This window comes from Companilactobacillus baiquanensis, from assembly GCF_003946605.1.
GTDB classification, from domain to species: domain Bacteria; phylum Bacillota; class Bacilli; order Lactobacillales; family Lactobacillaceae; genus Companilactobacillus; species Companilactobacillus baiquanensis.
The window spans coordinates 173,015-230,685 of sequence record NZ_RHOQ01000003.1; the positions used below are offsets into that span (position 1 = coordinate 173,015).

The 57,671-nt window shown below is 34.8% G+C and carries 57 protein-coding genes, 1 tRNA gene and 1 other annotated feature (2 of these 59 running past the window's edge); of the genes, 42 read left to right on the forward strand and 16 right to left on the reverse strand.

The window, feature by feature from the left end; genetic code table 11:
* The 4 genes in view from leuB to EKM77_RS06400 are tightly spaced (at most 12 nt apart) and all read left to right on the forward strand, a layout consistent with a single transcriptional unit that may run on beyond the window.
* Nucleotides 1-444 carry the 3' end of a 3-isopropylmalate dehydrogenase gene (gene leuB, locus EKM77_RS06385; protein WP_125593232.1) on the forward strand. 633 nt of this gene lie to the left of the window's left edge, so only the last 444 of its 1,077 coding nucleotides appear in the window; its start codon lies beyond the left edge, outside the window; the stop codon is at nucleotides 442-444.
* Nucleotides 422-1,795, forward strand: a complete 1,374-nt coding sequence (gene leuC / locus EKM77_RS06390) for a 3-isopropylmalate dehydratase large subunit (protein WP_125593233.1) — start codon at nucleotides 422-424, stop codon at nucleotides 1,793-1,795. The genes leuB and leuC overlap by 23 nt, the downstream gene beginning before the upstream one ends.
* The gene (gene leuD / locus EKM77_RS06395; protein WP_125593234.1) at nucleotides 1,795-2,379 is read left to right on the forward strand and encodes a 3-isopropylmalate dehydratase small subunit; all 585 of its coding nucleotides are present in this window, start codon (nucleotides 1,795-1,797) and stop codon (nucleotides 2,377-2,379) included. The genes leuC and leuD overlap by 1 nt, the downstream gene beginning before the upstream one ends.
* Nucleotides 2,380-2,391: 12 nt before the next feature.
* Nucleotides 2,392-3,684 (forward strand): MFS transporter, encoded by a 1,293-nt coding sequence (locus EKM77_RS06400; RefSeq protein WP_125593235.1) that lies wholly within the window; start codon nucleotides 2,392-2,394, stop codon nucleotides 3,682-3,684.
* Nucleotides 3,685-3,715: 31 nt separating this feature from the next.
* Here the strand turns inward: EKM77_RS06400 and EKM77_RS06405 are convergent, their stop codons facing one another.
* A complete protein-coding gene (locus EKM77_RS06405) occupies nucleotides 3,716-4,048 on the reverse strand; it encodes a nuclear transport factor 2 family protein (protein WP_125593236.1) in 333 nt (110 codons plus the stop codon).
* Between the two features lie 127 nt (nucleotides 4,049-4,175).
* Between EKM77_RS06405 and EKM77_RS06410 the strand changes: the two genes are divergently transcribed.
* From EKM77_RS06410 to EKM77_RS06420, 3 genes are all read left to right on the forward strand, one after another.
* Nucleotides 4,176-4,598 carry a CopY/TcrY family copper transport repressor gene (locus EKM77_RS06410; RefSeq protein WP_125593237.1) on the forward strand — a complete coding sequence of 141 codons (423 nt, stop codon included), beginning with the start codon at nucleotides 4,176-4,178 and terminating at the stop codon, nucleotides 4,596-4,598.
* Between the two features lie 153 nt (nucleotides 4,599-4,751).
* Nucleotides 4,752-7,193 carry a heavy metal translocating P-type ATPase gene (locus EKM77_RS06415; protein WP_125593238.1) on the forward strand — a complete coding sequence of 814 codons (2,442 nt, stop codon included), beginning with the start codon at nucleotides 4,752-4,754 and terminating at the stop codon, nucleotides 7,191-7,193.
* A gap of 18 nt (nucleotides 7,194-7,211) precedes the next feature.
* Complete coding sequence (locus tag EKM77_RS06420; RefSeq protein ID WP_125593239.1) at nucleotides 7,212-7,406, forward strand: heavy-metal-associated domain-containing protein; 195 nt, start codon at nucleotides 7,212-7,214, stop codon at nucleotides 7,404-7,406.
* Nucleotides 7,407-7,512: 106 nt separating this feature from the next.
* Here EKM77_RS06420 and EKM77_RS06425 read toward each other — a convergent pair whose 3' ends face one another.
* Nucleotides 7,513-7,713 carry an XRE family transcriptional regulator gene (locus EKM77_RS06425; RefSeq protein ID WP_125593240.1) on the reverse strand — a complete coding sequence of 67 codons (201 nt, stop codon included), beginning with the start codon at nucleotides 7,711-7,713 and terminating at the stop codon, nucleotides 7,513-7,515.
* 470 nt (nucleotides 7,714-8,183) lie between these two features.
* Between EKM77_RS06425 and EKM77_RS06430 the strand changes: the two genes are divergently transcribed.
* Nucleotides 8,184-9,488, forward strand: coding sequence for a Y-family DNA polymerase (locus EKM77_RS06430; RefSeq protein ID WP_125593241.1), 1,305 nt, complete (start codon nucleotides 8,184-8,186; stop codon nucleotides 9,486-9,488).
* Complete coding sequence (locus tag EKM77_RS06435) at nucleotides 9,481-9,852, forward strand: hypothetical protein (RefSeq protein ID WP_125593242.1); 372 nt, start codon at nucleotides 9,481-9,483, stop codon at nucleotides 9,850-9,852. Before EKM77_RS06430 ends, EKM77_RS06435 begins: the two co-directional genes overlap by 8 nt.
* Nucleotides 9,853-9,940: 88 nt before the next feature.
* Here EKM77_RS06435 and EKM77_RS06440 read toward each other — a convergent pair whose 3' ends face one another.
* The 5 genes from EKM77_RS06440 to EKM77_RS06460 form a co-directional block, all read right to left on the reverse strand.
* Nucleotides 9,941-11,155 (reverse strand): MFS transporter, encoded by a 1,215-nt coding sequence (locus EKM77_RS06440; protein ID WP_125593243.1) that lies wholly within the window; start codon nucleotides 11,153-11,155, stop codon nucleotides 9,941-9,943.
* Between the two features lie 145 nt (nucleotides 11,156-11,300).
* The gene (locus tag EKM77_RS06445) at nucleotides 11,301-12,488 is read right to left on the reverse strand and encodes an MFS transporter (protein WP_225425199.1); all 1,188 of its coding nucleotides are present in this window, start codon (nucleotides 12,486-12,488) and stop codon (nucleotides 11,301-11,303) included.
* A 102-nt stretch (nucleotides 12,489-12,590) separates the two neighbouring features.
* A complete protein-coding gene (locus EKM77_RS06450) occupies nucleotides 12,591-15,287 on the reverse strand; it encodes an efflux RND transporter permease subunit (protein ID WP_125593244.1) in 2,697 nt (898 codons plus the stop codon).
* Between the two features lie 116 nt (nucleotides 15,288-15,403).
* Entirely contained in the window at nucleotides 15,404-15,958 is a 555-nt protein-coding gene (locus tag EKM77_RS06455; protein ID WP_125593245.1) for a TetR/AcrR family transcriptional regulator, read from the reverse strand.
* Between the two features lie 9 nt (nucleotides 15,959-15,967).
* The gene (locus EKM77_RS06460) at nucleotides 15,968-16,441 is read right to left on the reverse strand and encodes a nucleoside 2-deoxyribosyltransferase (protein ID WP_125593246.1); all 474 of its coding nucleotides are present in this window, start codon (nucleotides 16,439-16,441) and stop codon (nucleotides 15,968-15,970) included.
* A 370-nt stretch (nucleotides 16,442-16,811) separates the two neighbouring features.
* Between EKM77_RS06460 and EKM77_RS06465 the strand changes: the two genes are divergently transcribed.
* The gene (locus EKM77_RS06465) at nucleotides 16,812-16,994 is read left to right on the forward strand and encodes a hypothetical protein (RefSeq protein ID WP_125593247.1); all 183 of its coding nucleotides are present in this window, start codon (nucleotides 16,812-16,814) and stop codon (nucleotides 16,992-16,994) included.
* Nucleotides 16,995-17,168: 174 nt separating this feature from the next.
* Here the strand turns inward: EKM77_RS06465 and EKM77_RS06470 are convergent, their stop codons facing one another.
* Genes EKM77_RS06470 through EKM77_RS06480 form a run of 3 tightly spaced genes read right to left on the reverse strand, consistent with a single transcriptional unit; the run spans nucleotide 17,169 to nucleotide 19,357 of the window.
* Nucleotides 17,169-18,029, reverse strand: coding sequence for an amino acid ABC transporter substrate-binding protein (locus EKM77_RS06470; protein WP_125593248.1), 861 nt, complete (start codon nucleotides 18,027-18,029; stop codon nucleotides 17,169-17,171).
* 20 nt (nucleotides 18,030-18,049) lie between these two features.
* Nucleotides 18,050-18,688 (reverse strand): amino acid ABC transporter ATP-binding protein, encoded by a 639-nt coding sequence (locus EKM77_RS06475; RefSeq protein ID WP_125593249.1) that lies wholly within the window; start codon nucleotides 18,686-18,688, stop codon nucleotides 18,050-18,052.
* 18 nt (nucleotides 18,689-18,706) lie between these two features.
* Complete coding sequence (locus tag EKM77_RS06480; protein WP_125593250.1) at nucleotides 18,707-19,357, reverse strand: amino acid ABC transporter permease; 651 nt, start codon at nucleotides 19,355-19,357, stop codon at nucleotides 18,707-18,709.
* Nucleotides 19,358-19,502: 145 nt separating this feature from the next.
* Nucleotides 19,503-19,724 (reverse strand) — a binding site (T-box leader).
* A 150-nt stretch (nucleotides 19,725-19,874) separates the two neighbouring features.
* On the opposite strand from EKM77_RS06480, the gene EKM77_RS06485 reads away from it, so the two are divergent.
* From EKM77_RS06485 to EKM77_RS06500, 4 genes are read left to right on the forward strand one after another with little or no spacing between them, the layout of a single operon-like run.
* A complete protein-coding gene (locus tag EKM77_RS06485) occupies nucleotides 19,875-20,192 on the forward strand; it encodes a PadR family transcriptional regulator (protein WP_125593251.1) in 318 nt (105 codons plus the stop codon).
* The gene (locus EKM77_RS06490) at nucleotides 20,182-20,838 is read left to right on the forward strand and encodes a DUF1700 domain-containing protein (protein WP_125593252.1); all 657 of its coding nucleotides are present in this window, start codon (nucleotides 20,182-20,184) and stop codon (nucleotides 20,836-20,838) included. Before EKM77_RS06485 ends, EKM77_RS06490 begins: the two co-directional genes overlap by 11 nt.
* The gene (locus EKM77_RS06495; protein WP_125593253.1) at nucleotides 20,838-21,767 is read left to right on the forward strand and encodes a DUF4097 family beta strand repeat-containing protein; all 930 of its coding nucleotides are present in this window, start codon (nucleotides 20,838-20,840) and stop codon (nucleotides 21,765-21,767) included. The genes EKM77_RS06490 and EKM77_RS06495 overlap by 1 nt, the downstream gene beginning before the upstream one ends.
* A gap of 53 nt (nucleotides 21,768-21,820) precedes the next feature.
* Nucleotides 21,821-22,606, forward strand: coding sequence for a DUF975 family protein (locus EKM77_RS06500; protein ID WP_125593254.1), 786 nt, complete (start codon nucleotides 21,821-21,823; stop codon nucleotides 22,604-22,606).
* A gap of 137 nt (nucleotides 22,607-22,743) precedes the next feature.
* Here EKM77_RS06500 and EKM77_RS06505 read toward each other — a convergent pair whose 3' ends face one another.
* Nucleotides 22,744-23,262, reverse strand: coding sequence for a GNAT family N-acetyltransferase (locus EKM77_RS06505; RefSeq protein ID WP_125593255.1), 519 nt, complete (start codon nucleotides 23,260-23,262; stop codon nucleotides 22,744-22,746).
* 131 nt (nucleotides 23,263-23,393) lie between these two features.
* Here EKM77_RS06505 and EKM77_RS06510 point away from each other — a divergent pair, with 131 nt between their 5' ends.
* Complete coding sequence (locus EKM77_RS06510) at nucleotides 23,394-23,732, forward strand: carboxymuconolactone decarboxylase family protein (RefSeq protein WP_125593256.1); 339 nt, start codon at nucleotides 23,394-23,396, stop codon at nucleotides 23,730-23,732.
* 119 nt (nucleotides 23,733-23,851) lie between these two features.
* On the opposite strand, the gene EKM77_RS06515 is transcribed toward EKM77_RS06510, so the two are convergent.
* Nucleotides 23,852-24,505: a metal-dependent transcriptional regulator gene (locus EKM77_RS06515; protein WP_125593257.1), complete on the reverse strand. Its 654-nt coding sequence runs from the start codon at nucleotides 24,503-24,505 to the stop codon at nucleotides 23,852-23,854.
* A 116-nt stretch (nucleotides 24,506-24,621) separates the two neighbouring features.
* Between EKM77_RS06515 and EKM77_RS06520 the strand changes: the two genes are divergently transcribed.
* Nucleotides 24,622-25,143, forward strand: coding sequence for an HdeD family acid-resistance protein (locus EKM77_RS06520; protein WP_125593258.1), 522 nt, complete (start codon nucleotides 24,622-24,624; stop codon nucleotides 25,141-25,143).
* Between the two features lie 50 nt (nucleotides 25,144-25,193).
* Nucleotides 25,194-25,267: transfer RNA gene (locus EKM77_RS06525), tRNA-Thr, on the forward strand.
* Between the two features lie 83 nt (nucleotides 25,268-25,350).
* On the opposite strand, the gene EKM77_RS06530 is transcribed toward EKM77_RS06525, so the two are convergent.
* Complete coding sequence (locus EKM77_RS06530; RefSeq protein WP_125593259.1) at nucleotides 25,351-26,070, reverse strand: VIT1/CCC1 transporter family protein; 720 nt, start codon at nucleotides 26,068-26,070, stop codon at nucleotides 25,351-25,353.
* A gap of 231 nt (nucleotides 26,071-26,301) precedes the next feature.
* On the opposite strand from EKM77_RS06530, the gene EKM77_RS06535 reads away from it, so the two are divergent.
* Nucleotides 26,302-28,185: a collagen-binding domain-containing protein gene (locus tag EKM77_RS06535; protein ID WP_125593260.1), complete on the forward strand. Its 1,884-nt coding sequence runs from the start codon at nucleotides 26,302-26,304 to the stop codon at nucleotides 28,183-28,185.
* Nucleotides 28,186-28,272: 87 nt separating this feature from the next.
* Entirely contained in the window at nucleotides 28,273-28,938 is a 666-nt protein-coding gene (locus tag EKM77_RS06540; RefSeq protein ID WP_125593261.1) for a CPBP family glutamic-type intramembrane protease, read from the forward strand.
* A gap of 186 nt (nucleotides 28,939-29,124) precedes the next feature.
* Here the strand turns inward: EKM77_RS06540 and helD are convergent, their stop codons facing one another.
* Nucleotides 29,125-31,392: an RNA polymerase recycling motor HelD gene (gene helD, locus EKM77_RS06545; RefSeq protein ID WP_125593262.1), complete on the reverse strand. Its 2,268-nt coding sequence runs from the start codon at nucleotides 31,390-31,392 to the stop codon at nucleotides 29,125-29,127.
* A 283-nt stretch (nucleotides 31,393-31,675) separates the two neighbouring features.
* Between helD and trpS the strand changes: the two genes are divergently transcribed.
* The 7 genes from trpS (at nucleotide 31,676) to EKM77_RS06580 (ending at nucleotide 38,467) form a co-directional block, all read left to right on the forward strand.
* A complete protein-coding gene (gene trpS, locus EKM77_RS06550; RefSeq protein WP_125593263.1) occupies nucleotides 31,676-32,692 on the forward strand; it encodes a tryptophan--tRNA ligase in 1,017 nt (338 codons plus the stop codon).
* 86 nt (nucleotides 32,693-32,778) lie between these two features.
* Entirely contained in the window at nucleotides 32,779-33,795 is a 1,017-nt protein-coding gene (locus tag EKM77_RS06555; RefSeq protein WP_125593264.1) for a LacI family DNA-binding transcriptional regulator, read from the forward strand.
* 203 nt (nucleotides 33,796-33,998) lie between these two features.
* Nucleotides 33,999-35,249 carry a PTS ascorbate transporter subunit IIC gene (locus EKM77_RS06560; RefSeq protein WP_125593265.1) on the forward strand — a complete coding sequence of 417 codons (1,251 nt, stop codon included), beginning with the start codon at nucleotides 33,999-34,001 and terminating at the stop codon, nucleotides 35,247-35,249.
* A 38-nt stretch (nucleotides 35,250-35,287) separates the two neighbouring features.
* Entirely contained in the window at nucleotides 35,288-35,635 is a 348-nt protein-coding gene (locus EKM77_RS06565) for a cupin domain-containing protein (RefSeq protein WP_125593266.1), read from the forward strand.
* Nucleotides 35,636-35,765: 130 nt separating this feature from the next.
* A complete protein-coding gene (locus tag EKM77_RS06570) occupies nucleotides 35,766-36,200 on the forward strand; it encodes a MarR family winged helix-turn-helix transcriptional regulator (protein WP_125593267.1) in 435 nt (144 codons plus the stop codon).
* 39 nt (nucleotides 36,201-36,239) lie between these two features.
* Nucleotides 36,240-37,733 (forward strand): MDR family MFS transporter, encoded by a 1,494-nt coding sequence (locus EKM77_RS06575; protein WP_125593268.1) that lies wholly within the window; start codon nucleotides 36,240-36,242, stop codon nucleotides 37,731-37,733.
* Complete coding sequence (locus tag EKM77_RS06580; RefSeq protein ID WP_125593269.1) at nucleotides 37,733-38,467, forward strand: DUF4811 domain-containing protein; 735 nt, start codon at nucleotides 37,733-37,735, stop codon at nucleotides 38,465-38,467. Before EKM77_RS06575 ends, EKM77_RS06580 begins: the two co-directional genes overlap by 1 nt.
* Nucleotides 38,468-38,614: 147 nt before the next feature.
* Here the strand turns inward: EKM77_RS06580 and EKM77_RS06585 are convergent, their stop codons facing one another.
* Complete coding sequence (locus EKM77_RS06585; RefSeq protein ID WP_125593270.1) at nucleotides 38,615-39,424, reverse strand: 2-keto-4-pentenoate hydratase; 810 nt, start codon at nucleotides 39,422-39,424, stop codon at nucleotides 38,615-38,617.
* A 601-nt stretch (nucleotides 39,425-40,025) separates the two neighbouring features.
* Here EKM77_RS06585 and EKM77_RS06590 point away from each other — a divergent pair.
* From EKM77_RS06590 to EKM77_RS06615, 6 genes are all read left to right on the forward strand, one after another.
* A complete protein-coding gene (locus EKM77_RS06590) occupies nucleotides 40,026-41,261 on the forward strand; it encodes a C39 family peptidase (RefSeq protein WP_125593271.1) in 1,236 nt (411 codons plus the stop codon).
* Between the two features lie 27 nt (nucleotides 41,262-41,288).
* Nucleotides 41,289-42,794 carry a peptidoglycan-binding protein gene (locus tag EKM77_RS06595; RefSeq protein WP_125593272.1) on the forward strand — a complete coding sequence of 502 codons (1,506 nt, stop codon included), beginning with the start codon at nucleotides 41,289-41,291 and terminating at the stop codon, nucleotides 42,792-42,794.
* Nucleotides 42,795-42,953: 159 nt separating this feature from the next.
* Nucleotides 42,954-43,595, forward strand: coding sequence for an ABC transporter ATP-binding protein (locus EKM77_RS06600; RefSeq protein WP_225425200.1), 642 nt, complete (start codon nucleotides 42,954-42,956; stop codon nucleotides 43,593-43,595).
* Nucleotides 43,595-44,371 carry an ABC transporter permease gene (locus EKM77_RS06605; RefSeq protein WP_125593273.1) on the forward strand — a complete coding sequence of 259 codons (777 nt, stop codon included), beginning with the start codon at nucleotides 43,595-43,597 and terminating at the stop codon, nucleotides 44,369-44,371. Before EKM77_RS06600 ends, EKM77_RS06605 begins: the two co-directional genes overlap by 1 nt.
* Nucleotides 44,372-44,512: 141 nt before the next feature.
* The gene (locus EKM77_RS11180; RefSeq protein ID WP_125593274.1) at nucleotides 44,513-45,487 is read left to right on the forward strand and encodes a glycoside hydrolase family 73 protein; all 975 of its coding nucleotides are present in this window, start codon (nucleotides 44,513-44,515) and stop codon (nucleotides 45,485-45,487) included.
* 81 nt (nucleotides 45,488-45,568) lie between these two features.
* Nucleotides 45,569-46,495 carry a Ppx/GppA phosphatase family protein gene (locus EKM77_RS06615; protein ID WP_125593275.1) on the forward strand — a complete coding sequence of 309 codons (927 nt, stop codon included), beginning with the start codon at nucleotides 45,569-45,571 and terminating at the stop codon, nucleotides 46,493-46,495.
* Here the strand turns inward: EKM77_RS06615 and EKM77_RS06620 are convergent.
* The gene (locus EKM77_RS06620; RefSeq protein WP_125593276.1) at nucleotides 46,482-46,985 is read right to left on the reverse strand and encodes a YbhB/YbcL family Raf kinase inhibitor-like protein; all 504 of its coding nucleotides are present in this window, start codon (nucleotides 46,983-46,985) and stop codon (nucleotides 46,482-46,484) included. The genes EKM77_RS06615 and EKM77_RS06620 overlap by 14 nt on opposite strands.
* Nucleotides 46,986-47,026: 41 nt before the next feature.
* On the opposite strand from EKM77_RS06620, the gene EKM77_RS06625 reads away from it, so the two are divergent.
* The 10 genes from EKM77_RS06625 to purR form a co-directional block, all read left to right on the forward strand.
* Nucleotides 47,027-47,983: a hypothetical protein gene (locus EKM77_RS06625; protein WP_125593277.1), complete on the forward strand. Its 957-nt coding sequence runs from the start codon at nucleotides 47,027-47,029 to the stop codon at nucleotides 47,981-47,983.
* 21 nt (nucleotides 47,984-48,004) lie between these two features.
* The gene (locus EKM77_RS06630; protein ID WP_164507734.1) at nucleotides 48,005-48,706 is read left to right on the forward strand and encodes an NAD-dependent protein deacylase; all 702 of its coding nucleotides are present in this window, start codon (nucleotides 48,005-48,007) and stop codon (nucleotides 48,704-48,706) included.
* 39 nt (nucleotides 48,707-48,745) lie between these two features.
* Entirely contained in the window at nucleotides 48,746-50,761 is a 2,016-nt protein-coding gene (gene metG, locus EKM77_RS06635) for a methionine--tRNA ligase (protein ID WP_125593279.1), read from the forward strand.
* Nucleotides 50,761-51,525: a TatD family hydrolase gene (locus tag EKM77_RS06640; RefSeq protein ID WP_125593280.1), complete on the forward strand. Its 765-nt coding sequence runs from the start codon at nucleotides 50,761-50,763 to the stop codon at nucleotides 51,523-51,525. The genes metG and EKM77_RS06640 overlap by 1 nt, the downstream gene beginning before the upstream one ends.
* A gap of 2 nt (nucleotides 51,526-51,527) precedes the next feature.
* A complete protein-coding gene (gene rnmV, locus EKM77_RS06645; protein WP_125593281.1) occupies nucleotides 51,528-52,100 on the forward strand; it encodes a ribonuclease M5 in 573 nt (190 codons plus the stop codon).
* Nucleotides 52,087-52,971 (forward strand): 16S rRNA (adenine(1518)-N(6)/adenine(1519)-N(6))-dimethyltransferase RsmA, encoded by an 885-nt coding sequence (gene rsmA / locus EKM77_RS06650; RefSeq protein WP_125593282.1) that lies wholly within the window; start codon nucleotides 52,087-52,089, stop codon nucleotides 52,969-52,971. Before rnmV ends, rsmA begins: the two co-directional genes overlap by 14 nt.
* Before the next feature lie 80 nt (nucleotides 52,972-53,051).
* A complete protein-coding gene (locus EKM77_RS06655; RefSeq protein WP_125593283.1) occupies nucleotides 53,052-53,321 on the forward strand; it encodes a Veg family protein in 270 nt (89 codons plus the stop codon).
* A 171-nt stretch (nucleotides 53,322-53,492) separates the two neighbouring features.
* Nucleotides 53,493-55,244: an SLAP domain-containing protein gene (locus tag EKM77_RS06660; RefSeq protein WP_125593284.1), complete on the forward strand. Its 1,752-nt coding sequence runs from the start codon at nucleotides 53,493-53,495 to the stop codon at nucleotides 55,242-55,244.
* A 184-nt stretch (nucleotides 55,245-55,428) separates the two neighbouring features.
* Complete coding sequence (locus EKM77_RS06665) at nucleotides 55,429-57,090, forward strand: SLAP domain-containing protein (RefSeq protein WP_125593285.1); 1,662 nt, start codon at nucleotides 55,429-55,431, stop codon at nucleotides 57,088-57,090.
* A 168-nt stretch (nucleotides 57,091-57,258) separates the two neighbouring features.
* Nucleotides 57,259-57,671: the 5' end (the start) of a pur operon repressor gene (gene purR, locus EKM77_RS06670; protein WP_125593286.1), read on the forward strand. The gene runs 430 nt beyond the window's last position; only the first 413 of its 843 coding nucleotides appear in the window; its start codon is at nucleotides 57,259-57,261; its stop codon lies beyond the right edge, outside the window.

Sequence of the window (57,671 nt, forward strand, 5' to 3'; positions counted from 1 at the left end):
ACTAGTTATGTTGATTCAGCGGCGATGAAAATAATTTCAACACCAGAACAATTTGATGTTTTATTAACTGAAAATCTTTTTGGAGATATTCTAAGTGATGAAGCAGCTCAAATAACAGGCTCTTTAGGAACTATTCCATCTATGAGCATTGGATCATCTGGGCCAGCCCTATATGAACCTATTCATGGGTCAGCTCCAGATATTGCCGGAAAAGAAATAGCTGATCCGATTTCAATGATTAAATCAATTGCGATGATGTTGGACAATTCCTTTGATAGAGAGGATTTAGCGCAAGAAATATATTCTTCCATTTATCAGTCAATAAACGAAAAGAACGTAACACCTGACTTAGGTGGTGATCGTAGTACCACAGAAGTGACCGATGCAATTATTAAAAATATCAAAGAAAGTAGGGAGCAATATGTCAAAAACAATGTTCGATAAGATCTGGGATAAGCATGTCATTACAGGAAAAGTTGGCGATCCACAATTACTTTATGTCGATCTGCAATTACTGCATGAAGTAACTTCACCACAGGCTTTTGAAGGCTTACGCGAAAATAATAGAAAAGTTAGATGCCCAGATAGAAATTTTGCCACCATGGATCATAATGTTCCGACCGTAGATATTTTTAATATTAAAGATGCCATTTCTAGAAAACAAATTGATACTTTGAAAAAAAATACTGGAGAATTTGGCGTACGACTGGCAGGAATGGGCAGTGAAGATCAAGGTATAGTACACGTCATCGGTCCTCAATTGGGTTTAACACAGCCGGGCATGATCATTGTTTGTGGAGATTCTCATACGGCAACTCACGGGGCTTTTGGGTCAATTGCATTTGGTATCGGTACAAGCGAAGTGGAACATGTTTTAGCAACACAGACGATTTGGCAAACTAAGCCAAAGACGATGGGGATTCACATACATGGGAAATTACCAAAAGGAATTTATTCTAAAGACATAATCATGGGGATCATTGCTCGTGAAGGGGTGGCATTTGGAACAGGTTATGCGGTCGAATATTTTGGCGATACGATTTCAAATATGAGCATGGAAGAACGCATGACCATTTGTAATATGTCGATCGAAGGCGGCGCTAAGATGGGCAGCATTCAACCTGATAAAACTACTTTTGAGTACGTAAAAGGACGTAAGTACGCCCCTAAGAAAATTGATCAGGCAATTAAGTATTGGCAACAATTTAAAACTGACGATGAATCTGCTTTTGATAAAGTAATTGATTTTGACGTTAGTGATTTGGCCCCATTTGTTTCATGGGGAACTAATCCCGGCATGTCCGTGCCTATAAATAAAGCTTTTCCAGAAATTAAAAATGCTGATGATAAAAAAGCTTATGACTATATCGGTTTACAACCTGGTCAGACAGCACAGCAAATCCCAATCGGTTATGTATTCTTTGGTTCATGTACTAATGGCCGTTTATCAGACTTGATGATCGCAGCTGATATATTGAAGGGACACCATATTGCTAAAGGTGTAACGGCACTAGTAGTTCCAGGATCACGCGAAGTTAAGGAACAGGCAGAGAAACTGGGAATTGATAAGATTTTTAAGGCTGCTGGTTGTGATTGGCGAGAACCAGGATGTTCAGCCTGTTTAGGAATGAATCCTGATCAAGTGCCTTCTGGAGTACATTGTGCATCAACTTCTAATCGTAATTTTGAAGGTCGCCAAGGAGCAGGTGCCAGAACACATTTGGCCAGTCCAGCTATGGTAGCTGAAGCGGCTATTTTTGGACATTTTGTTGATATAAGAAAGGAAGTAATTTAATGAAACCTATTACAATGATTACTAATACCGCTATCCCTTTGATGAAAGATAATATTGATACTGATCAAATTATTCCTAAACAATTTTTGAAAAATATTTTAAAGACCGGTTATGGTAAAAATCTTTTTTACGATTGGCGCTATCTTGACGGTGGAAAGCCAAATTCAAAATTTATTTTAAATCAATCAGAATATCAAGGAGCAAGTATCTTAATAACTGGTGATAACTTTGGCTGTGGTTCATCTAGAGAACATGCTGTCTGGGCTTTAAAGGATTTTGGTTTTGAAGTTGTTATTGCTGGTAGTTACAGCGATATTTTCTATATGAATAGTACCAAAAACGGTTTACTAGCCATTTCTTTACCAAGAAAACAACGTGAGATTTTAGCTAATATTTCAGCTGATGAAAAAATCACAGTTGATTTACCTAACCAAGAAGTAAGTTATAAAAACTATAAATTCAATTTTGAAATTGATCCTTTGTGGAAACACAAGTTTGTAAATGGTCTCGATGATATAGCAATCACTATGGGATATGACAAAGAGATCAGTCAATACGAAAAGCAGATGCCAAACTTTAATTAGGGGGAATGTTTTATGGAAATTCAAGGAGCGACAGATCTTCAAAGTAGAATCGATCGAACACATGAATCACCATTGTTTTATAAAGTATTTGCACTTGTCTCTGGGGGAATGATCCTTGATGCGGCTGATGTTTATATGGCAAGTGCCGTTGCCAGTACTACATTAAAAAACAACTGGTCTACAATTCAACAGAATTCATATTTTCTCTCGAGTGGATTTCTAGGATTATTTATTGGTTCATTGATTGCGGGATTTATTGGCGACTTAAAAGGTAGACGAGTGGCATATCAAATAAATTTGATTTTATTTGGTGCATTCACTTTCTTAGGTGCGTTTGCTCCAAACATGACATTTTTGATAATTTGTCGATTGATATCTAGTATTGGTCTTGGTTCTGAAATTGTAACAGGCTATTCGATGGTCAATGAATTTGCACCAGTTCATAATCGGGGAAAATGGTGTGCAACGACATCTTTGATTGCTAATTGCGGGGCACCGATTACGATGCTCTTGTGTACGCTGATAATTCCAAGATTTGGATGGAGACCGATGTTTGCCTTTATTGGGGTCATCGCAGCAATTCTTTGGTATTTGCGTCGAGATATTCCTGAATCTCCACGTTGGCTGATTGCTCATGGACGTACAAAAGAGGCACAAAAAATAATTGAACGTCTAGAGGTAAATGGAAGCAGCGTTAAAAATACAAATATCAAACCACATGAACAAGTTCATCATTCATTTGTAGTTAGTTTGTTTGTGGCAACCGTAGCTGTTTCAGCAACTATCATTTGTCAGTATACTTTTACTTCTTGGGTACCAACTCTATTGGTACAAAGAAATATCGATATTGGTAATTCACTAGGATTGTCAACCTTAATGATGCTTGGAGCCCCAGTGGGATGTGCCATCGGTGCCTATCTTGTGGATAGAATTGGGCGAAAACTCACGATCGTACCAGCATTTTTCTTTACAGCAATTTTTGGAATGGTTTATGCACAGCAGTCACAAGTTTTTGCAGTCGTATTGGTAGGATTCTTGTTGACAACTTGTTTTTATATTTTGATGGCAAGCGTCGTTGCGGTTTATGTGGCAGAATTGTTCCCAACGAAATTCAGATTTAGAGGGTCAGGTATTGCTAACGGGATTGCTAAACTATTCACCGTCGCTATGCCGATCGTGGTTGCCTGGTTATTGTCATTTACTAGTGCCAATGTCATCTTTTGGATCATTAGTGCTATTGCAATTTTCGCCGGAGCTGTTGTTTGGTTCTTAGGAGATGAAACTAATCAAAAGAATATAAACTAAAAAAATCGGCTATTTTAGCCGACTTTTTGGGTTAATCAGGTAAGATCTGCAAGCTTTTAATTAAGTCTTTCTCTAAAACAATTTCAAATGGACTGGTTCCATTGAATCCGTTCCCAGATACCTTTAAATTAATTACCCAAGTGTCGATACCAGTTTCTTTGGCATCTACTAATTCAAAATGAGATTTTTTTCCTATATTATCAGTCTTATTCCAAATAGCAATTTCTTTTGGTTGGTGATAAATATTACCCCAATCATTCAAAGTGGCATCTTTAGAAAAAATGGAGATGAATTTTTCAGAATCACCATCATTTGTATATTTAATGAAATTATTAATAGCTTCAGGTAAATTATTTTGATCCATAAGACCCTCCTCAATGAACATTTTTCTTAATAAAACCACTTTACTTTGAATAAGTCCATTTTTAACAACTTGCCTTTTGGCGTTAATCGGCTAGACTTAATATAGGATTAAATTATGAGGTAAATATATGATAGAAAAAAATATTAATATAACTGATGCCGAATGGCGCATCATGCGTGTTATTTGGACACTTGATTCAGCCACATCTCGAGAGTTGATCGATATTTTAGGGGAATCAATGGACTGGAAACCAGCAACCATTAAAACTTTGCTCAGACGTCTTTCAGATAAGGGAATCGTTGAAACTAAAAAAGATGGCAATAAATTTATTTATACAGCGACAATGGATGAAAGTGATACTATCGATTTAGCGTCTAAAAAGTTCTTTAATCAAGTTTGTGCCAAAAAGGTTGGTTCTGCAATCGCTTATTTGATCGATAATTCAGAATTAACCCAAGCTGATGTGGATAAAATTCAAACAGCTTTAAATGAAAAAACACCAGTCAAAGAAATAGAGTGCAACTGTATTCCAGATGGTTGTGATTGTTAGTTAGTCTAATCATAATGGATTTATATGTAAAAATTTAGGGAAAGGGCATTTATTAGTCTTTTCCCTAATTTTTTGCAGTTGATGTTGACGATTGTAGACACTGTGATATGCTTAAGCCATTGAGGAATTACGATTGTAATCGGAGGTGACATTTTGGCTCAAGGTACATATGCTGTTGAGGGAATGGTGTGTACATCATGTGCTCAAACAATTGAAAAAACTGTTAGTAATTTAAAGGGTGTAAAAAAAGCTAATGTAAATTATGCAACAGAACAGTTAAGTGTTGACTATGATAATTCCATCTCTATAAATGATATTGCGGTGGCGGTTGATAATGCCGGATATGCAATTATTAGGGATGTCGTTAGTCAAACCTTCAATATCGAAGGCATGGTCTGTGCAAGTTGTGCCCAGACGATTGAAAAAGCCGTTTCTAAACTTGGTGTTAGTGCGGTTAATGTCAATTTGGCTAGTGAAAAAATGAAGGTCGATTTTGATCGATCACAATTAAAAACAGTGGATATTATTAAGGCTGTAAGTGACGCTGGATATTCTGCGATCCTACCCAAAACAGATAAGGTAGAAGAGGATACGAGTGACTATAAACAAAAACATATTCAAAATATGTGGAATCGTTTTTTGTATTCGGCCATCTTCACCGTCCCGTTATTATATATTGCAATGGGACATATGATTGGCTTGCCATTGCCTGAACTAATAAGTCCAATGACCAATCCGGTATCATTTGCTTCTATACAGTTGATTTTAGTATTGCCAGTTATTTATTTTGGGAGAGAATTTTTTAGTGTTGGTTTTAAATCATTAATTAAAGGTCATCCCAATATGGATTCATTAGTAGCTTTAGGAACTAGTGCAGCTTTTTTGTACAGCTTATACGGAACTATAATGACATATTTAGGAAATAATACTTTTGCGACTAATTTATACTATGAATCGGCTGCCGTAATTTTAACTTTGATTACTTTAGGCAAGTATTTTGAAGCTGTTTCAAAAGGTAAAACATCAGATGCTATCAAAAAATTAATGGGCTTAGCTCCCAAAACAGCTAATATCGTTAAAAATGGAGAAATCATTGAGATAAATTTAGATGAAGTTCAAGTTAACGATATTTTGATCGTTCGACCAGGTGATAAGATACCAGTTGATGGAATTGTTGTTGAAGGAAGTTCCAGTGTTGATGAATCGATGATAACTGGTGAAAGTATGCCCGTTGAAAAGAAAATCGATGATAAAGTAGTCGGTGCTTCTTTGAACAAGAATGGTAGTTTTAAATTCAAGGCTACTAAAGTGGGATCTGATACAGCTTTGGCACAAATTATCAAATTAGTTGAGGATGCTCAAGGTTCTAAAGCTCCGATTGCTAAAATAGCTGATCAAGTTTCAAGTGTCTTTGTTCCAGTTGTTATAACTTTGGCAGTTTTGTCAGGCTTAATGTGGCTGATATTAGGTCATCAGTCTTGGGTATTTGCTTTAACAATCATGATCTCTGTTTTAGTGATTGCTTGTCCTTGTGCTTTAGGATTAGCCACTCCCACAGCAATTATGGTTGGAACTGGCCTGGGTGCCGAAAATGGTATTTTGATCAAGAGTGGAGATGCGTTAGAGACATCTAGAAAGATTCAAACAGTTGTTTTTGATAAAACAGGAACAATTACAAAAGGTAAACCAGTAGTGACGGATATTATTACTTCAAATGGTTATAATAGCGACTCGATACTTGCTTTAGCGGCTAGTTCTGAACTTGGATCGGAGCATCCCTTAGGTGAAGCAATTGTTGAGAGTGCTAAGTCTAAAAATTTAACCTTAAATGATACAAGCAGTTTTGAAGCTATTCCTGGTCAAGGAATAAAAACAGTAATTAATGAACAAACAGTTTTGCTGGGCAATGAAAAATTAATGGCAAGTAAGAATATTAAGATACAAGATAGAAGTATTTCAGATAATTTAGCAGATGAAGGCAAGACTCCGATGTATTTGGCTATTGACGATAAACTAGCGGGAATTATTGCCGTAGCAGATACGATTAAAGCAAGCAGTTCTAAAGCAATAGAAGCTCTGCATAAAATGAATATTGAAGTAGCTATGTTAACTGGTGATAATGAAAAAACAGCTAAGGCAATTGCTAAACAAGTCGGTATCGATCGAGTTTTAAGTGAAGTTTTACCTGAAGATAAAGCTAATGAGGTAAAAAAACTACAGACCGATAAAATCGTTGCCATGGTTGGTGACGGAATAAATGATGCACCAGCTTTAGCTCAAGCAGATGTTGGAATTGCTATCGGTTCAGGAACAGACGTTGCAATTGAATCAGCCGATGTTGTTTTGATCAAAAATGATTTAATGGATGTTCCAAATGCTATCAAGCTTAGTCATGCGACAATCAGAAATATCAAGCAGAATTTATTCTGGGCGTTTGGATATAATACTTTAGGAATTCCAGTTGCGATGGGGATTTTAACATTGTTTGGTGGTCCATTGCTGAATCCTATGATAGCCGGTGCAGCAATGAGTTTTAGTTCAGTATCAGTTTTACTGAATGCTTTACGATTAAAGGGCTTTAAATTAGCCAAATAAAAGGAATGGAGAAAGATAATGGAAAAAACATATGCAGTAGAAGGAATGAAGTGCCAAGGATGTGTTGATACAGTTACTGAAAAATTATCAAACGTTTCAGGTGTTAAGAAAGCTTTTGTTAGCTTAGATAATAACAGCGCTACTGTTTCAGGTGATTTTAATGATGCAGATATAAAGAATTCATTGAACGATACTAATTACAGTATCAAATAGAAATTGACGACAGCGAAAGTTGTCGTTTTTTTGTTATTTTGATAATCGAAATATCAGGACACAAAAAAACAGGAAATTGATCAAAATTTCCTGTCAGTGCAATAATTTAGATTTTCTTGTCATTTTTAACTCTTTCATAGTAATCGATTAACAATTGCGCATTTTTCACTGCCATTTCATCAATAGATGAATAACCACTTCTAAATTTGTTGATTTGACTAGAATTGATACCGGTATCTTTTGCAATTCTATAACCTGAAATACCACTATCGAATAACTTTTGAATAGTCTCTTTGATATTTACCATAATTGATTAAATTCTCCTAACGTATTATAATATGGTTGTACAAAAAAAACAGGAGTTGATGTGGCAACCCCTGTTACGCAAGTCTAGTGCGGTACTTGGTGGAGCTAACCTATTGGGTTAGCTTTTTTATTTTCTCGTATGCTCTAGCAAAGTTCAGAGCAGACAAGGACAATAGATATATCGCTATTACTAACGACATCTTCCAAGCACCTTTCCTAGTAGTATGCATAACCACCACCTCGATTCGTCTAGAATGTTTGAGGGTGTGTAGTACCGCATACACTTGCTAAGCCAGTTTGATAAGGAGCGACCTTATCTCTTTGCTATGTTTATAAAATACCCTTTATTGAATATGTAATCAATGAATTTATAGGAAAGAAAGCTAACCCTTAGGTTGGTTTTTTTTATATTGTCAACACGAACGTATGTTTGTATAATGATAATGTAAATAATTTTTGGGGATGAGTAAAATGTATGATTACAGTAATGAACCCAGACATGTAATTTTTATGATCGATAACAAGTCTTTTTACGCTTCGGTTGAGTCTGTCGAACGAGGACTGAATCCGTTGAAATCAGTTCTAGTAGTTATGTCACAAGCTGATAATGCTGGTGATGGTTTAGTATTGGCTTCCTCACCAATGGCAAAAAAACTTTTTAACATATCGAATGTTACTAGATGTAGTGAGGTCCCAGTTAATGATCCGCGGTTAGTCATTGCTGCACCGAGAATGAATCTTTATATTAAGAGAAATCTGCAGATCAATGAAATATTCGAAAGTTTTACAGCAGAAGAAGATATTCAACCATATTCAATTGATGAATCTATTTTAGATATGACACATAGCTGGCAATTGTTTGGTGAAAGTCCATTTGAAGTGGCACGTAAAATTCAAATTGAAGTGAAAAAGAAGTTAGGCCTTTACGTTACAGTCGGTATTGGAGATAATCCGTTGTTGGCAAAATTTGCTTTAGATATTGAAGCTAAACATGATTATAGCTTGATTGGGGAATGGCATTATGAAGACATTCCTGATAAATTATGGCCTATCAAGAATTTAAGCAAACTGTGGTCGATCGGGAAAAAGACGGCCAATAAATTAGAACAGTTAAATATTTATTCAGTTTATGACTTAGCGCACCACAATCCTTATATGCTAAAACAAAGATTTGGAATTATGGGAAGCCAATTGTTTGCCCTATCTTGGGGGATCGACCGCTCAATAATTCATAAAAAGTATCGAGCTAAAGATAAGTCGTATGGAAATTCGCAAGTTTTGCCTAGAAATTACGATAAACAATCAGAAATTGAAGTTGTTATTAGAGAGTTAGCAGAACAAGTATCCTCAAGATTAAGAGCTCATCATAAGTTAACGGGTTGTATTAGTTTAGGAGTGGGTTTTTCTTATAATGCTAAACAAGCGACACATAATAGTGGCTTTTCACATTCCATGAAGATCGAACCCACTAATTTGAATAAAGAAATGGCGGATCTTGCAATTAAAATGTTTCGAAAATATTGGCAAGGAGAGCCTATTAGACATTTGAATTTTTCAGGTGGCCGATTATCAGATGATGATGTTTTACAATTGGATCTTTTAGATGATAAACAAAGTCGGATTAAAGAGAGAAAAGTTGATGAAACGATCGATTCAATTAGACAACGCTATGGATTTAAATCTATTGTAAAAACTTCCAGCCTGTCGAAGGGTGCCACGGCCATTGGTCGTTCTAAATTGGTCGGTGGACATAACGGTGGGAATGCCTATGACTGAATACGATCCAGATTTGGTGACGAGATTTTTACATGAATATCACGATCGCGGCATGATGAAATGGAATGGCTTTTATCTAAGTGATCATACTTCTAAATTCAATAAAATGTCTAAAAGTAACCAGATAAAACGTAGCCGAAAACATTCTGAGCAAATGAATGAAGTCGAAATAACAAGGGTTATTAATCAGGCGATAATCAAAAAACAAACTGTAAAAATAGAATTAAATATTAGAAATTTAGATAATGAAATATCCGAGTTTATTATAGGTAAGATCAAAGGATTCGTGGAGGATAAATTATTTATTGGACATGAAACAGTTATATTGGAAGAAATTTATTCGATCCACGTAAAAAAGCAATGAAGAGGGGGATTTTCTTCATTGCTTAATTTCTAGGGGATGTATTTAGTATAGAAGGGTAGCTTGTAAAAAAAGATGATTTATATCAAGTTTAAGCATTTTGATAATTTTTAGCTTTTAAATTACTGATAGTAAGCATAAAGATAAGGCTGATCACATAAAGAGTTGAGATAAACATCATAACTGTCATGATGTTGTAGTTATCCAGGATCCAGCCAATGGCTAAACTTGAAAATCCACCAATACAACGGCCAGTATTCATAATAACGTTATTTGCTGTGGCACGAATTTCAGTAGGATAAAGACGACTTACAACGGCACCATATCCGGCGAACATTCCGTTTGAGAAGTATCCGACGATAGCTCCAACGATAATAAGTGAAAACATATTAGTTGGAAGTGTTAGTACAAAGACACCGATAGCTGAAGCTGTTAAGAATAATCCAAATGCTAGACGAGGTCCTAAGTTATCTAAGATCCAGCCAAATGTTAGCATTCCAGCACACATACCAAGGATAGTAGCAATCATCCAAGTTGAACTGGCAACAGTTAGATTAAGTTGTTTTTGCATAATTGTTGGTAACCAGTTCATAAGTCCGAAGTATCCGGCGATTTGAACAATGGCCATAACCATTAATGCTACTGTTTGATAGGCAATCTTTGGTGTAGCAAATAATTCTTTAACGCTACCATGTTTCTTCTTGGAGGATTTAATGAAGGTGTCACTTTCACGTAAGTGACGTCTGATAAAGAAAGTAATGATGACAGGAATTACACCGAATAAGAAGAGTGCATTCCAACCTAGTGTAGGTATTACTAAAGTTGCTAGTAGAGCAGCAAAGATAGCTCCGACTTGTCCGGCCATACCGACCCATGATGATACTCGTCCAAGTTTTTTCTTTGAGAAGCTTTCAGCAAGTACGGTCATACCGATACCGTACTCACCACCGCCACCGATACCGGCTAGAAATCTGCAGATATAGATAGTTGTTAAATCGTGGGCGAAGAACATTGCTCCAGTTGCAATGGCAAAAATAAAAATTGTGTAAGTAAAAGTTTTGATACGACCGAATTTATCGGCTAAAATTCCAAAAAAAATACCACCCAATAACATACCAACATTTGTGATCGTGGAAATTAATCCCGCTTGGGTTCCGCTCAAATGCAATTCGGCAATGATAGAAGATAGGGCGAATGATAAAAACATTACGTCCATGTTCTCCAATCCGAAACCTGCAGTTGTGGAAGCGACCACTTTTGCTTGATAGTTATCTGGATGGTTTGATTGTGTAGATACTATTTTCATTACTATTTTCCTCCAAAATGGACGCTCACAGTCGTCCTTTATTTTGCTTGAAGATATAGTAGCATGACAAAATAATATGTACAAGTGTCTAAATCTTTCGAAATTTGACCAATCACAGTCGTGACAAGGCTTTAAAAAATTATATTTATTCTTTTATCAAGCGTGCACGATAAATAATTATGCCCGTTGTTGCTAATAGAGCGGCAAATACGGCTATGACGATCATAATGTATGAACTTTCTTTAAAAACACCAAAAATAACTGGACCAAAGGCAGCAAGAAGATAACCGGCAGATTGTGCCATACCTGATACTTCGGCTGTTTGATAAGGATTAGTTGTTTTATTAGTAAAGAAAAAGATGGCAGTATTAAAGGCAATTCCTTGGGCCACACCGGCAATTATTGCCCAAATTATTAAGTAAATACCTGAAGTAGTATTTAGTAAAAATGCTAATGGAGCTACAAAGTATCCTAAGACTACACAGAATGTCAAAAGTCCCATTCCCACTTTTTTAGGTGCCAGCATTGGAACAATAAAAGATAATGGTAATCCGGCAATTTGCAAGACGGTTAATAGATTACTTGAGAAGATCGTTGTAACGCCATGATCAGTCAAAACCCTTGGCAGCCAAGTCAAAAGAGAATAGTAAATCAATGATTGGAAGCCAAAGTATAACGTTATTAACCAACCTAATGATTGATGCCAAACACTTTGATAATCTGGAATTTCTTCATCTTTATTGTTGGTGTCTTTTTGATTATTTTTAACATTAGGAATCCAGAAAATAAATGCAATAATTCCCATAACTGACAAAATAGCTAAAGTAGCACTAAGACTGATCCTAGTTATGAAGTATCCTGAAAATGCTGTTCCGATCGCACCGATCAAAAGCATTGATAAAGTGTATAAAGCAGTGCCTAATGGAATTTTATTAGGCATATGATCCTTGATAATAGCTGGTACCAAAACGTTACCACTATCAATACCAATTCCGACTAGGGCAGTCCCCAAAAATAAGGCCCAGACAGTAGGAATGACACGTAAGTAACTTCCCACCAATAAAAGAATAAAGAATAAAAGAATCGTTAATTCATTTCCTTTATTTTTAGCAATTTTAACGATAATTGGCGAGAATATTGCAAAAGCAATCAAAGGAATAGAAGTTAACAGTCCTGCCATAGAACTAGGAATGTTCAAATCCTTTTCAATACTTCTAAGTAAAGGCGGCATGATCGTAATCGGTAAACGCAAATTTGCCGCAATCAACATCATACTGAATAAAAAATAATTTTGTGATGTTTTGGGTGTATTTGTTTCTGATAATGAATTCAAAAAGATATCCCCCTCAATATTAGTTACCTAATTATTCTAATTCATAATTAAAGTTTGGACAAACAAAATAAGGATGCACAAGTTGCGCATCCTTATTGGGTATTATTTAGTAGCGTTATCTTTTTTATTAGCACGCTTTCTAAATAAGTAAATAATTGCAGGCAAAACAGTTAAAGCACTGATCAAGGAATAACCTGTATCAAGAACTGTAATTAGACCAAAGGATCTAAGAACAGGGAAACTTGAGAACATGATGGCTGAAAATCCGCCCATAACGGTTAATCCAGAAACAGTAATGGCTTGTCCAACGTGGGAAACGGCATCAATAATAGCTTGTCTGCGCGTGACTTTATTGAGTCTTTCCTCACGATATCTTTCAAGTATCAAAATAGTAAATTCAGTACCGATACCTAAGACTAATGAACTAAGCGCAATTGTAACGGGGTTGTATGTTGTATGCATTAACCAAAGTGTCAAAGGTGATAATCCAAGTACGACCAAGATAGGAAGAACTGGATAAATTGCCAATCTGATTTCATGGTAAACCAATAACAATACAACAAAGATAATTATTAAACCAGCGAACATAATTAAAGTATGGTTTGAAGTTACATTACTTACACCTATTAACATCATAACTTGTGGGCCAGCTGGTGAAATCTTCAAGTCATGGTGATTGCCACCAATATCTTTAGAAATTTTATCCATTAAGTTTTGCTGATCTTTAGAAGAAAGATGTTGATTAACTTTAAACTGGATCGTTGCATATTGATTATTATTACTGATAACAGTCTTCTTGAGTGAATTAGGAATGTTTTTAATACCAGTATTCATTGTTGATTGACTAGCATCAAGTGAACCGCCTAATTGCTTATAAGTTGAAGATAGACTTGTTACGCCAGTAATATCTTTATACTTGTTGTTTTCTTGTTTACCTAGTTTGTCGATACGTTTCATAGTTGCTTTGTCGCGAACGTCGTCACCTTTAACTAGGTAGTTGATATAAACAGTTGAACCAACTTGCTTTTGAAGATATTTAGTATTTTGCAGCTCTGACATGTCTTGAGGGATCATCTTCAAAATATCAGTTTCAGTACCAATATTTCTTTCAACGAAGAAACCAAATCCTCCAAGAACGATAGCAATGATAAAGACCCAGGAAGCATGTTTTGTAACAAACTTAGCGTAGTTAGCTAACCAGCCGGATAAACGAGTCGTACCATTTTGTTGCTTTTCTTTTCTAACTTTATTCTTAGCTACAAATTTAGCATGAGCTTTCTCTGATCCATCTAAGAGTGTGAAAGTGCTAAACATCATAAAGAATTCAACGATGTAAACACATAGAACACCAAGTGCCAAAGTTACACCGAATTGTTTCATCATTGGAGCTTTAGAGAAGAACATTGTTAAGAAACTGAACATCATAACTACTAAAGCAATTCCGACAGCAGGTCCCATCTTGTTGATCGAAAGTTTGATCGAACCTTCAGAATCTTCAGAACTTCGATATTCATCTTCATAACGGTTTTGGAACTGAACCCCAAAGTCAGTACCCAATCCAATAATAATTGGTAGAGTAGCCATTGTGGCAAGTGTGATAGGTAAATTGAACCATCCCATCAAACCAAATGTCCATATCAAACCAATTAGAACGAATAGTAATGGTGATAATCTTCTTCTAACTGGGAAGATCAATGCCAAAATGATCAACATGATTATCACAGCAATAACAACCATGACCGCCATGTTTTGAATAACAACATTTTTAACTTGTCCGATAACAACAGGAGTACCGGCAGTTCTTACTTTGACGTTGCCTTTAAAGTTAGTATCTTTAACAGCTTTATGGACATCTTTCATCAACTTAACGTTGGCATCCATATCAGTTGTATTCTTAGTGTTAACCATTAAAACAGTATGTTTAGCGTTCTTAGGTAATAATTGCGAAATGGCAGATGGAACTTTTCCGTTATCACTAAGTAAAATATCTCTTAATAGTGCATTAGGCATGTTTTGTACTTTAGGAATCATTGGTAAAATACTTTGTTCAAGGGCTTGTTTTTGTTGATCATTTAAGATCGTCATTGTATAAGCTTGAACTTGTTTTGTTTGGGCAGGTGTCAGCATACCCATAAGTTGAGTCTGTTCAGTTGCTTGTAATTGTGCAGCGGCTGCTTGTTGTTGGGCTGCAGGTAATTGAGCAATTTTAGCAGTTGCTTGAGTTTGTGCAGCAGCAATTTGAGCCTTTTGAGTATCGGTTAAAATCGTTGGTACAAATTGTGTTACTTGAGCAGTTTGTGCTGATGTTAGTGAACTTTGAATCTTAGTCATCAAAGTAGCTTTTTGCTTATCTGATAAGGAATTCATAACATCTTTTTGCATCTTAGGAGTTAAATTAAGATTTAATCCCTTCATATTAGAAGCTTGAGTTGGATTATCTGCGAGTTGTGATAACTCATCATTCATTAAAGCTACTATATTAGTAGTTCCACGAACGTTGTCCAATTTGCTGATTTTTTTATCCAGCGTATTGAGCTTCTTCATATTTTTTTGTGACAAAACTTGATCCTGTTTACCACTGACCATGACGTAAACAGCATCCCCACCGAAATTCTTTTGATAAGTTTGCGTGTCTTTATAAGGCTTAGAATTGGAATTGACGAATACGTCGTTACTGAATTTCATTTCAATTCTAGGCAAACCTATGGCAAGAATTACGGTAATAGCTGCAATAATAGTGATCCACATTTTGGTGTGCTTGTGAACACTATTACTGAGCATATCAAAAAATTTCTCCATAATTTTCATCCCTTTCAGAGTTTTCCTCATAGTGACGATTATAACTATTCGGGAAATAATTTTAAGAAACAAAAAAAGCCACCAGTCTCAAAATGAGACAAAGTGACGATTTTGTATTATAAATTTGACCATTTTTTAAAGAAGCTTTCGGCAAATCCGGTGAATTCCTTCATAGGAACTTGGAAATCATGATCCTCAAGATATTCTACTAAACCGACCAAACCACCGACAATGAAGCTTATCATCAATTCTGGTGAATCAGAGGTTACGATCATTTGTATCAATGGGTCATCTTGACTTTCAGGTTCTTTATATTTACTTTCGACCAGATCTTTTAAGATACTACGAAATTCTGGATATAGATTAGCTTTAGTTTGATACTGCGGCGAGATATGTCGCATAAAATTATTATTGGTTTCTATGAAATCTGCAATTTGTGAAACGATAGTTTCAGCGTTACTACTATTGCTAATTAAGTCATCCAATAAGTAGGCAAAAACTGATCTTAACAAAACAAACTTGTCAGTAAAGTAACGATAAAAGGTACTATGATTTATCATCGCCTCCGTGCAAATATCAGCCACGGTGATTTTTTCAAATGATTTTTTCTCTAATAAAGAGATCATGGCATCGATGATATTTTTCTTAGTCCTTTGTGTTACTTGTGACATAGTTTCCTCCTAAAATACTTTTACATCTTCGTAGCGGGTCATTAATTGATTGAAGTCATAATCTTTAATTTTTTTAACGTTTTCTGAACCATTGAAAAAGGCTGTTAGACTGCCAGCTAGCATAAGATTCAAAGGCAGGTCTGAAACATTTCTAACGGCGACAACAGGGATGTTGTTAGCAAACGCATAACCGCATTCCCAGACGGTGCCGGAGTCAGGTTCAGTATCGTTTTCTTCTATCTTATAGTCTAACATTGCGACTACGACATCTGAAACGTTGATATTATTTATATCGTGTTTGAAAACTGCTGATTGCCATTCAAAGGAGCCAACTTTTGCATCAGTATATTCAGCACTAGCAGGTCGAAAAATATCTCCGATTGTTTCATTTTGTTCTAAAAGATCTTGGATTTCATCAAGTCGTTTGATTTGTTGTTCATTGAAGAAAGGTCCAGCTAGATAAATACGATTTTTTTTGTTCATTAAAACTCTCCTTTTTGATATGTATTTATTATACTGGAAGCACTTAAAAATTCCTTATAAATTCCTCAAAACAAATATTTAATTTGGCGTAATATTAGATATTTAAAATTCAATATTATTTTTTTGAATTTGGGTGGAAAATTCTTTAAAAGTTCAAACTTAGATGGTATAAAGAACCTAGCACGGAGGATGACAAGCATGGAAACTAAAAAAGATCTAAAAAAGAATAAACGCAATGTAAGCTATTTAGCATTATTTGGCATCGTAATGGCCTTCCTTCTATTAATATTTTAAATTTGAATAAAATAAAAACGTAGAGCAAGATGTATCTTATTTTCCATTTATTGTTACTCAAAGGAATTTTGTACCTATGGTATCTTTTAATTCAGATAACAGTGTTTCTCCTGTAACTAATCGTGCTTTACAAAGTTTGACTCCTTGGGTATCAGATATGCAAAGAAGAGCCACAGATGGTGGTTGGTATTTCCGAGTTTCTACTAATGAATGGGTAAATTCCGAATATGTTCCAAGTTATGAATTTTTAAATCAATAAAAAGAAAGTTGGGCAAAACATGTTCAGCTTTCGAGCATTAAGGCGAAAGGGTCCAGTAATCTGATTTTAGATTACTGGACCCTTTCGTTTTAAGCGGAAAAAGCTATGTTTTGTTCCACGTTTATGCTGCATATTTCGAGACAAAATAGATTTTTATCAGACTCTTTTATGTCCTTATTTTTCAGGTTTAACTAAAGAATTATCGTTAGTACCAAACCATTTTTCATTTATTTTTTCTAATTGACCGTCATTAGAGAGTTTTTGAAAAGCAGCGTCGATCTTCTTCTTCATAGTTTTGTCGCCTTTTCTCATACCGACGGCAAAATCCTCTCCATCAAAACCACCGGTTGTCATTTGATATGAGTCCGGATCTTTTTCGTGTTTAATGTAATATCCTGCATAAACACTATCTATTAATAAACCTTGGATTCGGTTAGCGTCAAGATCCATTAACGCATTATTGAATGAATCGTACATAACAGGTGATTGGTTTTTAATATAGTCTTTTAGCATCTTAGGATGTTCATCTAACAAACTGGCACCAGAAGAACTAGTTTGGACGCCTAAAGTTTTACCTTGCATACCGGCAAAACTATTAATATTATTCTTCTTTTTTGTAACAAGGATTTGACGATTAGCCATGTAAGGCCTTGAAAAAGCAATCTGTTTTTGACGAGCAGGGGTTATCGTATAGCCGTTCCAAATCAAATCAATTGTACGGTTACGTAATTCTGTCTCCTTCATATTCCAATCGATAGGCTGAAAATCAGCTTTGATACCGTATTGCTTAAAGACAGCTTTAGCGAGATCAATATCATATCCAACTAGTTGACCATTTTTTTTACGAAATCCCATAGGGACAAAGGTATCATCTAAGCCAATGATTACTCGTCCACGTTTTTTAATGTTTGACCAAGTATCAGTGGTATTGGCTTGTTGAGCAACTGATTTATTGCTTGTACTGCTTTGACAACCGCTCAAAATGGTAACGAAACATGCCAAGAGGGCGATGATCGTAAATATTTTCTTTTTCATAATTTAATCCCCCAAGGTAGTTATTTATTAATAGGTTTAACTTCGAGTAGTTGATCAGCAATTTTTTTAGCAAATTCGGGATCATGGGTAACAACGATTTGAGTGATACCAGTCTTTTTTAAATCCAAAATCAAGTCAGCGACTGCGTCACGTAAACTTGGATCAAGTGCTGATGTAGGTTCGTCATAACAAAGGATTTTAGGTTGCATGGCTAAAGCGCGGGCAATGGCAACACGTTGTTTTTGTCCACCGGATAATTCAAATGGATATTGATTAGCTTGACTTGATAGTTCCAATTGGGCAAGTAAGTCTTTGGCGGCGGCTTCAGAAGTTTTTTTATCTTGTTTTAGAACCATTTCAGGGGCTAAAGAAACATTTTGAAGAACTGTTAGATGGGGGAAAAGATTGAAATCTTGAAATACTACGCCAACGATACGTTCTTTAGCAGATTCGTCAGCAGGATCCAAAGGTTCTCCATTGAGGATGAACTTACCAGAGTCAGCTTTTTCAAGTCCAGCGATGCAGCGGAGTAAAGTTGTTTTACCTGCTCCAGAAGGTCCGACAACACTTAAAATAGCATTATCTTTAACTTCAAGATTCAAATTATTTAAAATTGTTGTTCCTTCAAAACTTTTTGTAATATTTTCTAGCTTTAGCATAAAAATTCCTCCCAAATCCTAACGGTAATAACTGAAGTGTTTTTCTAAAATACGTAAAACCCAAGTGCAGACGAGTGTTAACAATAGATAAATAACACCGACTAATAATAATGGAACTAAAGTAACATCACGTGAACTGGCGATATTTCCGGCACGAAGTAAATCGCCTAATCCAATTACGTATACCAATGATGAGTCTTTAACTAAATTGATAACTTCATTACCAATTGATGGTAAGACGATTTTCAAAACTTGTGGTACGACAATTTTTCTGATCGTTTGCCAGTAATTTAAACCTAGAACTTTGGCACCTTCAAATTGTCCCTTACTGATAGCTCCAAAGCCTCCACGGAAGATTTCAGCGAAGTAAGCTGTGTAATTTAATATGAAAGCAAATAATGCTGCATCATATCTTTCAAAAACGATATGGAAGAAAGGCATATTTGGTAATCCATAGAATACGAATATCAATTGTAATAGTAATGGTGTGCCACGCATTACCCAAATATAAAATGAAACTAACCAGCTTAGTGGTTTAAATCTTGAACTACGTCCTAATGAAACTAGGACACCTAATGGCAATGAACAAACTAAAGTCCAAAAGAAAACTTTGAGCGTCATTACGGTTCCGCTTAATAGCGAAGGTAGAATTTCTAAAATATAGTGCATGATATTTCCCCCTGACTGTACAAAAAAAGTCCTCTAGCAAAATGCTAGAGGACGTCTAGACGTGGTTCCACCTCAATTCGTTAGTACCTCACGATACTAACCTCAGGAAGTTATTGTAAAAAAAAAGCCCTCTTAGTCACACGACTAAGAGGGCGATTTAACGCGGTACCACCTCTGGCTTCTTAATATCTTACGACATTAAGCTCACGAAGTTACAATAACTTCAGCGATAACGGTGCTACCGAAATAACCTACTGAATTCAATTATTTAACTTACAGATGTGTTTCATTACTTACCGGATCGACTCACACCACCGTCGACTCTCTGAACCAGATAAAATAATTACTTTTCTGTCATCGTCTTTGTACTGTTTAAATGTTGCAACTATCGTACGTCCTTAGATATTGAATGTCAAGAACATTTATTAATATTTGATTGACAGTATTATAAAATTATACTATATTAAAAGTGAATCAATATTATACGTCGTATAGTATTATAGAAAGAGGAGATAATATGGCAATTCAAGCCTCAACAGAGATTTTGGAGGGAAGTGTCTTAGCTCTTTTGACTAGAGAGGACTACTACGGTTATACGATAACCAAGGAAGTTCAAAAGGTATTCCCAATTTCAGAATCCACCATGTATCCGATTTTGCGCCGTTTAAAAAAAGAAGGCTGGTTAGAAACATATGATCAAGCGTATGAGGGCAGAAATCGTCGATATTATAAAATAACTGAATTAGGGGAGTCACAGTTAACTTCTATTAAAGAAGATTGGTCGCAACTAAAAGAAGCTACGGACAGAATTTTGGAGGGTAAAGATGGAGAATAAAGCTGTAAATGAATATATTGATGAACTAAAAGTTTATTTACATCCACTTGATGAATCAGAACAAAATGATGTTTTGGAATTTTATCGTGAATATTTAATTGATGCAAATTTAACAACTACCGATGCAATTGTGAATGAACTGGGACTACCGAAAAAATTAGCACGAAAAGTATTGGCAGATTACTCTATTAAGATGTCTGAAGATAATTATCAACATGTGGATAACGGACACATTACTGATAATGAAAGATTTAAGAAGAATTTAGGGATGATCGGTCTAGTTTTACTAGCTTTAATGGCATCTCCCATTGCTATTCCCGTTGCCATAGCTTTAGTGCTCGCCTTAGTCTCATTCTTTGGACTAGGAATACTGTTCATATTATTATTCTTGTTCTTATTAGCTCTATCAGTGATTTTAGGTATTGGATCTATTTTTATGGGAATATCAGTTATCTTTGAATCACTAGCGACATCGGTCTTTTATATCGGTGGCGGTTTGATTATTTTAGGACTAAATTTCTTTATTATTCCTATCGTTATAGCGATAGTACGCTGGGTATTTGATCTAGTTGTCATCTTCTTTAGATGGTTAGGTAAGAAATTACTCTATGGAAGAACTACACCAATGAAGGGGGAAAATAAATAATGCGTAAGTATTTTGTAACAGGCTTTTATTTATTGGTTTTAGGAGCCATCCTCTGTGTTGGCGGATATTTAACCGGAGGAATGAAGATGGTCGCTTGGGATCATGGATTTAAAATTTCTCAAAAAATCGATGAAACTGAAAGTGTAAAGTCCTTTTCTAAAGTTAAAGTGAACGGTAAAAACGTTTCCGTACGAATTGAAAAGGGTAATAAGTATTCCGTTCGTATTTTGGGAGATAAATTACAACTTCCAACTTATGAAGTAAATAAAGATACACTGATCATAACTGGTCATAAGAGAAAAGCTGCTGTTGATTGGGACGGTAGAGGTGAGCGTGTGATTGTAACGGTACCTAAAAAAGAAAGTTTGAAGAGAATGCATGTAAACTTATCGGAAGGTAACGTTAGACTTAGAAATTTGACTATTAAAAAATTTACTAAATCAAATAAATATTGGAATAGTGATGCGTCCATTTATCTTGATAACGTAACTATTACTGAACAACAAGGAAGTAAGTTCTTATTTGATGATGGATATATTAGAATAAAGGATTCAACGATCAACAATCTTAACTTTGAAGCGAACGATGATTCAGTAATTGATATAAAGAATAGTACTTTGAACAATTATAAATTCGAAATGAGCGAATCTAATTTAAAAATCGCTAACTCAAAATTAAATGGTGGATCGATCAATATGGATGATGGTCATATTCACTTGCAAGTTGTAACGATAAAAGGAACTAATGACTATATCCTTACTGACGAGAGCACATTTAGATCTGAATCAGGAAACATGGATGGTGTTGATTTCAGTGCTAATAACATTAATTACTTTGGCGAGAAGAAGGATAATAACTATCAATCCAATCCTAATTCTGAAAATTTATTAAAAGTCAACGCCACTGATGGATCAATTCGTGTTCGCTAAATTAGTTTAGTAAGATAAGTTTTGATATAATGGCGTTATTGTGAGGGATATAAATGAATAACGCTAATTATAAAAGAGTTTCACTGCCTGAAGTTAGAAAACAAGCACGAAAGACGTTTAGAAAAGATATCAAAGGTAATATTGCTTTAAATATTTTTCCGATCATCATGCGTTTTATCGGGATGTATTTTATGGTTCAAATTTATACACAGTGGTTTGCAAACTTGGGGATCAGTTTAAGTAATACTCAAGAAGCTGCTGAAAAGTTAAGCAAAATAATGCAAACGATGTCGACTAATCCGGAAACATCTTCAAAATATGTTTTGACGTTGACACCGGCAACTAATTTGGCCATCTATGCATTTACATTGTTTTTCTTAATGATTTGTATTGGGATCTCATATACATTAGTTGATTATATGAGAGATCCAGATTCGCAGATAAATGCCTTAAAGGGCAGTCTAAAAGTATTCAGTTCACGATACTTTTTCCCAGTAGTAATGCTCTTAGTTATCTTAGGATTTTTTGTTGAAGTTGGTTTTGCCGTTTATATAATTCCTGGTATTTGGTTTATGTTGATGTTTTCTCAAATATTCTTAGTTTTTAAAGATAATTTGAGTTCATCTGGCAAATGGTCATTGAGATCAGCATTTGGAAGTTTTAGTGGCAGTTCACGTTTGATGCGTGGTTATAAGTTTTCGTTGTTATTATTAGGAATCGAATTTTTCTTTTGGGAAATTTTGAATTTGATGACATCGGAATTGTTGTCACTTTGGCTACACCCATATGAACAACTTACTTTGGCTGCTTTTTATGAAAGAATAACTGCAAGTAAGTAAATGTTAATTAATACGACAAAAGGATGTGGCGAAAGCCACATCCTTTTTATTTATTGAAACGCGTGCCATAAGGCAGAGACTTCCGCTTATCTACGAATATGCTCAGTCCCTAACTGCCTTATGGCACGCTCTGTTTCCTACACCTTAATAATTTGTGTGCGTGAGCGCAACTTCAAAATAGGTCCATAAAACTTATCGATAGTTTCAGTTAATTCCATTCCGCTTAGCTTATCACCAAATTGGATGACTTCATAAAGTGTGTTAGATTTCTTTAGCATAAAATCGGCCTTTTTAAATTTATGATCGAGGTAGAATTGTCGATTTGAATCATTTGAAGAAGGTGTCAGCAGGCAAATATGTTTTTTATGAAAGGTTCTAGTTAACTGTTCTAAAGCCTTACCACCCAAGCCTTGATTTTGAAATTTTTTATCGATTGCTAAATAAAGTACTAGAGCGGTATCTTTGTTTCTAACGACATATGTAAAACCGACCCATTGTGATTCATTGTATATACTGAACAATCTGACAAAATTTTTTTTGGCTCTAGATTTAAAAAACCAAGTTGGTATTCTTTCGTTACTTGAAAAATTTTCTCTGTAAACTCTTTCAATTTGGCTTATATCAGCATTTGTTTTGTTCTCTTCTAAAATTAACATGATTTTTCTCCAATAAAAGTTTCTCTTGTTTATAGTATAACTAACAAGTTATGTTTTTCACGTTTTTGTTTTCTTAATATGAAAGCGGTAACATATAAATCGAAATTTAAAACTACTTGGAGGCAAGGGGAATGGCAAAGTATCAAGATCGTTTAGACTCAATTAATAAGAACTATGGAACATTGACTAAAGCATCTGGTGAAGTTGCTAAAGACTTTTTGGCTATGCATGCCGCTGCCCTAGAGGATGGTGCAATTTCACATAAGAACAAAGAATTGATGTGTTTATGTGTGGCAATTTCAATTCGTTGTGAAGGCTGTATTTTAGATCATTTGAATAACGCTATTGAAGCAGGCGCAACAAGAGAAGAGATTGTTGAAGCTGTCAATACGGCAATTCTTATGAGTGGTGGTCCAGCCTATGTTTATGGTGGAACAGCACTTGAGGCTATGGACGAACTTCTTAAGTAAGACTCCAAATAAATAAGCAAAGGGAACGAGGAAGCTCTTGAAACTTATTTAAAAGTAATTTTAAAACAAAAACGCATCTATTCATTTGCTATCGTCGGCAGATGAATGGATGCGTTTTTTTACTTGCGTTCTTCAACGAATATGTAGTCGATGGCTTTGGCACCAATAGTTAACATTGTTCCGTCATTTTTTTGAACGACTAATGAACCATCGAATTTTTCATGTTTGACTACTTTAATGACATCGTCTATCTCAAGACTTAAACTTCCAAAATATTGTAAAAAGTCATAGTTATCAGAGATACGAACTATTTGAGCATTCGTCCCATCTTTAACCATGCTTAAAAGTTCATCATCAGCATCGGTCTCTCCTTGGCCGTTTCCAGGGATAATTCCACCATGAGGACAACGTTGGGGATGACCTAAGAAATCATTTAGCTGGTTCATTAAGTCATCATCTGATGAGTGTTCTAGGGCATCGGCGTGATTATGGACATTATCAACGGGATACTTTAGACAATCATGTAAGAATACTTCCCATAGACGATGCGTTTTAACTAGTTTTTCTGATACCTTGTTACCTTTAGGCGTTAAGGTGATTTTATTGTAAGGAGAATGCGTCAAATAACCCTCACTTGCTAAGGAATTTAGCATTTCTGTAACTGAAGGGGCGGAGACATTCATGATCTCTGAAATACGTTTATTAGTAATTTTAGTAAAATCGTAATTCAATTCGTAAATAGTTTTAAGATAATTTTCTTTGTTAGGTGACAATTTTTTTACCTTTCGTGTGAACTAATTTCTATATTAGTTAATTAATTATAACGCAGATTGAAATTTTTTGAGGATCAATAATGTTAAAATATTTAGTATAGGAAGGGGGAGAATATATGAATGTACCGAAACGTAGAATAGATTGGTTTGGATTGATTTTTGGACTTTTGTCGCTATATGTTGGTTATTTAGTCGTTTGGTATCCACTAAATAGTCTATCAACAATTGCCTATATTTTGGGATTTGCAGCTATTTTAAGAGGTGTATATCAACTTTGGTTTGGTTCACAAATGGGACGATACCTTGGTTCCAACAATGGCTGGACAATTTTAGCAGCAATTGTGAACATCATAATTGGTATCGTGTTTATTGCTCATATCAATGTAGGGGTTAGGGTAACTATTTATATTTTTGCAATTTGGTTCTTATTAGATGCTTGTTTTCAGTTGCTTACCTCGAGGTTCTATCATTTCTTTGGTAAAAAATATTACTGGCTGATCGTAATAGTTGGTATCTTAAATTTGATTTTTGCCGTAGTGTTATTATTTAATCCAGTTCTAGCAGGGGGAGTAATTGTCTTTATGTTATCATTTTTCTTCTTTGCTACTGGGATCGCCGAAATTATTGAAGCATTTTAAAAAAAGTATTTTGTAAAAATACCTTATCTGATAGAATTAAAGATGAATATGCCGTCTTAGCTCAGATAGGTAGAGCATCACCATGGTAAGGTGGGGGTCGTCGGTTCAAATCCGATAGACGGCTCTATATTAGTTTACGATTAAAAAGATTCCTGTATTTAATTAATACGGGAATCTTTTTTTATTTTTGAATATTAATTTGATACTCTACCCTAAAGTTCCACCGATCAAATAAGTTATCAACATGGTCAGACTACCGGTAATAACATTTCTAATAATGAATTTTATAGGATTATTGTGACCTAATTTAGAGCTGATATAACCTGTACCCATCAAAGCTAAAATCATAGCAAACATTGTACCAACGATTTTGTAGGGATCAGGAATCAAAGTTATGGACATCAATGGTAATATGGCGCCACAAATAAATGAAAAAAAGGAACAAATGGCAGCGTGCCAAGGATTGAAATAGTGATGTAACTCAATATTGTACTTACTTCGTAAGGTTGTTTCCAAACCGTGAGATTTCATCAATTCGGCAGAACACTTTCTTGCTAATTCTGGAGAAAGACCATCATTAATATATTTTTTAGTTAAACGATCAGTTTCTTCATCATGATGCGCTTGTAAAGTAGCCTCTTGAAATTTGGTCATTGTTTTTTGTGTGTCTCGTTGGGTACTGACGGAAACATATTCGCCTCCAGCCATAGAAAAAGCACCGGCGAACATTCCAGATAAACCGGCGATCAAAAGTGCTAATTGACCTTGGTTGGCACCAGCGACACCTAAAACGATACCGGCAACAGAAATTATTCCATCATTTGCTCCTAAAACACCGGCTCGAATAACGTTTAATTTTTCTGATAAACGATAATTATTAGTTAATTTTTGCATTTTTACTGTGTTCAAGGATATTCCATTTTTCATATGTTAATCTCCCTAACAACTATTAATTATTTACATTATAAGTCGTTCACAAACGTTTTCAAATAGAACTGGAATATTTTTTATATAAAAAGGTTGACAAAATGGATATTCTTATCGTTTGTGAATGGCGTTTAAGAGCATAAATGCTGGTTTGACAGTTCTGATTTACAGCGTGATAATTTATTTGTTTATAAAATTATTAAAAGAATTTTTGTCGAGGGGGCAAAATTGATGACTAAAAAAGGAAGTAAATGGGCACTTTCGTGTGTGGCAACTAGTGCTGCCGTTCTTTCATTTATAGTGGTTTCTAATAATACATACGCTGATGAGGTAAGTTCAAACACGCAACCGGCAACGGATGTGACTACAAGTACAACTACTAATACCGATACTGATCAAACTAATAATCAACAAACAGATCATCAGTCTGCTCCAGTACAAACACAACAAACAAAAGCACCAACGAATGCTGTTTCAACGAATAGTAATCGAATGTATATTCAATCAATGGCACAAGCACCAACAACACAAGCACCCGCACAAACAACAACTCAAGCTACAAGTTCAAATACAACACAACCCGCAACATATGCAGCAAACTCGGATGTTCAAGATGGTGGCAATGTTGAAGATGATTTACCATCTAAGACAAATCTATTGGATTATGCCGCATACTTCCATATCTTTGCCAATGAAGCAACATTAAACGCCCATACTAACGGTAATATTGCGGTTGGTACTTTAAACGGAAATGTTAATTTTGGTACAAATATTAAAGAAGAACTTTTGGATAAAGATATTTCTTATATTCAAAATATAAATAAGATCGCTAGCAGTTCATTTGTTTCCGCAGGTAACAATCGGACTAACAAAGTGGTTTTTGGCGATAATGTCGATGTAAATGTTTCTAATCCCAATCGAACTAATGTTGATGGCACTGATATTGATAGTTTGACTAAATCTGAAACTTATGAAGATAAAAATGGCAATGTTTATATTGATTTTGCTAAAATCTTTTCAGAATTAGATGTTAAATCAGAAGCCTATTCTCTAATGGATCCAAATGTGGAAATTACTGCATCTGATTTTCCCGACCAAAATAATCGTGTCATTAATTTACAAGATTATCGTCCTAACGATCAAAATCAAATTGTTATAAATCTCTCAAAAGATGTCTTAAATTCAAATACACCTTTGACTATTGCCGGTTTATCTAAAGATCCAGATGGGACAACTGTTATCATCAACGTTGATACAGAAGGCGACCCAGACTACACGATCACTTCTCAAATTAAAGTTATCTATAACAACAATGAGGATCGTCCAGACCCTAGTGAAACTTCAGATGAGGAACGTCCTAATCAAGAAACAGAATACTTTGGCGATAATCATCTGCTTTGGAACTTTTACGATAGTACAGCAAGTAATAAAATTTATAATGGGACGATCAATGTTGACCGTCCATTCCAAGGCAGTATTTTAGCTCCAGCAGCAACAATCAATGCTAATCAAAACTTAGATGGAAATATTGTCGCTGATAAAGTAAACGTTAACGCCGAAACTCACCGTTGGGATCTGCAAGATAGTTCTGATAAAGAAACTGATTTTGAAGAACCAATGACTTTACCAGGAATAGATGTACAATTGCCAGATGAAAATGAAGATGGGGGAAATGAGGGAATTGATCCAGAAGAACCTTTAGTCCCTGATGAAAATGATGGAAACGAAGATGGTGAAACACCAACTGACCCAGAAAAACCAGATGAAAATGATGGTAATGAAGACGGTGAGACACCAACTGATCCTGAAAAACCAGACGAAAATGATGGTAATGAAGAGGATGAAACACCAACTGATTCAGAATATCCAGAAGAATCAGATGAAAATAACGGAGATTCAGAAGGATTACTTCCAGGTGGATCGATCACTAATGGATCATCAGAAAATAATCAAGACGGTCTAATTACTGGATCCACTAATGCAACAACTAACAAATCAACTGGCGCTTCTTTCCCACAAACAGGAATGAAAACAACAGGATTGATTAGTCTATTAGGCGTGGTTTTAGCGGCAATCGTTGGTGTATTTGGTTATAAGAAACGTAAAGATATTTAAATTTGTTGGCAAATCTTAAGCTCAAGCTAATAAATAATTGTCGTATGATATAATTACTTAGAAAATTTATTGATTGGAAGATATATTATGCGCGTAGGAGAATCTAAAAGTACCGATTTTACTAGGTATTTAATTTGGATCGTTTTTGCTGTTGGAACATTGGCATTAAAAAATATTGTTGCTACTGAAAAAGGTTTAAATAATACCTTGGCAGCTGTATTCTTTATTGTTGGGCTATTTTTGACCTTTTTAATGGTAAGAAGATATTTAAGAGAGAGACGCTCGTTTACAGATAATCCAGAAAAATTTATGGATTCTTTATCAGCTAATTTTGGATTTGTAGCACTGATGATCATTTTAGTATGTGCAATGAGAATTGCTGTCAGCTATTTGCAGGTCACTGGTAAACTTCCGCAATTTGTAAACGATGATGTTGCTAGTTCGGATCAAAAAGTATTCTTTTTTAACTTGGTAGCTAACGTTTTGATAATCGCTGTTCAACAACAGATGGTTCAAACAGGATTCTTTTTCAATTATTTCTTTAGAAGCAGCACGTCAGCAAACGCTATTCTGGGTATTATTGTCAGTGGATTGATTGCTGGTGCAATAACACTACCAGGATCAGTAATTCAGTTTTTCATGAATACAGCCCTTGGCTGGTGTATGGCATTGACATATTTATATACAAAAGACGAAAAAATGGCCTTATTGGTAGCAGTCATTAGTGCTGTTGTGGGAACTATTTTAATTTAAGACTTACTTTATAAAAAATTTACATTCATCTGTTAGTCTGTTTTCAAAAGCTAATGAGGTGATAAAATGATTCTTGAATTGATCAATTTCTCTTTTGATGCAGCAGTATTAACTGAGTACCTTATTGGTATAATCAAACAAAAAAAGCCGCCGTTATCTTTTTTAGATAGCGACGGCTTTTGAAGTCTAACTAACAGTTGTTTTAGTTTTGTTTAATAGTGGTGAGAGTTCTTTTTCGGCACAAATTGTTAAACTATGCATGGCACGGGTACAAATTGTGTAAAGTGTATCACGGCTTCTAGCATCGGGATAATTTTCACTGGAAATGTTATGTCCGATGACAGCATCAAACTCTAGGCCTTTGGCTAAGTAGATAGGTAAAACTAAAATACCTTTTGGAATTGAACGAAAATCGGCAGTAACTAAGGTTACTAAAGATTCATCGCTGAAGTGAGTATAAACTTGTTCAGCCTGGGCCTGATTTCTAGTTAAAATAGCCACAGTTCCATATCGTTGATTCAGTTCGCGGGCTATTTGTTTTAATCCTTTGTAATAGTCACCTTCATCATTGAAAACTTTAATAACTGGGTCTTCACCCTTTCTTGAAAATGATTTAACTTCATCACCATTAGGAAGAAGAGATTTTGCAAAATTAGTGATTTCAGCAGTTGAACGATAGCTTTGATTTAACGTTATCGTAGTTACTTTTTTATTTTCAAATAATTCATGAATACCAGTGATCAGATCTTTATTACGATATGAACTAGTTAAGATATCTTGAGCCTTATCACCAAGTAAAGTTAATTTGGCATTTGGAAATGACTTAGAAATATATTGTAGTTGAGCCATAGTATAATCTTGAATTTCATCAATAAAGATATGCTGAATATTTCGATTGATTCCACTTTCAGTGATGAAATTACGTAGATAAAGGATCGCCACGGCGTCACTAAGTCCTAAATTATGAGTTTCCACATTTTGATCGATCGATTCGATCATAGTTTTCCAAATACTATCTGAAACTAAGTTTTGCTTTAGATTATTCAAAATAAATAGATATTCTTTATACGGATCAAAGAAATAGTTATTTATTAAGGCATTGTAAATTGGAGCATATCGATCTCGAAGAAATTTTTCGGCAATAATTGAGCGCTGATTAGTAGATTCTTCAATATTGTTATCTGTAATTATTTGTTGGAAGTCCTCATCAGAAAGGTTATCTATCTCTGCTTGAACCCAATCTTCATCTCTATCATCATGAATGCGTTTCTTCAGGCGATTGATCAAGGTATTCTTAGTTTTTAGAAAACGATCAGGGATGCTGTATGCTTTATTTTTAGAATCATAAATTTCTGAAATTTCTTTTTTAGTAAAGAAAGGCTTACCTTCAAAAATAATATCTTCAAAGAATAAAGTATGATCTTTATTAGATTGTTCTATTTCTTCTAACTTGTTTAAAAAGTCGGAACTTTCTTTGAATAAACGAATTTTTATAGTCGTTTCGGGAAGATTGCGTTCATCTTTTTCATAGCGTTCAAACATTGTTTCAACTTGAATACCGGTCAGTCGCAATGAAATAAATTCATTTAATGTGACTTGGCGCATGTTTCGTTCACCTAGACTAGGCAAGACTTCTGAAATATAGTTGCTGAATAGTCTATTAGGTGAGAACAAGATGATTTTATCAGCATCAAGTGTCGAACGGCTGTGATAAAGCAAATAGGCAACTCGTTGAAGAATGGCAGATGTTTTACCACTACCGGCGACACCTTGAACAAGTAAAACATCTGATTTGGTATCTCTAATAATAGTATTTTGTTCATGTTGAATAGTTGCCACAATATTTTTAAGGTATTCGTCGTTATATTCGCTTAAAACTGATTGTAAAATTTCATCACCAACTGTTTCGTTGGTATCAAACATATTTTTTATTTCATTTTTAACAATTTGAAATTGACGTTTTTTCTTGAGATCAACTTTTGCCGTACCATTTGGTGTTGGGTAGCTGACATTCCCAAGAGTACCGTTGTAATAGATCCCAGAAACTGGTGCCCGCCAGTCATAAATTAGAAATTCACCATCGTCATCTTGTAGTGTAGATGTTCCGATATATAAAGTATCCTCTTCACCATCTTCTACAATATCAATACGTCCAAAGTATGGAGATCCTTGTAAATTTTCAAGTTTTAGTTTATTTGATTCCAGGATGTTTTCATTTTCGACCGCCAAAGAAACCAATTGTTTCTGTTGCTGAACTGAAGCGTTTGTTTCCATTTGGTCATCGACCTCAAAAGTATTGACCTTGGTATTTTCCCCATAATTACGTTCGATCTTGCCAGTTTCAGTATGAGCTTTAGCTAAATTTTCAGTAGCTCGTTCAATTTTTTCATCGACTTTATCTGCAATTTGATAAACTCGTTTTTGTTCTTCTTCTCTTGTTTCATTAACCGTCATTAAAGTACCTCTCATTGACAATTTGTTGGTTTTTCACTATGCTATAAGCAATTAGAGTATACTAAAGCATAAGCATTTTTAAGTACTATTTCAAGTAAGTTGAATCAGAGAATGACTCCTTGGCTGAAAGAGTTATCAACCTTGAATTAGGAAATGGAATGGGTGGTCACCTTACAGCCGCAGAGTGGTAGAGATATTCTACAAAACAGGTGGCACCACGTGAGAGCGTCCTATTGATAATTTCAATAGAACGCTTTTTTTATGCTAAATTTAGGAGGAAATTATGAAAACAAATACAATTCTAACTGGAGACCGTCCTACAGGTAAACTTCACATTGGACACTATTTAGGATCACTTAAAAACAGAGTTAAGTTACAAAATGAAGGTAAGTACAAGATGTTTATCATGATTGCTGATATGCAGGCTTTTACTGACAACGCTAGAAATCCTGAAAAAGTTCGTAACAGTTTGATCCAAGTTGCCTTGGATTATTTATCAGTTGGAATCGACCCTGCTAAAACTAATATTTTAGTTCAATCACAAATTTCGGCTTTGAATGAATTGACAATGTATTATTTGGATCTTGTTTCTGTATCACGTTTGGAAAGAAATCCAACCGTTAAATCAGAAATTCAACAAAAGAAGTTTGGCCAAAGTATCCCGGCTGGCTTTTTAACATATCCTGTTAGTCAAACTGCAGATATTACAGCATTTAAGGCCGATACAGTTCCAGTTGGTGATGATCAAGAACCAATGCTTGAGCAAGCAAGAGAAATTGTCCGTACTTTTAATAGCACCTACAATAAAGATGTTTTAGTTGAACCAGAAGGAGTATTCCCACCAAAAGGCCAAGGTAGATTACCTGGTATTGATGGCAATGCCAAAATGAGTAAATCATTAGGAAATTGCATTTATTTGTCCGATCCTGCTGATGAGGTTACAAAGAAGGTCATGTCCATGTATACTGATCCTGATCACATTCATGTTGAAGACCCAGGTAAAATTGAAGGCAATACTGTCTTTACATATTTAGATGCTTTTGCAACCGATACTGACAAAGTAGCAGAACTAAAGGAACAATACCAAGCTGGTGGCTTGGGCGATGTTAAAGTAAAACGTTATCTAAATGAAGTCCTACAAGAATTGCTAGAGCCAATTCGTCAACGTCGTGCTGAATATGAAAAGGATTTACCAGGAGTTTATGATATTCTTAAAAAGGGTAGTGAAAAGGCTAACGAAGTCGCAAATCAAACCCTTTCTGAAGTACGAAGTGCAATTGGTGTCGATTATTTTAAATAAAGATATATCTATAAAAAAACATCCTTATTACGCAACAGAATAAGGATGTTTTTTAAAAGAAATCTATTTGTTTATGAGGAGAAAAAATGAAACCCACAATTAATGACGTTGCTTTTGAAGCAGGAGTATCAAAAAGTACAGTTTCACAGTTTTTGAATAAACGCTATCAATATATGAGCACTACTACACGTCAAAAAATAGCCGAGGCGATTGATCGATTAGAATACCACCCTAATCAAATCGCCAAAAGTTTGAAGCAAAAAAACACCAATGTTGTTGCCTTTATTTGTGCCAATTTATCATCTAGATTTTCACTAGAATTACTGGCTTCAATTGAAAATTATTTTCAAAAAATAGGTTATTCAGTTATTATCGCTAAAACAGATGATGATCCAAATAAAGAAAGAGAGTTAATAGAATCATTTTTAGCACGTCAGATAGATGGAATTATCGTTTTCCCAACTTATGAAAACAAGGAATTTTACATTAGTCTTAGAAAACAAAGAGTTCCTATCATGTTTGTTGACCGTCTGCTAAAGGGGGTCGAGATTCCTAGTGTATTGCTTGATAATAAAGCTGCAGGTTATGAAGCAACTAAATTATTCGTTGAAAATGGTCATGAAAAAATTGCCATTTTAACATTACCATTAGGTGATGGAATTACCACTCGTGTTGAACGAATGGAAGGTTACAATCAAGCTTTAGAAGAAAACAAAATCAAATATGAACCAGAATATGTCATTAATTGTCAAGTAGAAGAAGTTAGTAATAAGTTAACTGAATTAATGAACCTTGACAATCCGCCAACAGCGATAGTAATTACTAATGACATGTTGCTCGAAACGGTTTTAATGTGGGTCAAGAAGAATAATATATCTGTTCCCGATAAGCTATCTTTAGTAGGGATCGATAACGTAAGTTTTGCCAGTTTGTTTACACCCGAGATCACGACTTTAGCACAACCAGTTAGTAAAATTGGCGAGAAGGCTTCAGAGTTATTACTGGAAATCATTAAAGACAAATATAATTCTAAAGACAGCTCTAACGTCACACGATACGAACCAGAAATACATCAACGATCCTCGATTAAGGATTTAATTTAAAAAATAAAAAAGAAAACGCTTGCAAAGATCTTCACAAGCGTTATACTAAATTCAGATAAACCGGTTTAGTCAATTTGGGTTAACAACTTAAATGAGTTAAATTAGTGAGGCTGAATTTTTTTTGGCGGTTTACTAAACCGGTTTATGTAAACGGATTTCTTTGCGCAAAGAAGCCTAAATTAAGTCTTAATGGGGGTATTCTGATGGGTATTTTTATTGAAATCATTAAAAAACCGGCTATCATCATTGCTTTAGTAACATTGATCGGTTTGATTGCAATGAAGAACAAGCCTTCAAAAGTTATTACTGGAACCATTATCTCTTTTGTTGGTTTTTCAATGATCAAGATGGGTAGTAGTATTTTGGCTGATGTTTTGACGGCCTTTAGTAAATTGTTCAATAGTGCATTCAACCTGCAAGGTGTCGTTCCTAGTAATGAGGCCATGATGGCAATGACTATGAAGAGCTTGGGAAGTATTGCCTCTTTGATTTTAGTCGTTGGTTTAGTAACAAATATTTTAGTGGCAAGATTTACTAGATTCAAGGCTGTATACTTATCATTACATTTGGCACTTTTTAGTTCCTTTGCAATTGCTGCTGTCTTCCAGATGACCGGCTTGAGCAATGTGTTGGCAATTGTATTTGGCGGTATCGGCTTGGGATTTTACATGGCCATTTCTCCAAGTTTATTGGGACATTATGCTAAAGATGTTATTAATTCAGAAGATTATACGATTGGACATTCAGGAAGTTTGGCATATATTTTAGGTTCTTTTGTTGCTAAAAGATTTGGTAATAAAGAACACGATGCTGAAAAAGTTAAGATGAACGATAAGATCATGTTTCTTAAAGATTCAATTGTGGCTACGACATTAACAATGTTTATTTTGTTTATTGTTACATGTATTTTTGCGCAACAATCTGTTTTAGCTAAAGTTACCTTAGGTGAAGGATCATTCATTTTCTCACTTGAGAATGCTGCGACTTTTGCCGCTGGTCTTTATATTGTTAAGGCTGGTATTAAGATGTTTATCGACGAAATTGTACCTGCATTTAAAGGATTTGCTAAAATCTTTGCTCCAGGTGCTATTCCAGGTGTTGACGTTTTAGTATTATTTGATAAATCACCTAATACCGCTTTGATCGGATTCTTAGTTTCATTTTTAGTTGGTGTAGTTATGATCGTTATCTTGCCACTATTTGGAATGCCAGTCATCGTACCAGGATTGATGGCTTGCTTCATTACTGGTGGAGCTTCAGCAATTTTAGGTAATGCTGAAGGTGGGATCCGTGGTGCTGTCATTTCTAGCGCCATTGATGGATTATTATTAGCAATTATGCCAGCAGTTTCATTAGCATTATTCAGTACACTCGGTGTTCACGGAACGACTTTTGCAGATCCAGATATGATTGGTCTAGCAGGATTATTCTGGTTGATATTCCGTTGGTTTTAATTGATCAATATTTATAAAATAGAAGGGAAGTATATATTATGTTTTTTTATGATAAAGATATCGAATTAGGTAGAGTAGACGACAACACTTTGAGAAAGGTACTTTCATATGGCGATGGTTTAATGAATACCTTAGTAGTATTTGAAAAAGGATTAGCCCCAGACTCTGTTATCCCATACCATAAACATGTCCACGTTCAAACGACTTATGTATTGAAAGGTTCATTCAAATTTTCTATTAAATATCCTGATCACACAGATACTAATGAAGTCCATGTTGGAGATACAATTTATTTCCCAAGTAATTTAGAACATGGTTGTATTCCTTTGGAAGATGATTCCAGATTGATTGATTCATTTAATCCGATCCGTGAAGACTTTTTATAAAATTAGTTAAAAAATTAAAAACGTTTTCTTAAAATATGCTGTATTTAACTCTTGATTTTATCAAGAGTTGGGTATAGCATATTTTTTGTTGCTATTTTACAACTTTATTTTTATTTTAGTGAGGTTAAAAATGGATGATTATAATTTAATTGGTTTTGCGGTTAGATTTATTATGCAAAAAAAGCGGATCATTCGAGCGTATCTAAAAGATACAGATTTGAATATGGTCGACAGTATAGTAATGATGATCGTTAACCGACATCCTGATTGCAATCAAGAAACAATTGGAGAGATCACTTTATTTGATGGCGCGATCATTGCTCGATCTTTAAAAAAATTAGAGCAGATGGATTTCGTGGTTCGAGAGGTTGATCCCGCTAATCGTCGTAAGAAAATTGTTCAAATTACTACATCGGGTGCTGAATTTGTCAAAAGACTTCGAGCTGATTTTAAAGACGCTAATGAGGAACTTTATTCAAATTTAACTGATGAAGAGTTAAATCAGTTAGAACATATTTTGACTAAGGTATATGCCAATATTGATGGTATTCAACTTTCCAAATAGGTAATAAAAAACAATATTAATGAAAGAGGGAAATGCTTTATGAATTCAAGTAAAGAACACTTGGATATAAATGGAAAACCATTTAATCGTAACTTAATGGTTCTGGTTCTTTTGGTCGGTACATTCTGTACTGTTTTAAACGGTACAATTTTAACAACAGCTTTTCCAACTTTGATGAAGGAATTTGATGTTACAACATCAGCCGTTCAATGGCTAACTACTGGATTTTTAATGGTTAACGGTATTATGATTCCTGTCACTGCTTGGTTAAGTAATAATTTTAGTACAAAGATACTTTATATTATTGCTATGTCTACATTTTTGATTGGAACAATTATGTGTTTCACAGCTCCTAACTTTGGTACGATCCTAGCTGGTCGTCTGATTCAAGCTGTTGGTGTTGGTATCACAATGCCTTTAATGCAAGTTGTCATGTTATCAATTTTTCCTGCCAATCAGCGTGGTACAGCCATGGGACTTGGTGGCTTAGTTATCGGACTTGCTCCAGCTATTGGACCTACTTTGTCAGGTTGGATCATTGATAACTTCTCATGGAGAGATCTTTTTGGAATGATTATTCCTATTGTTGTAATCGTTCTTATCTTAGCTTTTATTTTTATGCGTCCTGTAATTAATACAAAACGTACAAAATTAGATATATTATCACTTATTTTATCAACATTAGGATTTGGATCAGTTCTTTATGGATTCAGTTCTGTTGGTGATGATGGCTGGGGTTCACCAATTGTTTTAACTACTATCATTGGTGGAGTTATCATTATTTTATTATTCGGTTATCGCCAATTGAAGATGAAGACACCTTTCTTGGAATTACGTGTCTTTACAGTTAAAAAGTTCTCAGTCGCAGCTGCTTTGTCATCTGTAACTAACATGGCAATGGTCGGTGTTGAAATGATCTTGCCGCTATATCTACAAATCGTTAAAGGTATGAGTGCCTTTCATTCAGGATTAACTCTTTTACCAGGTGCTATTTTGATTGGTATTATGAGTCCAATAACTGGGCGTGCATTTGATAGATTTGGACCAAAAGATTTGGCACGTATGGGTATGTTCTTGTTAACCGCCGGAACGATTCCATTCTTATTCTTGACAAAATCTACACCAGTTCTAGATATTGTTGTATTGTATATGGTTCGTATGTTTGGTATTTCTATGGTCTTAATGCCTGTTACAACTGATGGTATGAACTCGTTACCATTTAATTTAATGAGTCATGGTACGGCTGTTAATAATACTGTTCGTCAGGTATTTAGTTCAATGGGTACTGCCATTTTAGTAAGTGTTCTAACAAATGTTACAAATAATACTAAACCAAGTCATGCATTATTGGTAAAGGCACCGCTACAATATAAAGATGATTTCTTTAATGCCACTTTAGGTGGATATCATGCTGCCTTTATGGTCGCAATTTTATTCTGTTTGATCGCCTTTGGTATTACTTTTATGGTTAACAATAGTTCTAAGTCAAAAGAAATTAATGAAAATGATTTAAAAGGGGTAGGTGATAAGTAATGGTTATTATTTCAATAATTATTTGTGCAGCATTAGCTTATTATTTTGCCGTTTTTATTCAAAATAAAAAAGTTGGATATTCACTATCATTTACTTTTATCGCTTTATTTTTAATTAGTATTGTTTTATTGGTAGCAAATGAAAATAATCATTTGGGAATGGAAAAAGTTACTAGATCCCAAACTGAACAAATTCAAACGGTCAATAAAGGATCAAATTTATTACTTTATAAAAAATTAGGTACAAAAAATAAAGAAAACGTCTATGTTTACCGTACTCCTGAAACTGCTGATAATAAGAAACCTCAAACGACAAAAGTTAATTTGCATGTCAAAAACAAGGTAAAAGTTGGTAATTACGATTCATCTACTTTAACTCAAAAGACAACTCGTTGGGAGTATAAGAACGATTTCTATTCTTTCTTGTTTGGAATTTCGGATAATAATAAGGAATTTATCAAACAAACAAATACTTTCAAAGTTGGTAAAGATTGGCTAGTGCTAACAACAGATCAAGCCAAAGAATTAGCTAAAAAGTCTAAGAGCAAGTCATTTAAAGCTCAAATGAAAACTGAAGGAGCAACTTTTGTTAAAGCCGCAGTCATGAAGGCTATGCAAGAAAACCCAACGATGGATTCTGCACAGCAAAAGAAAGTTCAAGAGCAGGCAACAAAAGCATTTAAAGCTCAAGCAATGGAAAAATTAGTCGAAGAAATAACAGAGAGTGACAAGTAATTTTTCTGAAGTATATATAATAGAAGAAACACAAAAAACAGCTATCCGCCGAGATTACGGATGGCTGTTTTTTATTGATCTAATAAGGAGTTGTTTTGCGCGCCCAGAATAAGTGTTATGTAGGAGAGTTGATCTAGGCGCGCGCCGTTATTTAACTTCTAGTGAAACTAAGCCTAAACCATTATCAAAACTAGCTTGCCAAGTTCCTTTTGTAAGTGATGGTGGTAAAACGAAAGTTCCTGATGATACGCGTTGATCTTTTTTGAGAGTTTTCCCTTGATCAGCCAATTTATCGACTAACCATTTGAGTGATTTTAAGGGATTGCCTAGGACTTCTGATGATTTACCAGATTTTAGTTCTTTGCCGTCATGGGATAAAGTACAGTTAACATTTTCTAAAGCATCAACTGTCTTAAAAAGGCTCGTATCAAATTCATCGCCATAGACTACAACGCCTCCAACTGCTGCATCTGACATAACCATATATTTAGAAAGACTAGGGAACCAATCTTTGAATCGAGAATCGGGAACTTCTAGTGCAGGAGCTACGGTAGTCTTGTTCATTAAATCTTCCAAACTGTCATTAGGGCTGAGATCTTCTTTGGCATGAAAAGCCAGTTCTACTTCAACTAGAGGTTCCATTAAGTCGCTTAGATTAACGCTAGTTGGTGCTTTTAAAAAGTGATCGGCCAATTGTGCGCCGTAAAGTGGTTCGTTAGAATCAAACATATCTTGTGTTTGTTTACTAGTTAGCGATACTTTGTATCCACCAACAGGGGCGTCTTTTAATTTCATCAACTGATCTTGGACACGATAAGCTGAATCATCATCTGGGGCACTATCTGTCCAATCTTTTTCTGTTAATGGTTTTTGTGATTTCCAAGCATCAAATAATGCTTTAGCAAATTCTTCTTCTGTTTTTGAAAGTGTTTCTTTAACTGCTGATTTTTCTGACATAAGTGGAGCCTCCATAAAATATATTTAAATTTCTAATCTGGGACTTAATCTGACCTTTACTAATATTTGATTCCATAGAGACTCACCTCACTTATATTTTATTGAATAAAAAAATCCCTTGATGAAAAATCATCAAAGGACGTTAAAAACGTGTTACCACCTTTATTTGTAACATTATTGCTAATGAAACCTTAAGCAAACTGTGAACAATTTGCTGGCACGATAATGAGTGCAACCAGTGCTGTCTAATTTATAACAATATTTCGAAGCACAACTGGCAGGTGATATTGAAAATACAATTACTATTGCCTCGCATCGACCGGCAACTTTCTGAATTGATTTTTGTATTTCAAGTTCCTGTTTAACGTCTTTTTTATTCGTTTGATTGTTATCAATTTAATTCTTTTATTATAAAATGTCAACATTAAATTAAAAATTAATTAGTAATTATTTAATTTGATTAGTTTAAAATGCAAAATTTATGTTGAGTAAATATTTGAATAATAAAAAATATTGTCAAAATGCCATTCTAAATCTAAAAATATTTATTGAATAGAGTACGCCTTTGCGTAATAATTATGTTAATAGAAAGGGGTATCATATGGGGATTAAGGGTAAGCTTATTTTAGCTATGACGGTTGGATCTGCCTTTTTTATGGCACCACAAATCGTAAAAGCTGATCAGGTTGATTCTACTCAAGCACAGACAAGTGTATCTAAAAGTGATTCAGCAAATTCAGTTGTTGAAGCAAGTAGTAATCAATTGAATCAAGAACAAACTGTACAATCAGTCCAGTCACAGTCAGATCAAACAACAGAAAGCCAAAAAGATGAAGTTTCGGAACAAGCACAATCGGTACAACCGGAAACAAATGATACTGCTGAATCATCAAATGAAAATAACACACAAAATCAATACAGTGATGAAACGATCGATGGTGTTTTTCATGTTAACGATTCAACAGCATATCTATACCAAGGTAATGGTACGAAAGTTGACAATCGTGCTTTAGGGGCTAATACTCCTTGGCTTACAGATATTAAACGCACATGGAATGACGGAACTGTATACTATCGTGTTTCGACTGATGAATACGTGAATGCAACATCAGGGAGTTTTAATAACTTTGTTGAGGATTACAGTGGAACTGCCAGTGTAACTTATGATAGTGATGTTTATTTGTATCAAGGTTATGGTAAGAATGCAGTTCCTACGGGTGAAAAAGTTGCACCTAATTCTAATTGGAAAGTTGATAAAAGAGCTTCAAGCAATGATGAATATTGGTATGAAGTTGGTAACTATGTCTGGCTCCCACAAACATCAGTAGTCATTAATGACAGCACTTATCCAGATGCAAACTGGGTCGCTGGTGTTCCAATGATCTCACAAATGCCAGAACTTCCTAATGGCTGTGAAATAACGGCAGTAACAATGATGCTTCAATATGCTGGAGCAAATGTCAACAAGATGCAATTAGCTTACGAAATGCCTAGAAGTTCAGATCCTAATTACGGTTATGTGGGTCAACCTTGGGATAGTACCGGAATGACAATTTTCCCATCTGCTTTAATGAACTTAGTGGAAAAGTATGCTGGTTCAGCTAAGAATCTTAGTGGTCAAGGTTTGGATGCAATTAAGTATCAAATCAGTATCGGCCATCCTGTAGTAACTTGGCATACTATGCATGGCTTTTTGTATCATGCTTTAGTAGTAACTGGATATGATAAAGATTATATCTACTACAATGATTGTTGGTTAGATCAGCCAATGCAAATGAGAATTGATCAATTCATCAATAATTGGAATACCCAAAATCGTATGGCAATTAGTTATTAATAAAAAAATTATTTAAGGGGATCAATAATGAAAAAGGGTCAAGTATTTTTGTGGAGTAGTTTCGTATTATTATTAGCACTTGGTGCAAATCAAGAAGTCGCTAAGGCGGATACGACTGATAATGCTAGTGAGTCAGTTCAAGTTCAATCACAAGTTGCAAATGATCAACCTTTGACAAAGGCAACTCAAGATCAACCTGTTGCAACGAGTAATACTAGCAATACAAGTAATGCAGATGCTAACAATGTTTCAAATGATCAACAAACAACACCAGCTCAACAAACAAGTGTCGATACACCAGTAAATCAAGCAGCAACAGATTCTACAGATGTAACAACTACAACTGCACAAAATGATACAAATTCTAACCAAGGTGTGGTTACTGACGTTAATGGTGGGGTAGTTACTACATTTGATAAGATTACACGCTTGTATCGTGAAGATGGATCTATGATTGATAACTTTGGATTATCAGCTAATTCACCTTGGAGAACTGATAAAAAATTAGCTCTTAATTCTCAAAATTACTATCGTGTAAGTACTGATGCCTATGCAAATTCAAACGATGTTACTTTAACATTTGGTGCTGACGCTGATGGGATCGTACAAGTTAAGGGAAGTGGAGCAGTTCCATATTCTCGTGAGGACCAAGGATTCACCAGAAATGATGCTAATTCTAATTTCGAGGCTGGTTCATTATGGAAATATAACAAGACCGATGATTTAGATGGTTTAACTTACTATCAAATCGGTAATAACGTCTGGGTCAATGGCTATGATGCAGCTCCTTATGTTGCTTATCAAAATCCTGAAGGCTGGTTACAAGTTGAAAATGCCCAACTTCAACCAGAAGGTCCTGTTGGTTATGAATTATATAATGATGTTGAAGGTGTAAAAGTTTGGCTAGTTAGAAGATACTTCGGTCAATCAAATAGTCATACAATTTACGATTCATCAACTGCGTACTATGTAAGAAACTTCCAAAGAAATCATGGATTGCCTGTTACAGGGATCGTGAATTTGGCAACATGGACAGCTATGGGATTCTCAGAATCTTCATGGTATGGCATTGATTCATATGTCGCACCTCTGCAAACAAACACTTTGAGTACACGTTCAGACCATATTGAAGCAATGATCAATCAAGCCTATAAATATGTTGGTCAACCATGGATCTCTGGTGCTTCAAGTTCACCTGAATATGGTGTTGACTGTTCTGGATTAGTAGTTCAAGCACTTTACGCGTCAGGTATCAATCCTTCACCTGTAACATCAATTCAACATGCACAACCAGGTAACGAATGGAATTCACGTATGCTTTTCTCAGATAATAGAATTCATGCCGTAAACTTCAATGATCGTCAAAGAGGAGACTTGATATTCTTCGCTAGTCCTTCAACTGGTATCGTCTGGCACGTTGGTATTTTACTAGATGCTAATACAATGATCGATTCATGGGGACCTTATGTTGGTACTTCAGGAATTTATAGTGGTAAAGGAACAATCGTTGGTGTTAAACGAGTATTTTCATAATTATATTTAGTAATTAAAAAAAGATCGTTATAAGAAGTTTTTACACTTTCTTATAATGATCTTTTTTGGTTTCCATATCCTTTTTGTTGACTTAATGAGTAATCATCGGCAGAATTTTATGTGCGAAGATTTTTGAGAAAAATGGTTGGGGTGATACTAGTGAAAAATATTTTAAGAATTAAAGATCTTTCTTATCAAGTTGAGGATAAAAAAATACTCAATAATATAAATTTGCAAATAGAATCAGGACAATACGTGACTTTTATCGGTCCATCTGGTAGTGGTAAAAGTACCCTGATGCGTATTATCGCTTCAATGATAACAGCTACATCTGGTGACGTTATTTTTGATGGTCAGTCGATTCAAAAATATGATCCTATCCAGTATCGGCAACGTGTTTCTTATGCTTTTCAGCAACCAACTTTATTTGGCAAAACAGTTAAAGATAATTTGGAATTTCCCTTTTTAGTTCGTAACAAAGAGTTTGTTGAAAAGAAGGCGGTTTCCGCTTTAGAGATGGTCAATTTAGATGAAAGTTATATCAATAAGAGTGTTAATGATATTTCTGGTGGTGAAAAACAGCGAATAGCTTTATTGCGTAATTTGTTGTTCAAACCTGAAATTTTGATCACGGATGAAGTTACAACTGGACTCGATACGGAAAATAAAGAAATCGTTCATCAAATGCTGACTAAATTTAATCAAGATGAACAAATGACGATTTTGCGTGTTACACATGATGAATCAGAAATTAAAAATGCAATCAAAACAATTACGATCAAGGATGGTGAAATTGTCTAATGTCTAATAATTTAACAGTTTCAAATACAACTTTAGTTTGGGGATTTGGACTTGTTCTAGTAGCCTTAATAATTGGATATCGTGAGAAATTAGGGATCAATAAAGATATTTTAGTTGGAGTTGCCCGTGCAATTGTTCAATTATCAATTGTTGGATATATATTAAAATTTGTTATCAAAACGGATGATAACTGGCTGACGATGGCCTGCTTTGTTATTATTGTTATCAATGCTTCTTGGAATGCCGGCAAGCGTGGGAATGGAATCCCAAAAGCTTTCCGCAATTCTCTTTTAGCTATCAGTGTAGGTACAGTCGTTACCTTAGGTACTTTAGTTTTAACCGGTTCAATAAAGTTTGTTCCTGAACAGATCGTTCCGGTAACAGGGATGATCGCTAGTAATATTATGGTCGCAATCGGTCTTTGTTATCGTAATATGTTACAAACTTTTACCGATCGGGAGCAACAAGTTTTGGAAAAATTAGCTTTAGGTGCTGATATTAAGTTAGCTTCGATCGATATTTTACGAGACAGTATCAAAAGCGGTATGCAGCCAACGATCGATTCAATAAAGACGCTTGGTTTGGTTAGTTTGCCGGGGATGATGTCAGGACTTATCTTTGCTGGTGTTGATCCTGTAAAGGCAATTAAATATCAGATCATGGTTACCTTTATGTTATTAGCTTCAACGGGATTAGGTTCGATTATTTCTTGTTATCTTGGATATCGTGAGTTTTATAATCAGCAAAAACAATTGAATTCAAAACTATTGCAATAAATTTATTACAGTTGCTTTACAGTTCTGGGCAAATCTAAAGTTTTTCTTAAGGATATGTTATATTTACACTGTTGAAAAGATCAATGGTTGAAAGATACCAAATTAAATTAGAATATTTACAAATTTTCGGGGGATTTCCTTATGTTTAAAAAATCACTACTAACAAGCGCTCTTGTTTTAGGTACGCTTGTATCAACAGCTGCACCTACTTCTGTATTGGCTGCTGACAACTCAAACTCAGACACAACTACTGAACAAACTAGTTCAGATGACTCAAGTAAAACAACTGATACAAATGTTATTGCTGGTTCAGCCGTAAAAGAAGCTGATCCTGATATTGCTCATATTGAAACTGTACAACCTTCAGTTGCAAAGACTAAGGCTCAAGGTCAATTGGTTCAAGCATCATCAGGTGTTACAACACAACAACAACAAGCATTCTTAGATATGGCTGTTCCAATGGCTCAAAAGGCTGCTGATCAATATGGTGTTTATGCATCTGTTATGTTAGCTCAAGCTATTCTTGAAAGTGGTTGGGGAACATCTTTACTAGCTACTCAAGGTAACAACTTATTTGGTATCAAGGGTGACTATAATGGTGCTTCAGTTACTATGAAGACTTCTGAATGGAGTGCTTCACAAGGCTGGTATAGTATTTATGCTAGTTTCCGTAAATACCCAAGTTATTACGAATCATTTGCTGACAATGGTGACAAACTTCGTAATGGTGTTTCATGGGATTCTTCATATTACAAGGGTACATGGAAAGAAAATGCATCATCTTACAAAGATGCTACTGCCTGGTTGCAAGGTAGATATGCAACAGCTCCAACTTATGCATCATCACTTAACAATATGATCGAAACTTATAATTTGACTCAATACGATACAGATTCATCAACACAAGCACCTGATGCAGTAAATGTTATCAGTGTTAATAATCCTAAAGCTATTTATGTCCCAATGGTAACCTTCAATGGCGACACAATTGGTAAAGCAACTCGTGGTTTGCAAAACAATACTCCATGGCAAACAGACCAAGTTAAAACTTATAATGGACACATCTATTACAGAGTTTCAACTAACGAATGGGTTGAAGATACATACGTAATTTAGAAAATTAGAACTTTGTGAAGAAAAGACCTACTATGTAGGTCTTTTTTTTTATATAATTGTTTCAATGGGATGTGATGCAATGTGAAGTTAGCAGTTATTGAAATAGGATCTAACTCCATTAGAACATCAGTGTATCGTTCATCAAAGCGTAATCGTTTCAAAACGCTGGATCGTTGGCGTGAACCAGTCAGACTAGGCAAGTCTATTGCTCAAAGCCGACTATTAACTAATGATCAAATTGAAGAGACTATTGATGTTTTAAAAGAATTTCAAGATAGAATTAGAAGATACGAAGTTGACAGGATCAGCTTGATCGCTACGGCTGCTGTCAGGTTAGCCAAAAATCAAAATCAGTTGGTTTTTGCTGTATTAAAAGAAACTGGCCTACAACTAGATATAATCGATGAAAAAGAAGAAGCCTTTTATGATTATGTTGCGGTTCGCAATACAATGAGAATTAAAGATGCTTTGATCGTCGATGTTGGTGGTGGTAGTTCAGAAATTAGTTTGGCTAAAAAAGGCCGTTTGAAATATGGACTTAGTATTCCAATCGGCGCTATTTCTATTTCTGATGTTCATTTGAAGAGTAATCCGATCAAAGAAAGTGAATTAGTATCAGCTAAAAAAGATATAAGTCAACGACTGGATAGTTTGAAGTGGATGAATACAAAAGCCACTTTTGTGGGCTTAGGTGGTACACTAAGAGCGGTTACAAGTATTTTGAATCGTGAAGGAAAACGTAAAAAAAATCTTCACAACTCGGTTATTACCTGTGAGCAATTAGATGAATTATTTGATAAATTAGCCCATGCAACAGTGGAAGAACGTAGTCATATTAAGGAATTAAGTGACGGACGCTATGAAGTTATTTTGGGTGGTATTTTGATTATTTCTGAGATAATTAAAAAAACCCCCGCAAAGGAAATTCGTTTCTCGAACTTCGGTGTGCGTGAGGGTTATGTTTTTAATTATTTCCACAAAATGGATCGTCAATTTAAGAACGACTAGGTAAAACTATCTCTGCTTTATCAATAATATGTTTTTCGATTTGATGAAGTAGTTCATTCATCCAAAAACCGGATGAAAGATTAAGTTTGTCATCTAGGGCGTAGACTTTTAAGACGTAATCATGAGTTTTATCAGGTGGGACTGGTCCGTTATATCCGACTGAGTGCTTGTCAAGCGTATCTAACAAAGGACTTGCGGAACTGTTTTTGCCTTGAATGACTGATGCAGGAGCTATTTGACTGTAATTTTCGGGAATTGCTTTAACAAGAGGTATATTGGCTGCTGTCCAATGGATCCATTCGAATCCGCAAACGGGGATCGAGTCAGGATCAGTAAAGGTCAGAGCTAAACTCTTGGTATTTTGAGGGATCTCCTCTAAATTAATTGGGAAACTGATTAAGGGTTTCCCATTTTTAATAGTATCATTTGCGGCGTATTTACCGTATTTGTCAGGCAATAAACCATCAACTAAAGAAACATTTATTTTCATATTATATTCTCCTTAAATTGGGATAAAAGAGGTAAGTATTGATGGAAAAGATAGAAAGAAAAAGTGTATCTAGTAACATTTTAGAACAGATCGATAGAATTGAACAAACAAGTGGTAAAAAAGTTGTTTTAAATTCTGATTATAAAGATCATGATACTTTGACCTTGGATCAAGCTAGTCATGAGATCAAGGGTGAAGAAATTATAGTTGTCGTTACCAACGAAGTTTACCGTGATTTTGTTTTAGCACATGAGTTATATCATGTTGAGATCGAAATAGCCGATGGACCAAAAATCTATAATTCAGTTACAAGTGGTCACAATGATATTGATGGAAGAATTATTTCGACCGCTAACTCATTACAAGAGACATTAGAGCATGCTTTAATTGTAAAAAAACAAACTGAAGATGGAACATACACTTATGATATTAAAATGAAATATTTGGAAGGTATTGATGATGCACTTGATCCAGGTGTAGAGATCGACCCTGCCAATATGAGATTTTTTAGAACTCTATTGATTTTTGATGCAATGATATTCGGTGAACATACTAAGGATCCGTCATTGAAAAATGAGTATCCAACTTCATTTAAATATGCTAAAAAATTATCCGATATTGTGGACGCCAATGATTTAACATCATCATTTCAATTTCGTCGTGCGTTGATTCGTTTATTGGAAGATTATAATGATGTTATTATTTCAAATGGCTTTGAAGGTATGTATTATCATGAATTTCTTAATATCACACCAGTTGTTTCAGAGCGCCAATTGAGATTAAGTCTAAATCAAGTTTATCAAATTAAACATTCTAACTTTACTGATCGTAGATATAACGAAAAAGCTTTTGTGCTATTGGGTATAAATGATGGTCAAAGTGTTGCTTCGTTAGATATTGATCCAAATAAAGTAGACCCACAATTTTATCAAAAGTATTATCAACAAACTGTGAAAGAAACATTTGAAAGTAACGACGTACATTATCTTATTAGATAGGAGGATATTATGTCAGACGAAATTACAGAACTTAAGAATTTGATCGAAAAAGCAAAATTTGTTACTTTTTTGACCGGCGCGGGTGTATCAGTGCCATCAGGAATTCCTGATTATCGATCAAAAGGTGGAATTTATCGTACTGGAAGTTTTGAAACCACGCCAGAATATATGTTGAGCCATGATAACTTAGTTAACCATCCAGATGCATTTCATGATTTTACAGTGAAGAACTTGTATTATCCAGATGCAAAGCCGAATGTGATCCATAGAAAAATGGCTGAAATAAGTAATCAAAAAGGTATGATCGTCACACAAAACGTTGATATGTTGCATACGAAGGCTGGAGCAAAAAATGTCATAGAATTTCATGGCAATTTGTACGATAATATTCACTGCTTAACTTGTGGAAAAGAATTTGACTATAAATACTATCTAAAAGACGGACGTCATCATGAAGATAACGGAGTGATCCGCCCAGGTACCACTGTCTTATATGGGGAAAGTGTTAATCCTGTTAATTTAATGGGAGCACAAAAGGCGGTTTCTGATGCTGATTTGATCGTTGTCGTTGGAACTAGTTTAAAAGTCTATCCTTTTGCCGGCCTACTTCGTTATCGAAAAGAAAATACCAAATTAGTAGTTGTTAACAAAGCTGATCTTGATGTATCAGAAGCTGATCTTTCAATAGCTGATGATGCTGTTAATGTTTTTGAACAACTCTAAACGAAAATTATTAAAGATTCTCTGGAGGAATTAAGATACATGACTGATAAGAAAACTTTTTATATTACAACTCCGATCTATTACCCATCAGGTAAATTAACGATCGGTAATTCCTATACTACTATCGCCGCTGATACTTTGGCACGTTATAAACGTAATGAAGGTTACGATGTTTTCTTCCTAACAGGAACGGATGAACATGGACTAAAGATCGAACAAAAAGCTGAAGCCAAACACATGCAACCACAAGAATATGTTGACATGATGGCTAGCGATATTAAAAAACTTTGGAAATATTTGGAAATTTCAAATGATAAGTTCATCAGAACAACTGATGATTATCACGTAAAGGCAGTTCAAAAGATCGTTGAACAACTGATCAAACAAGGCGATATTTATTTAGGCGAGTATACAGGTTGGTATTCAGTCGATGATGAAGAATACTTCACAGAATCACAATTAGCTGAAGTTTATCGAGACAAAGAAGGTAAGGTCATTGGTGGACTGGCTCCATCTGGACATGAAGTTCAATTAGTTAAAGAACCATCATACTTCTTTAAGATGAGCAAATATGCTGATCGTTTATTGAAATATTATGAAGATAATCCTACATTTATCGAACCAGAGATTCGTAAAAATGAAATGATCAATAACTTTATTAAACCTGGATTGGAAGATCTGGCTGTTTCTAGAACTACTTTCAAATGGGGTGTTCCTATCCCAAGTGATCCTAAACATGTCGTTTATGTTTGGGTCGACGCTTTGTTGAACTATATCACAGCACTAGGTTATAAGAGTGATGATGATTCATTATTTAAGAAATACTGGCCAGCTAACGTTCAATTTGTTGGTAAAGAGATCGTTCGTTTCCATACTATCTATTGGCCAATCATTTTGATGGCACTGGGAATTGATCTACCTAAGCAAGTCTTTGGTCACGGCTGGTTGTTGATGAAAGACGGTAAAATGTCTAAATCTAAGGGTAATGTTGTTTATCCTGAAATGTTAGTATCTCGTTATGGACTTGATTCACTACGTTATTATTTGATGCGTGCAATGCCATTTGGTAATGACGGAGTTTTCACACCAGAAGATTATGTCGATCGTATTAATTATGATTTGGCAAATGACTTGGGAAATCTTTTGAACAGAACTGTTTCGATGATCAACAAATACGATGGTGGCAAGATAGTTTCGATCGATACATTAACTGACTTTGATAAAGACTTAGAAAAGACTGCTAAAGATACGATTGAAGATTACCGTGAGCATATGGATAAGTTTGAATTTCCAGAGGCATTAGCTAGTGTTTGGTCATTCATTAGTCGTGCAAATAAATATATTGATGAAACAAAGCCTTGGGTCTTAGCTAAAGATGATGCTAAAAAGTCAGAACTCCAATCAGTTCTTGGACATTTAGCTGAATCATTGAGATTGATCGCAGTTTTGATCAGTCCAGTTATGACACAATCACCACATAAGATCTTCTCTCAATTAGGATTAAACTTTGAAAATGATGCTGCGGTTGAATTTGGTAAAACTGTTGTCGGACGTACTGTTACTGATAAACCAGAACCAATTTTCCCACGTCTTGATGCAGAAGAAGAAGTTCAATATATCAAAGATAAAATGGCAGAAGAGCAAGCTAAAAATGGTAGCGGTAAGATGAGTAAATCTGCAGCGGCCAAGAAGAAAGCTCAAGAAGAAAATAAAGATAATTATCCAAAAGAAATTGAATACGATGATTTTGCCAAAGTTAAAATGGTCGTTTGTGAAATTTTAGATGTGAAACGTGCTGAAAATGCTGATAAATTATTACAATTTAAACTAGATGATGGTTCAGGTATCGATCGTCAAATTCTTTCAAGTATTTATGAATTCTATCCAAACTTTAAAGAATTGATCGGTAAAAAGGTCATTGCTGTTGTTAACTTGAAACCAAGAAAGATTCGTGGCGAGTGGAGTAACGGAATGCTTCTTTCAACTGAAAAGGGCGACGATGTTCAATTAGCAATTGTTGATAATTCACATAAAAATGGAGCTGTTTTAAGCTAATGCAAATTTTTGATTCGCACACACATTTAAATGACCCCGCCTTTGCTGGCAAGACACAAGAGTACATTGATCGTGCCAAAGAATTTGATGTTGATGAAATGGCAATTATTGGATCTAATGAAGAATTTAACATTGAGGCAATTCGTTTGGCACAAAACTTTAAGCCATTACATGCTGTGATCGGATGGCATCCTGAATTTGCTAAAGAATATAATGAATCACAATTGATCAATCAAATTAAATTGCCAGAAGTAGTTGCGATCGGTGAAATAGGCTTAGATTATCATTGGCAAGAAAATCCCAGTCATAAAGATCAACAAAGTATTTTGATCCAGCAATTGGATGTAGCCCAACAATACGATATGCCGGTTTCAATTCATTGTCGTGATGCCTTTGAAGACATGTATAACATTTTAAAAAATCATGACATGTCTAAATCGGGAATTATTATGCACAGCTTTAATGGTGATTTAACTTGGTTGAATAAGTTCTTAGATTTAGGGTTGATGATTTCATATAGTGGTGTTGTGTCATTTAAGAACGCACCTGAAGTGCATGAATCTGCTAAAAATACCCCATTAGATCGTTTATTGGTTGAAACAGATGCACCTTATTTGGCACCAGCACCTTATCGAGGACATCAAAACGAACCAGGATATACTAGATTTGTAGTTGATGCGGTTGCTAAGTCTAAGGATATTTCACCAGATGAAATTGCTAAATATACATTTGAAAATGCAAGAAGAGTTTATAGAATAAATTAAATATGAAAAAAATAAAAGAAATAATTGTAGTAGAGGGTAAATCCGATACTAACCGATTAAAAGATTGTTTAGGTGAAGTTGATACTATTGAAACAAGAGGTTCGGCTCTAAACGAAGAAACAATCAACAGGATCAAAAAAGCTCAATCAGATCGGGGTGTGATAATTTTCACTGATCCTGATTTCAACGGCAATCGCTTAAGGACAATAATTCAAAAAGTTGTTCCGAATGCTAAGCAGGCTTTTTTACCAAGAAATAAGGCGGTACCAAAGAAGAGTGATGGCAGTCTTGGAATTGAACATGCTCGTGATGAGGATATAAAAAAAGCCTTAATGGATGTTTATTCCACTAAGGATCTTGAAGATAAATATACTAATGCTGATATGATCGATTTAGGATTATCAGGGGATGCCGCTTCGTCAAAACGTCGTGAATTTGTTGGTTTGGAGTTAAAAATTGGTTACACTAATGCTAAACAATTTTTAAATCGTTTGAATATGTTTAATGTAACTCCAAATGATTTGATAGCTGCTGTTAAAAAATTTGATAAAGGGAGTTCACATGACTCAAAGTAGATTAAGTATTGCTGATCCGATTCGTACTAATGATATTATGCGCAAGTATAAATTGCGTGCTAAGAAAAGTTTAGGTCAAAACTTTTTAACTAATGAAAAAGTTCTTGATGATATTGTTGATGCTAGTGGTTTGCAAGCTGATGAAATAGCGATTGAAATTGGACCAGGTATCGGTGCTTTAACTGAAAAATTAGCTCAAGTTGCCGAAAAAGTTTATGCTTTTGAGATCGATGACACCTTGATACCAATTTTAAAAGATACATTAAGTTATTATGATAATATCGAGGTTTTCAATGAAGATATTTTGAAGGTCGATCTTGATCAGTTTGTAATTGACCATCATTTAGAAGGTAAAACTATTAAGGTCGTAGCTAACTTGCCTTATTATATTACAACTCCAATAATGTTAAATTTAATTAAGAGTGATTATCCTTTTCAAACATTAGTTTTGATGATGCAAAAAGAAGTTGCTGAACGTGTTACGGCTAAGCCAGGTCATCGAGAATATGGATCATTGACAATTGCTGTTCAAACAAGAATGACAGCTAGAATTGATCGAATCGTTGGCGCCAAGTCGTTTATTCCTCGCCCCAAGGTAGATTCCGCCGTGGCAGTTTTGGATAGGATCCCAGCTGATAAAAATGATATTGATGATCCACAGTATTTTCATAAATTGATCCGTTCATCATTTGCTCATAAGCGTAAGAGTTTGATGAATAATCTACTAAACTGGCTAGGAAGAACAGATGATAATAGAGAAAAAATAAAATCTGTTTTTGAAAAATGTGATATTGCTGAAAATGCCCGTGGGGAACAAGTATCGATTGAACAATTTAAAAAATTAGCAGTTGAATTGAAAAAGGAGATATAAATCAAACCTGTTATTATAACCGACTCTTGCTTTCATTGCAAATACGTGGTAAAATGGCACTCCTAAGGAGTGATTAAAATATGCCAACGTCATTGAAGACAATTAAGAGCCGTTTAGATGCCCATTTAGGTGAGGGCCTAACGGTTGTAGCACAAGCAGGTCGCAAGAAGGTCGTTCGTCGTAAGGGTACTTTATCAGAAACATTCCATTCAGTATTTGTAGTCGACCTCGATCAAAATGAAAATTCATTTGAGAGAGTTTCATATAGCTATGCTGACTTACTTACTAAGTCTATTGATATTACTTTCGATAGCGAAGAAGTCGAAGAAACAGAAGCAGAAGCTGAATAAATCGCTCCTTATAGAGGGCCACGAGAGAAGTGGGTCTCTTTTTTTTGCCTAGTTTTTCCTTTAGACCATATATTGAAAAATAAACTTAAGCATATCGATCAATATATGTTTAAACATCGTGTATAATACTTTTTATAAAAGATCAAACAATAGAAAGTAGGACTTACAGATATGAAGAAAAGTATAGCCATGATTACTACTGTACTTGCTGCAGGAACGCTTTTAACGACCTCAATGATCAATATGCCCACCGTTCAAGGTGCTAAAGTTGAAAATAAGACAAGTAAGACATCCAAAAGTGATGTTGATGAAAATGGAATTTCTAATAGCTTGAAGGCGGCATTGGTTAAAGAAAAATACTTTGATAATGAGGATGAAATAACACCAGATAGTTTGGCCGAATTGAATCCAACAGGATTTTTGGGATTATCATTAGTATTGGACAATGTTACTGATATTTCAGGTTTACAATATGCTACTAAGATTACTGGTTTAGACTTAGGTTTTAACTCAATAACCGATTTATCTCCAATAAAAGATTTAAAATTAACAACCTTATCGATAAATAATAATCCTGATTTATCGGACTTATCACCAATAGCTAATATGACAAGTTTAGTATTTCTTCATCTAGAAGCTGATAACGTTAGTGATATTTCTGATTTAAAATCTTTGACTAACGTAAATAATTTACGAATGGACCAAAATCATGTTACTGATTTTAGTACTCTAAATAATTTAACTGCCATTGAAACTAATTTGACAATAGATCCTCAGTCAGTTACTGAAAAGTCAATGGAAATAAATAAAAAATCCTTTGATGTTGATTTGAATGATTATCTTAGCCCAGGCGGCACGATCTCTGATATTACGGCCAGTCTTAAAGATAACAGTGCTGAAGTTGCAATCGATGATTCAAATGATGCAATCTCAGTTTCAAATATTAAATCTAGTGATACCTTGACAATAAACTTTACTGAAACGGTTAATATTAATGGCACTGACCAAGTCTTAAAAATGACGGTTACACAACCGTATACACTGGGAAACGGTTCAGTGATCACTAAACCAGTAACTATGAATGTTGGTGATAAATGGAGTGATGATTTAGGATTTGATAGTGCATTTGATCCATTTGGTAATACACTTTCATTAGATGATTTTGATGTTGACACAGGTGATTTGGATACTAGCACAGAAGGAACATATTCAGTAACATATACCGCTAAAGATTATCCAGAACTTACGGGAAATGCCCAAGTTACAGTAAAAAAGGATTCTGATAATTCCGGTAATAATAGCGGAAATAATAATGGTTCAAATACGGGTGATATTACCGAAATTGATGAAATGTTATTAACCAGTAAAAAAACAGATTCAATTGCAATCTATGATGCTTCCGGTAATAAAATCTCCGATAAAACACTCAATGGAACAACTGATTTCACAACAACTAATCAGAGTGTTGTGAATGGCATAACTTATTACCAAGTTGGCGATGATCAATGGGTAAAAGCAAGTGATGTGTCAGAATATTTTGAATATTCTGGTACGATTCAAACTAATTCCGATTCAATAAAAAAACTAACTAATTTAAATGGCGAAACTTCTAACCGTGGTTTAGCTCAAACTACCGATTGGCAATCTGACCGTTATACATATATAGACGGTCAAAAATACTACCGCGTTTCTAGTAACGAATGGGTAGAAGCAGCTCAAACATTAGAAGTTACTCCAGTTAATGGAGTATTAAAAATTAATTCGGAAGCTAAACTTTATCATGATAATGGTAATAAATCAGATCGTGGGTTGGCAGCAAATTCTGATTTTGTAACCGATAAGAAAGCAACCATCAACGGCGAAACAATGTATCGTGTTTCCACCAACGAATGGGTACCAGAAAGTTTGGTTAGTTTAAATTAAAGTTTAGAGAGTGAAAAGGTCCAGCAATCGATTTTAGATTACTGGGCTTTTTTTTCGTTATTTATCGGTCTTAAATCAATTTAGACAAAATGTTTTTATATAAATTGGACTAGACTACCTTTTAACATTCTGTATAATTCTTTTTTGTAAGCGTTAACAAAACAAAGGGGATAGGTTTAAAAGAATGAGAAAAAGTATAGATTTAATTGCAGTTGGACTTGCTACGGGGGTAATTCTAACTAGTGCGTTAGTTGATTTGCCAAAAATTCATGCGGCTAATGTTGAAAGCAAGTCAATTAAGCCGCCAGTGAACAATTCAAATAATAATGAGGGGATACCAAGTGTTAAAAAACCAATAGCTGATTTTTTAGATGACAATGGAATTTCAAAAAGTATTAAAAATGCTTTGATCATTAAAGATTATTTTGACGATGAGGATGAAATAACACCAGAGAGTTTATCCGAATTAGATTCAAAATTGTCATTACCAAATCAAAAGATCCGCTATATTTCAGGTATTAATTATGCAACCAAAGTAACTAGTTTAAATTTGAGTAACAACGAGATAACCGATATATCAGACTTGGAAGGTATGAATTTAATTGAATTAAGAATTGGTCAAAATCAAATCACTGATTTTAGTTCGTTAAACAATATGGTCAATTTGAGTACAGTAACTTTGTCGCCACAAACGGTTGAAAATGATCTTAAAGTGGTAAATAAAGGTGGTTTCAATCTTAATTTAAATGATTATGTGGGTTCAGGTGCAGCTATTTCCGATATAGAAGCAAGTATTAATAATGGTAATTCTAAATTGGATATGGATGATTCACAAAAAATTATCTCTGTTTCAAATATTTTAAATAGCGACACTTTAACAATTAAGTTTACCGAAACTATTAACATTAACGGTGAAGACGAAGTCGTGAAGATTACAATGACACAGCCATATACAGTCGGAACTGGAAGCATCAGCACTAAGTCAGTAACTATGAAAGTTGGCGATAAGTGGACTGATGATCTAGGTTTTGAAAGTGCAGTTGATCCGTTTGGCAAAGATTTAACGGTTAATGACTTTGGCGTAAATACAAATAATTTAGATACAAATACCGAAGGAACTTATGAAGTCAGATATACATCTAAAGAATATTCAGATATTACCGGAATTGCTCAAGTAACGGTTGAAAATGATTCAGATAATTTGAACGATGGTAATGATACTGGAAGTAATAACAATAACGGATCTAATAGTGATGTCACGACAATTGATAAAATGTTATTAAGTAGTAAGAAGACTGACTCGATTGCAATATACGATGCTAACGGAAGTAAAATTTCTGATAAAACACTCACTGGTGTAACTGATTTTTCAACGACTAAGAAGAATGTAGTAAATGGAACAACTTACTATCAAATTAGCGATGGTCAGTGGGTAAAAGAAAGTGATGTTGTAGAATATTTTGAATACTCCGGTACGATTCAGACTAATTCAGACTCAATTAAAAAATTGTCTAATTTAAATGGTGAAGCTTCCAATCGTGGGTTAGAGCAAACTACTGATTGGAAATCTGATCGTTATACTAATATAAAAGGTCAAAAACATTACAGGGTTTCAAGTAATGAATGGATAAAAGAAAATGATGTTTTAGAGATCACCCCAGTTAAAGGAGTGTTAAAAATCAATGCAGAAACCAAACTCTACCGTGATAATGGAAAACAATCTAATCGTGGTTTAGCGAAAGATTCTGATTTTGTAACAGATAAGAAAGCCACCATCAATGGTAAAACAATGTATCGAGTTTCTACCAACGAGTGGGTACCAGAAAGTTTTGTTAGTTTGAAGTAACTGATAGGCCCAGTAATCTAAAATCGGATTACTGGGTTTTCATGTCTCAATGTTTGAAAAATTATACGAAAGTTCTTGAAAATCTTAATAAATTGATAGAGAATAAGTGAATTAGTGCATTATTTACATTATAATTTTAAATAGAACACGTTTTTGAGGAGAAAAAAGATGAAAACACGAAGAAGCGAACGTTTAATTGACATGACACGTTATCTTTTAGAACGTCCACATACGCTTATTTCTTTAGCCTTTTTTGCTAAACGATTTGAATCAGCCAAGTCGTCGATCTCTGAAGACTTAGGGATTTTGAGAAGAACTTTTATGATTCGAGGAATTGGAGTTTTGGAAACTTTACCTGGAGCTGGTGGAGGAGTTATTTTCACACCGGGGATTTCCAAAAAAGAAGCCACTGAATTTATTGAAGAAACTTCTAAAAGATTAGTTGAGCCCAGTCGTATTTTACCGGGTGGCTATCTATATTTAACTGATTTATTAGCTGAACCTGATTTATTGAGAACAATAGGGCGTATGATTGCTACTCAATATTCTCAAAGTTCAATTGATGTTGTCATGACTGTCGC

What these genes read in the sequence shown, in the direction of transcription:
- leuC (WP_125593233.1), top strand. Translation starts at nt 422, where the DNA reads ATGTCAAAAACAATGTTCGATAAGATCTGGGATAAGCATGTCATTACA.
- leuD (WP_125593234.1), top strand. Translation starts at nt 1,795, where the DNA reads ATGAAACCTATTACAATGATTACTAATACCGCTATCCCTTTGATGAAA.
- EKM77_RS06400 (WP_125593235.1), top strand. Translation starts at nt 2,392, where the DNA reads ATGGAAATTCAAGGAGCGACAGATCTTCAAAGTAGAATCGATCGAACA.
- EKM77_RS06405 (WP_125593236.1), bottom strand. Translation starts at nt 4,048, where the DNA reads ATGGATCAAAATAATTTACCTGAAGCTATTAATAATTTCATTAAATAT.
- EKM77_RS06410 (WP_125593237.1), top strand. Translation starts at nt 4,176, where the DNA reads ATGATAGAAAAAAATATTAATATAACTGATGCCGAATGGCGCATCATG.
- EKM77_RS06420 (WP_125593239.1), top strand. Translation starts at nt 7,212, where the DNA reads ATGGAAAAAACATATGCAGTAGAAGGAATGAAGTGCCAAGGATGTGTT.
- EKM77_RS06425 (WP_125593240.1), bottom strand. Translation starts at nt 7,713, where the DNA reads ATGGTAAATATCAAAGAGACTATTCAAAAGTTATTCGATAGTGGTATT.
- EKM77_RS06430 (WP_125593241.1), top strand. Translation starts at nt 8,184, where the DNA reads ATGTATGATTACAGTAATGAACCCAGACATGTAATTTTTATGATCGAT.
- EKM77_RS06435 (WP_125593242.1), top strand. Translation starts at nt 9,481, where the DNA reads ATGACTGAATACGATCCAGATTTGGTGACGAGATTTTTACATGAATAT.
- EKM77_RS06440 (WP_125593243.1), bottom strand. Translation starts at nt 11,155, where the DNA reads ATGAAAATAGTATCTACACAATCAAACCATCCAGATAACTATCAAGCA.
- EKM77_RS06450 (WP_125593244.1), bottom strand. Translation starts at nt 15,287, where the DNA reads ATGGAGAAATTTTTTGATATGCTCAGTAATAGTGTTCACAAGCACACC.
- EKM77_RS06455 (WP_125593245.1), bottom strand. Translation starts at nt 15,958, where the DNA reads ATGTCACAAGTAACACAAAGGACTAAGAAAAATATCATCGATGCCATG.
- EKM77_RS06460 (WP_125593246.1), bottom strand. Translation starts at nt 16,441, where the DNA reads ATGAACAAAAAAAATCGTATTTATCTAGCTGGACCTTTCTTCAATGAA.
- EKM77_RS06465 (WP_125593247.1), top strand. Translation starts at nt 16,812, where the DNA reads ATGGTATCTTTTAATTCAGATAACAGTGTTTCTCCTGTAACTAATCGT.
- EKM77_RS06470 (WP_125593248.1), bottom strand. Translation starts at nt 18,029, where the DNA reads ATGAAAAAGAAAATATTTACGATCATCGCCCTCTTGGCATGTTTCGTT.
- EKM77_RS06475 (WP_125593249.1), bottom strand. Translation starts at nt 18,688, where the DNA reads ATGCTAAAGCTAGAAAATATTACAAAAAGTTTTGAAGGAACAACAATT.
- EKM77_RS06480 (WP_125593250.1), bottom strand. Translation starts at nt 19,357, where the DNA reads ATGCACTATATTTTAGAAATTCTACCTTCGCTATTAAGCGGAACCGTA.
- EKM77_RS06485 (WP_125593251.1), top strand. Translation starts at nt 19,875, where the DNA reads ATGGCAATTCAAGCCTCAACAGAGATTTTGGAGGGAAGTGTCTTAGCT.
- EKM77_RS06490 (WP_125593252.1), top strand. Translation starts at nt 20,182, where the DNA reads ATGGAGAATAAAGCTGTAAATGAATATATTGATGAACTAAAAGTTTAT.
- EKM77_RS06495 (WP_125593253.1), top strand. Translation starts at nt 20,838, where the DNA reads ATGCGTAAGTATTTTGTAACAGGCTTTTATTTATTGGTTTTAGGAGCC.
- EKM77_RS06500 (WP_125593254.1), top strand. Translation starts at nt 21,821, where the DNA reads ATGAATAACGCTAATTATAAAAGAGTTTCACTGCCTGAAGTTAGAAAA.
- EKM77_RS06505 (WP_125593255.1), bottom strand. Translation starts at nt 23,262, where the DNA reads ATGTTAATTTTAGAAGAGAACAAAACAAATGCTGATATAAGCCAAATT.
- EKM77_RS06510 (WP_125593256.1), top strand. Translation starts at nt 23,394, where the DNA reads ATGGCAAAGTATCAAGATCGTTTAGACTCAATTAATAAGAACTATGGA.
- EKM77_RS06520 (WP_125593258.1), top strand. Translation starts at nt 24,622, where the DNA reads ATGAATGTACCGAAACGTAGAATAGATTGGTTTGGATTGATTTTTGGA.
- EKM77_RS06530 (WP_125593259.1), bottom strand. Translation starts at nt 26,070, where the DNA reads ATGAAAAATGGAATATCCTTGAACACAGTAAAAATGCAAAAATTAACT.
- EKM77_RS06535 (WP_125593260.1), top strand. Translation starts at nt 26,302, where the DNA reads ATGACTAAAAAAGGAAGTAAATGGGCACTTTCGTGTGTGGCAACTAGT.
- EKM77_RS06540 (WP_125593261.1), top strand. Translation starts at nt 28,273, where the DNA reads ATGCGCGTAGGAGAATCTAAAAGTACCGATTTTACTAGGTATTTAATT.
- helD (WP_125593262.1), bottom strand. Translation starts at nt 31,392, where the DNA reads ATGACGGTTAATGAAACAAGAGAAGAAGAACAAAAACGAGTTTATCAA.
- trpS (WP_125593263.1), top strand. Translation starts at nt 31,676, where the DNA reads ATGAAAACAAATACAATTCTAACTGGAGACCGTCCTACAGGTAAACTT.
- EKM77_RS06555 (WP_125593264.1), top strand. Translation starts at nt 32,779, where the DNA reads ATGAAACCCACAATTAATGACGTTGCTTTTGAAGCAGGAGTATCAAAA.
- EKM77_RS06560 (WP_125593265.1), top strand. Translation starts at nt 33,999, where the DNA reads ATGGGTATTTTTATTGAAATCATTAAAAAACCGGCTATCATCATTGCT.
- EKM77_RS06565 (WP_125593266.1), top strand. Translation starts at nt 35,288, where the DNA reads ATGTTTTTTTATGATAAAGATATCGAATTAGGTAGAGTAGACGACAAC.
- EKM77_RS06570 (WP_125593267.1), top strand. Translation starts at nt 35,766, where the DNA reads ATGGATGATTATAATTTAATTGGTTTTGCGGTTAGATTTATTATGCAA.
- EKM77_RS06575 (WP_125593268.1), top strand. Translation starts at nt 36,240, where the DNA reads ATGAATTCAAGTAAAGAACACTTGGATATAAATGGAAAACCATTTAAT.
- EKM77_RS06580 (WP_125593269.1), top strand. Translation starts at nt 37,733, where the DNA reads ATGGTTATTATTTCAATAATTATTTGTGCAGCATTAGCTTATTATTTT.
- EKM77_RS06585 (WP_125593270.1), bottom strand. Translation starts at nt 39,424, where the DNA reads ATGTCAGAAAAATCAGCAGTTAAAGAAACACTTTCAAAAACAGAAGAA.
- EKM77_RS06590 (WP_125593271.1), top strand. Translation starts at nt 40,026, where the DNA reads ATGGGGATTAAGGGTAAGCTTATTTTAGCTATGACGGTTGGATCTGCC.
- EKM77_RS06595 (WP_125593272.1), top strand. Translation starts at nt 41,289, where the DNA reads ATGAAAAAGGGTCAAGTATTTTTGTGGAGTAGTTTCGTATTATTATTA.
- EKM77_RS06605 (WP_125593273.1), top strand. Translation starts at nt 43,595, where the DNA reads ATGTCTAATAATTTAACAGTTTCAAATACAACTTTAGTTTGGGGATTT.
- EKM77_RS11180 (WP_125593274.1), top strand. Translation starts at nt 44,513, where the DNA reads ATGTTTAAAAAATCACTACTAACAAGCGCTCTTGTTTTAGGTACGCTT.
- EKM77_RS06620 (WP_125593276.1), bottom strand. Translation starts at nt 46,985, where the DNA reads ATGAAAATAAATGTTTCTTTAGTTGATGGTTTATTGCCTGACAAATAC.
- EKM77_RS06625 (WP_125593277.1), top strand. Translation starts at nt 47,027, where the DNA reads ATGGAAAAGATAGAAAGAAAAAGTGTATCTAGTAACATTTTAGAACAG.
- metG (WP_125593279.1), top strand. Translation starts at nt 48,746, where the DNA reads ATGACTGATAAGAAAACTTTTTATATTACAACTCCGATCTATTACCCA.
- EKM77_RS06640 (WP_125593280.1), top strand. Translation starts at nt 50,761, where the DNA reads ATGCAAATTTTTGATTCGCACACACATTTAAATGACCCCGCCTTTGCT.
- rnmV (WP_125593281.1), top strand. Translation starts at nt 51,528, where the DNA reads ATGAAAAAAATAAAAGAAATAATTGTAGTAGAGGGTAAATCCGATACT.
- rsmA (WP_125593282.1), top strand. Translation starts at nt 52,087, where the DNA reads ATGACTCAAAGTAGATTAAGTATTGCTGATCCGATTCGTACTAATGAT.
- EKM77_RS06655 (WP_125593283.1), top strand. Translation starts at nt 53,052, where the DNA reads ATGCCAACGTCATTGAAGACAATTAAGAGCCGTTTAGATGCCCATTTA.
- EKM77_RS06660 (WP_125593284.1), top strand. Translation starts at nt 53,493, where the DNA reads ATGAAGAAAAGTATAGCCATGATTACTACTGTACTTGCTGCAGGAACG.
- EKM77_RS06665 (WP_125593285.1), top strand. Translation starts at nt 55,429, where the DNA reads ATGAGAAAAAGTATAGATTTAATTGCAGTTGGACTTGCTACGGGGGTA.